Source organism: Vandammella animalimorsus (assembly GCF_002285285.1).
In the GTDB taxonomy this organism is placed as follows: domain Bacteria; phylum Pseudomonadota; class Gammaproteobacteria; order Burkholderiales; family Burkholderiaceae_C; genus Lampropedia; species Lampropedia animalimorsus.
The window spans coordinates 1-57,345 of the sequence record NZ_NSJF01000004.1 but is presented as its reverse complement, the minus strand read 5'-3'; the positions used below and the strand labels follow the sequence as shown (position 1 = coordinate 57,345).

Here is a 57,345-nt window from a genome sequence, read left to right as displayed (position 1 = left end):
CGCATGCGCCTGCAGCAACGCCGCCAGCCGCGCGCGGCCGCCGGCAGTGGTTTCGCCGCTGATGCTGGCGTTGATGACCTCGATGGGTGGCTGCCGCTGCGCCAGCCGGGCGCTGAGCAGCTGCACCCAGCCCTGGCCGCGCGCCAGGCCATACTCGGCGCTGATGGAGTCGCCCACGACCAGCAGCCGCGCGGGCTGGGGCGTGGCGCTGGCGGCAGGCCCTTGCTGGGCGGCCAGCGGGACGGGCAGCAGCGCCAGCGCCGCGGGCAGTGCCAACAGCATGTGCACCCGCGCACGGGTCGGCACCCCCGTCTTGGCGCTACAGTCATGCCGCTGCACACCAGGCCAGCGCAGCTGCGGCAGCCACGCGCTCAGTCTTTGGGTCGTGTGACCCTCTCCCGCCGTGGCCCAGCGTACCAACCGATTCAGCATTTCCCTATGCATTGCCTTATGAACTCCGAAGAAACCAGCGCCGCGGCACCTTCCGCAGTGGCGGCAGGGCTGGCGGCGACCGTGCCGATGATTATGGTGGAACATCTGGACAAGACCGTGCAGGACTCCAGCGGCACGCTGCACATCCTGCAGGACATCGGGCTGCGCATTCCGTCGCGCAAGAGCGTGGCCATCGTGGGCGCGTCCGGCTCGGGCAAGAGTACGCTGCTGTCAATCCTGGCCGGGCTGGACACGCCCAGCCGCGGCCGCGTCTGGCTCGATGGGCAGGACATTTTTGCCCTCGATGAAGATGCCCGCGCCGCGCTGCGCGCGCGCAAGACCGGCTTTGTGTTCCAGAACTTCCAGCTGCTGGGCAGCCTTACCGCGCTGGAGAACGTCATGCTGCCGCTGGAGCTGGCCGGGCAGCGCGGCGCGCGCCAGCTGGCGGCGCAGATGCTCGAGCGCGTTGGCCTGGGCCAGCGCCTGGGGCATTACCCCAAGGTGCTCTCCGGCGGGGAGCAGCAGCGCGTGGCGCTGGCGCGCGCCTTCGTCGTGCAGCCGCAGGTGCTGTTTGCCGATGAGCCCACGGGCAGCCTGGACTTCGCCACCGGCCAGGCGGTGATGGAGCTGATGCTGCAACTGAACCAGGAGCGCGGCACGACCCTGGTCATGGTCACGCACGACCGGGAGCTGGCCGCACGCTGCGACATGCGCGTGCGCATCGAGGCCGGGCGACTGGCCGAAGTGCAGGGCGGCTGAAGATAGGGCGAGGGTGGCAGGGTGGTGCGGGGCGCGGGGCGCAGCGGCGATAATCCGGCCCCTATTCCAACAACAGAAGGGCCGTCTGCGGCACCTTCACCATCCTCCCCACGCCATGACCACCATTACCCAAGACGACCTGATCGAGTCGATCAGCGCCGCGCTGCAATACATCAGCTACTACCACCCGGCCGACTACATCCAGCACCTGGCGCGCGCCTACGAGCGCGAGCAATCGCCCGCCGCCAAGGACGCGATGGCGCAAATCCTCACCAACAGCAAGATGGCTGCCTTCGGCCACCGCCCCATCTGCCAGGACACGGGCATCGTCAACGTGTTTCTGAAAGTGGGCATGGACGTGCGCTGGGGGGGCTTTACCGGCAGCCTGGAAGACGCCATCAACGAAGGCGTGCGCCGCGGCTACAACCACCCGGACAACACGCTGCGCGCCTCCGTCGTGGCCGACCCGCACTTCGCGCGCAAGAACACGCGCGACAACACCCCGGCCGTCATCGTCACCGAGATCGTGCCGGGCAACACGGTGGACGTCACGGTGGCCGCCAAGGGCGGCGGCAGCGAGAACAAGAGCAAGATGGTCATGCTCAACCCCAGCGACAGCCTGGTGGACTGGGTGCTCAAGACCGTGCCCACCATGGGCGCGGGCTGGTGCCCGCCGGGCATGCTGGGCATCGGCATCGGCGGCACGGCCGAGAAAGCCGTGCTGCTGGCCAAGCAAAGCCTGATGGAAGACCTGAACATGTACGAGCTGCAGGCCAAGGCCGCGCGCGGCGAGAAGCTCACCCAGGTCGAGGAGCTGCGCCTGGAGCTGTACGAAAAAGTCAACGCCCTGGGCATTGGCGCGCAGGGCCTGGGCGGGCTGACCACCGTGCTGGACGTGAAGATCGCCATGTACCCCACGCACGCGGCCAGCAAGCCCGTGGCCATGATCCCCAACTGCGCCGCCACGCGCCACGCGCACTTCGTGCTCGACGGCAGCGGCCCCGTGCATCTGCAGCCGCCCTCCATCGACCTGTGGCCCAAGCTGGACTGGCAGCCCAACACCGAGCAAAGCCAGCGTGTGGACCTCAACACCCTCACCAAGGAACAAGTCGCCAGCTTCAAGCCCGGCCAAACCTTGCTGCTGAGCGGCAAGATGCTCACCGGCCGCGACGCCGCGCACAAGCGCATCCAGGACATGCTGGCCAAGGGTGAAAAGCTGCCCGTGGACTTCACCAACCGCGTCATCTACTACGTCGGCCCCGTCGATCCGGTCAAAGACGAAGCCGTAGGCCCCGCCGGCCCCACCACCGCCACGCGCATGGACAAGTTCACCGAGATGATGCTGGCCAACACCGGCCTCATCGCCATGATCGGCAAGGCCGAGCGCGGCCCCACCGCCATTGAGGCCATCAAAAAGCACCAAAGCGCCTACCTCATGGCCGTGGGCGGCGCCGCCTACCTGGTCAGCAAGGCCATCAAGACGGCCAAGGTCGTGGGCTTTGAAGACTTAGGCATGGAAGCCATTTACGAATTCGACGTGGTGGACATGCCCGTGACCGTGGCCGTGGACGCTGGCGGCACCAGCGCCCACATCACCGGCCCGGCCGAGTGGCAAAAACGCATCGCCAGCGGCGAGTTCAAGGGCGTGGGCATCACGGCGGGCTGATGGCCCGCTTCATGAAAGGCCTGTACATGCAGCACACCCAACACCTCGTCATCGGCTTTGGCAAGGGTGGCAAGACGCTGGCAGGCAAGCTCGCCGCGCGTGGCGAGTCGGTCGTCCTGGTCGAGCGCAGCGCCGCCATGTATGGCGGCACCTGCATCAACGTGGCCTGCATCCCCACCAAGACGCTGATCCACGGCGCCGAGCTGGGCCACCCCTACGCCCAAGCGCTGGCCGCCAAGCAGGAGTTGGTGGGTGCGCTGCGCGCCAAGAACCAGGAGGCGCTCACGCGCCACCCCAGCCTGACGCTGCTGACCGGCCAGGCCCGTTTCATCGACCCGCACACCGTGGCGGTGCAGCTGGCCGATGGCGGCCAAACCCAGGTGCGCGCCGAGCGCATCTACATCAACACTGGCACTGTGCCGGCGCTGCCGCCGATCGAAGGGCTGGCGCAGTCGCAGCGCTGCTACACCAGCACCACGCTGATGGAGCTGCCCGAGCGCCCGGCCAGCCTGGCCATCGTCGGAGGTGGCTTCATTGGCGTCGAATTTGCCAGCATGCTGGCGCAGTTCGGCAGCCAGGTCACGCTGCTGGAGGGGGCCGAAACCTTTTTGCCGCGCGAGGACGAGGACGTGGCCGCCGCCCTGCGCGCCCAGCTCGAACAGCGCGGCGTGCGCATCCTCACCGGCGCGCGCGTGCTGCGCGTGCAGGATGAGGAAGCTGGCGGCGATGGTGGCGTGCGCCTGCACTACCAGCAGGGCCAGGGCGGGGCCGAGCAATCGCTGCAGGCCCAGGCCGTGCTGCTGGCCACGGGCCGCGCCTCGACCGCTGCGGATCTGGATTTGCCCGCCGCTGGCATCGCCACCGACGAGCGCGGCTTCATCCAGGTCAACGAGCAACTGCAGGCCAGCCACCCGCACATCTGGGCGCTGGGCGATATCAACGGCGGCCCGCAGTTCACCTTCATCTCGCTGGATGACCAGCGCATCGTGCTCGGCCAGCTCGACGGCGCCAGCTACCACTCGCGCGAGCAGCGCAAGCAATGGGCCACGTGTGTTTTCACCTCGCCGCCGCTGGCGCACATCGGCCTGCGCGAGCGCGAGGCCCGCCAGCAGGGCTTGAAGTTCCAGCTCGTCAAGCTGCCCGCTGCGGCCGTGCCCAAGGCCCGCATCCTGGGGCAGACCGAGGGCTTTCTCAAAGCCCTGGTCGAAGAAGGCAGCGGCCGCGTGCTGGGCTGCACCTTGCTGTGCCCCGAGGCGCACGAAGTCATCAACACCGTGCAAATGGCCGTCAATGCCGGCCTGCCCTACACCGCGCTGCGCGACGCCATCTACACCCATCCGTCGATGACCGAAGCGCTCAACGACCTGTTCGGCGCCGTGTCGTGAGCATCGCGCGCCGGGCACTGCGCAGGGAAAGCCCCCAGGCCGCTGCAGTGCCAAGCGCTCTATCATGGTCGGCACCCTGCACGCCCTCTGACTGCCCATGCCCACGCTGCTGATCGCCGACGACCACCCGCTGTTTCGCGACGCTTTGCGCACCACGGTGCTGCGCATCTGGCCGCAGGCGCGCATCCATGAGGCGGAATCGGCCGAGCAGCTCTATGCCTTAACCCAGGCGCACGGCGATGCGGATCTGCTGCTATTGGACTTGCGCATGCCCGGCCAGCAGGGCTTTGAGGCGCTGCGCCAGCTGCGCCTGCGCCATCCGCAGCTGCCGGTGGCGGTGGTCTCGGCCGATGAAGACGCGCAAACCATGCGCTGCGCCATGGAGCAGGGCGCGCTGGGCTATCTGCCCAAATCCACCGATGCGGCCACGCTGGCGCAGGCGCTGCAAGGCATTCTGGACGGTGAGCCCTGGTTCCCGCCCGATGCGCTGCAAGCTGCCGCGCCCGGCGCGGCGCAGCCCGGCCCGAGCGCGCTGGCCGATCTGACGCCGCAGCAAACCAAGGTCTTGCAAATGGCCGCCGCTGGCCGCTTGAACAAGCAGATTGCGCATGAGTTGGGCACGTCGGAGGCCACCGTCAAAGCCCATATGTCGGCTATTTTGCGCAAGCTCGGCGCCAGCAACCGCACCGAGGCCGTGACCCTGGCGCAGCGCTGGGGCCTGAGCGAGCGCTGAGCCAGAGGCCAGGGCTCTCAGCCAGCTGGGCGGCGCTGCGCCAGCAAAAAGGCGCGCAGCGCGGCAGGCTTGATGGGCTTGTTCAGTACCACCACGCCATGGGCTGCGGCCTGGGCCTTGAGCTGGTCGCTGCCATCGGCCGTGACCAGCGCCCCAGGCGTGCCGGGCCGGGCCTGGCGCAGCGCCTGCAGCGCAGCCAGGCCATCGAGGCGCTCGTGCAAGTGGTAGTCCACCAACAGACAGTCCAGCGCCGTGCCTGCGGCAATGTCCAGGGCTTGCTGCAGGTTGAGCGCCGTGTGCGCGGCAATGCCCCAGCGGCCCAGTAGGGCCTGCATGCCTTGCAGGATGTCCGGGCTGTTGTCCAGGCACAGCACCTGCATGCCCTGCAAGGGGTTGAAGGCCGTGGCGGCGGCCGGCGCTGCGCCACTGTGGGCGGCATCGCCTGGGCTGCCCTGGCCGCGTTGGGCCGCAGCGCCGCCGACCAGCGGCACGGTGATGGCGAACATGCTGCCGCGCCCCAGGGTCGAGCGCGCTTGCAGCGGGTGCTGCAGCAGCCGGGCGATGCGCTGGCAGATTGACAGGCCCAGACCCAGGCCGCGCCCGTCCCAGTCGAAGACCTGCTGGTAGCGGTGAAACTCGTCGTAGATGCGCGCCAGGTGCGCTGGCGGGATGCCGGGGCCGGTGTCCCACACCTGCAGCAGCAGCGCGCTGCCGCGCGGGCGGGCCGTCATCAGCACGCCGCCATGTTGGGTGTAGCGCAGCGCGTTGGCGGCAAAGTTCTGCAGCACGCGGCGCAGCAGCCGCGCGTCGCTGCGCACCCAAAGCGGCGCGCCGTGGCGGGCGCTGATGCGCAGCCGCCATTGCAGGCGCCGCTTGGCCGCCAGCGGGGCGTATTGCTGCTGCAGCGCGCCCAGCAGAGCGTGCAGGTCGATGGCCTGGATGTCCGGCTGCAGCGCGCCCGCATCCAGGCGCGAGATGTCCAGCACGCCATCGAGCAGGTCTTCGGCAGCGCCCAGCGCGGCGTCGATCTGCCCGGCCAGTTGCCGCATCTGGGCCGGATGCGCCTCCTCGCGCAGCGCGGAGGCGAACAGCCTTGTGGCGTGGATGGGCTGCAGCACGTCGTGGCTGATGGCCGTCAGGTAGCGCGAGCGCGATTCGTGCGCTGCGGCCAGCTCGCGGCTGCGCTGGGCCACACGCTGCTCCAGGGTTTCGTTGACGTCGCGCAGCTTGCGCTCGGCGTGCTTGAAGGCGCTGATGTCGCTGTAGCTGGTGACGTAGCCGCCGTTGGGCAGTGGGTGGCCGCGCATTTCGATGAAGCGCCCGTCGCGCAGCTCGCGCACCAGGGTGTAGGCGCGCCCTTGGCGCATCAGGGCGATGCGCTTTTGCACTTGCTCCTCGATGGGCAGATGCTGCGCCGGCTCGTGCGCCAGGCCCAGGGGATCGTGGCGCAGGTTGTGGGCGATCAAATCGGCCACGCTGCGCCCGACATACAGCATCCCCGCCGGGTAGTTGAACAGCTGCTGGTAGCGCCGGTTCCAGGCCACCAGGCGCATTTCGGCATCGACCACGCTCACGCCCGGGTCGATGTGCTCCAGCGTGGCCAGCAGGATGTCGCGGTTAAAGCGCAGCTCCTGGCCGGCCTCGTCCAGCACCGAGACGATGGCTGCCAGCTCCATGCCCGAGCCCTGCAGCGCGCGCGTGAGCAGCAGCCGCGCCGAGGCCGCGCCCACGGCACCGGCCAGCAGCAGCTCGGTCAGGCGCAGCCAGTGGGCATCGGCGCGCAGCTCGGGGCTGAGCGTCAGCGCATGGCGGCGCGCGTGCTCGGCAAAGGCGCGCTCGGCGGTGCGCTGGCCCACGATGCGGCTGGCCACGGTCTGCAGATCGCGCACGCGCAGCCGGCTGGCCTGCAGCGGCGCGCCGGGCTGATCGGCGGCCGGCTGCGCCTGGCCTGCGCCAGGGCGCGGCGCGTGCTGCGGCGCCAAAAAGGGCTGGGCCTGCATCTGCTCGGTCAGGCTGGGGCGCCAGCGCAGCGACACCAGCACCAGCGTGGCGGCATTGGCCAGCAGCGACCAAAAGGTGCCGTGGGTGATGGCGTCCCAGTCGGCGCTGCCCAGCACCAGGCCGACGCTGCTGCCTAGCAGCTGGTGGGGGCGCAGCCATTGCTGGCCCCAGGGGCCGTGCTCGATCCAGGCCGTATCCAGCCAGCCGCTCTCGGCCAGGCTGGGCAGCAGCAGCGTATAGCCCCACAGCGCAAAGCCGGCCAGCAGCCCGGCCTCGACGCCGCGGCGGCTGGCGCCCGGCCAGTACAGCCCGGCCACCAGCGCCGGGGCAAACTGGGCCACGGCGGCAAAGGCCATCAGGCCCAGGCTGGCCAGCGGCATGCGCCCGTCCATGCCGCGCGAGTAGCCGTAGGCCAGCAGCGCCAGCAGCACGATGGCGGCGCGGCGCACCCACAGCACCAGGGCGGCGGTGTCCGCGCCTGCGGCCAGGCGCTGCGGCTGGCGGCGCAGCAGCCAGGGCATGACCAGATCGTTGCTGACCATGTTCGACAGCGCCACGCTGACCACGATGACCATGCCGGTGGCGGCCGAAAAGCCGCCGATGTAGGCCACCAGCGCCAACCCCTCATGGCCCAGCGACAGCGGCAGGGCCAGCACAAAGCTGTCGGGCGTGACCGAGCCTGCGGCGTGGAACAGGGCCTGACCGGCTGCGGCAATGGGCAGCACCATCAGGCTGATGAGCAGCAGGTAGCCGCCAAACAGCCAGCGCGCGCGGCGGATGTCGCCCACGTCGCCGCACTCCACCACGGCCACGTGGAACTGGCGCGGCAGGCACAGCATGGCGGCAAAGGCCAGCAGCGTTTGGGCGACAAATCCGGTGGGCGGGCCGCGCTGGATCAGCTGGGCGATGGCCTGGCCTGCGCTGTGCGGCTGCGCGCCCAGCCAGCGCAGCGCCAGCACGCCCACGGCCAGCAAGGCCAGCAGCTTGATGACCGATTCCAGCGCCACGGCCAGCATCAGGCCCGGACGGTGCTCGCTGGCATCGACTTGGCGGGTGCCGAACAAAATGGCAAACAAGGCCATGATGGCCGCCACGTACAGGGCCGGGTCGCCCCAGCGCTGCCCGCGCGCATCCAGCCCAGTGAGCACGCCCAGGCTGGTGACCACGGCCTGGTACTGCAAGGCCAGGTAGGGCACGGCGGCAATCAGCGCGATCAGCGCCACCAGCGCCGCCAGGCGCGGCGCGCGGCCAAAGCGCGAGGCGATGAAATCGGCGATGGAGACGGTGTTGTGCTGACCGGCCACCAGCGCCAGGCGCTCGAGCATGCGCCAGCCCAGCAGGAACAGCAGCATCGGCCCCAGGTAAATGGGCAGATAGCCCAGGCCATGGCGCGCGGCCGTGCCCACGGCGCCATAAAACGTCCATGAGGAGCAGTACACCGCCAGCGCCAGGCTGTAGATCACCGGGCGCACGCCATCGCGCTGCGTCAGGCTGGCATGGCGATCGCCCAGCCAGGCCACGGCAAACAGCATGGCGGCATACAGCAGCGAGACGAGGATGACCCAGATGGCAGGCATGGGTTAAAGGCATTGGAGGGGCCACACAGTGTAGCGGCCGGCCTTTCCGGGCATTTTTCTGTAACCCCTTGCAAAACCGCGGGCCGTAACCCGGTGCGCCGCCATGGCCGTGGGAATAATGGCCGACTGGCGTGGCGGCGCGCAGCGCGGCGGGCTGCAGCCAGCGGCATTGTTGGGATTTCCATGTCTTCGGCGTCTTCTCTGTTGGATTGGTTCGTGCGGGTGCTCTACCACCCGCGGCTGCGCCGTGGCCTGTCGCTGGCGCTGACGGCGGTGGTGGCGCTGCTGGTGGTGTGGGCCCTGCACCATGCGCTGGCCGAGGTCGATGCCGCGCAGGTGCTGCAGCTGATGGGCCAGGTGCCCGCGCAGGCGTTGGGCTACGCGGCGTTGGCGGCCGCGGCCAGCTACCTGGTCATGACTGGTTACGACTTTTCGGCGCTGAAATACCTGGCGCCGGCGCAGCCGCCGCCGCGCACAGCCGTACTGGTGACCTCATTCATGGCCTACACGCTGGGCAATACCGTGGGCCTGGGGGTGCTCGCCGGCGGCGCCGTGCGCATGCGCATGTTCACGCAGTGGGGGCTGACGGCGCTGCAAGTCACGCGGCTGATTGCCTTCAACGCACTGGCCTTCGGCGCGGGCATCACCGTGCTGGGGGCCCTGGCGCTGCTGGTGGGCGCGCAGCGCGCGGCGCAGCACACGCAGTTGCCGGTGGCGGCCATCGTGGTGCTGGCGGCGCTGGTGCTGGCCGTGGCGCTGGCGTTCCTGTGGTGCTGCGCGCGGCTGCAGACGCTGCGCCTGGGGCCTTGGCAGCTGCAGCTGCCCTCGCTGGGCCTGGCGCTGCGGCAGCTGCTGATCACGGCCACCGACACGGTGCTGGCCGGCCTGGCGCTGTGGTTTTTGCTGCCGCCCAGCCCGCTGACTTGGTGGGCCTTTCTGATGGTCTACATGCTGGCGCTGACGGCCGGCATCCTCAGCCACGTGCCCGGCGGGCTGGGGGTGTTCGAGGCGGTGATGTTCACCGGCCTGTCGGCCTCGGGCCTGCCGGCGACGGCGCTGGCGGCGGCGCTGGTGCTGTATCGGGTCGTGTACTACCTGCTGCCTTTGGTGGCGGCGGCGTTGTTGCTCACTGGCTATGCGCTGTGGATGCGGCTGAACAGCCGGCCAGGCCGCGCGCGCCGGCGGCTGCACGTCACGGGCATGCAGATTGCGCGCAACATCGCCTGGGCGGCGCCGCTGGTGCTGGGCGGGCTGGCCTTTGCCGCCGGGGCAGTGCTGCTGGCCGCTGGCGCCAGGCCCGACAACCAGGCCGCGGCGCTGGCCCTGCAGCGCTGGCATGTGCCGCAGTTCTGGATCGAGGCCTCGCGGCTGCTGGGCAGCGTCTGCGGCCTGCTGCTGCTGGTGCTGGCGCGGGCTCTGTTGGAGCGTCTGGATGCGGCCTGGTGGCTGGCGCTGCTGGCCACGGGCCTGGCGCTGTGGCTGTCGTTGCCCAATGGCTTTGCCTGGTACGAGATGGCCATGCTGGCGGTGCTGCTGGGGCTGTTGCTGGTGTCCAAGGAGCAGTTCAGCAGCCATTCCTCGCTGTTTGCCGTGCGCCTAGAGTTGGGCTGGCTGCTGGCGCTGGGCCTGGTGTTCGCGGCGCTGGGCTGGATCATTTATTTCGCCTATAGCCACGAGGATCTGAGCCATATGCCGTGGTGGCGCTTTGCCCTGGACGCGCGCCTGCCGCCGGTGTTCCGCGCGGCCATGCTGGCGGCGGTGCTGGCCTTGCTGCTGGGCGCCTGGCAGCTGCTGCGCCGGCGCGAGCGCCGCCCGCGTTGAGGGCTGCTCAGTGGCCTTCGTGGCCGTGGCTATCGCCAGGCGCTGCGGGCTGGGCCGCTGCTGGCGGTTGTTGTAGCTGTTGCTGCTGTTGTTGCTGCGCCAGGCGCTCGCGGCGTCGGCCTTGACCCAGTTGCGGCATGGCGGCGATCAGGGCCTGGGTGTAGGGCTGCTGCGGGGCGTGAAACAACTGCGCCGGGCTGCCGCGCTCGATGATGCGCCCCTGGTGCATGACCAGCATGTCCTCGCACAGGTGGTGGATGGCGGCCATGTCGTGGCTGATGAGCAGGAAGGAGATGCCGTAGGTTTTCTTCAGCTCCAGCAGCAGGTCCAGCACCTGGGCCTGGATGCTGACGTCCAGGGCGGAGACGGGCTCGTCGGCAACGATCAGGCGCGGGCGCGTCATCAGCGCACGGGCGATGGCGATGCGCTGGCGCTGGCCCCCGGAGAATTCATGCGGGTATTTGTCCAGGTCGCGGCTGTGCAGGCCGACCTGTTCGAGCATTTGCTCGGCGCGGCGGCGCATGGGCAGCAGCTCGCGCTCACCCAGTGCGCGCAGCGGCTCGGTGACGATGCGCTCGATGCGCTGGCGCGGGTTCAGCGAGCTGTACGGATCCTGAAAGACCATCTGGAAGTCGGCCCGCGCCAGGCGCAGCTGCTCGGGCGACATCTGGTGCAGGTCGCGCCCGAGCAGGCGCACGCTGCCTCGGCTGGGGCGCTCCAGCGCCATGACGATGCGCGCCAGCGTGGATTTGCCCGCGCCCGATTCGCCAACGATGCCCAGGCTTTGCCCGGGCTGCAGCGAGAAGCTGATGTGCTCCAGCACCAGCCCTTGCTCAGTCTGCTGGGCCAGGCGCCGGCCCGGCCAGGGCAACGCCGGCCAGCGGCGCGGCTGGTGGTAATGGTGGCTGAGGTCGCGCACCTCCAGCAGGTTGCAGCGCGAGGGACTGGGCGCGCTCATGCAGTCCTCCCTGCGCCATTGCTGCCATTGCTGCCATTGCTGCCATTGCTGCAGTTGGATGCAGCAGCAGGGGCAGTGGGCGTGTCGCTCTGGCAAAAGGCCATCAGGCGCTGGCGCGACTGCATCAACTGCTGGGTGTAGGGGTGCTGCGGCTGCGCGAAGACGCTGGCCGTGGCGCCGTGCTCGACGATCTGGCCCTGGGTCATCACGGCTACGCTGTCGCAGTAGTCGGAGATCACGGCCAGGTCGTGTGAGATCAGCAGCAGGCCCATGTGGCGCTCCAGCACCAACTCGTCGAGCAGGTCCAGGATTTGCTGCTGCACGATGCCGTCCAGCGCCGTGGTGGGCTCGTCGGCAATCAGCAAGGCGGGCTTGCAGGCCAGCGCCATGGCGATGGTGATGCGCTGGCGCTGGCCGCCGGAGAACTGGTGTGGGTAGTCCGCCAGGCGCTGGCCGGCGCGGGCAATGCCAACGCGCTCGAGCAAGGCGGCCGCTTGCTGCAGCGCAGCGCGCCGGCCCAGGCCCTGGTGCAGGCGCAGCGGCTCGGCCACCTGGTGGCCAATGGTGTGCACGGGGTTGAGGGCACTCATGGGCTCCTGGAACACCATGGCCATGCGGTTGCCGCGCAGGCGCTGCAGCTGCCGCTGCGACAGCCCCAGCAGCTCCTGGCCCTGCAGGCGGATGCTGCCGCTGCATTGCGCGGGCGTGGGCAGCAGGCCCATGATGGCCAGCGCTGTCATGGATTTGCCGCTGCCCGATTCGCCCACCAGGCCCAGGGTCTGGCCGGGCTGCACTTGCAGGTGAATGTCGTGCAGCACGGCGGTGCTGTGCGGCGGGTTGCCCAGGCTGACGTGCAGGCCTTCGATGGCCAGCAGCGCGGCGCTGGGTGCTGTGGCGCTGGCTGTAATTGCTGGGCTCATCGCTGGCTGCCCGTCAGCCGAGGGTCAAGTCGGTCGCGCAGCCCATCGCCCAGCAGGTTCAGCCCGAACACGGCCAGGGCGATGGTCACGCCAGGGTAAACGGCCAGCATGGGGGCGTCGAACAGCGTGGTTTGGGCCTCACTGAGCATGCGCCCCCAGGATGGGGTGGGGTATTGCGTGCCCAGGCCGAGGTAGGACAGCGCGGCCTCGGCCAGGATGGCAATGGCAAATTGGATGGTGGCTTGCACGATCAGGATGGGCAGCAGGTTGGGCAGCACGTGCTCCCAGGTGATGGCCCAGGGGCGGCGGCCGCAGGCGCGCGCGGCCAGCACGAAATCGCGCTCGAGCAGGGCATTGGCCGAGGCGCGCGTCAGGCGCGCGAAGATGGGCACGCTGGCAATGCCAATGGCGATGATGGAGATCACCACGCCAGAGCCATAGACGGCGCGCATCATGATGGCCGTGAGAATGGCCGGGAAGGCGAAGGTCAGGTCGGCCAGGCGCATGATGAGCTCTTCGACCCAGCCTTTGCGCGTGGCGGCCAGCAGGCCCAAGGCCACGCCCAGCAGCAAGCCTATGCCTACGGCCACAACGCCCACCAGCACCGAGCTTTGCGCGCCCACCATCAGCTGGGAGAGCATGTCTTGGCCATAGACGTCGGTGCCCAGCCAGTGCTCGGCGCTGGGCGCGGCCTGGCGCCGGTCGGTGTATTGCTCGCCGGGCGGGTGCGGCGTCCAGACCATCGACAGCAACGCCGTGCACAGCAGCAGCAGCGTCAGCAGGCCGCCCACCAGCAGCGATGGCTGGCGCCAGGCGGTGCGTAGCGTGTGGGCGGCAGCAGGGGGCAGCGTCGTGGGCATGGCGGGCGCTTATTCAGGCAGGGATGGACATGGCTGCGCGGCGCGTGCGCGTGTGGCGGATGCGCGGATCCAGCCAGGCGTAGGCCAGATCGACCAGGAAGTTCACCACGATCACCATGGCCGAGAGCAGCAGCACGCAGTTGCGCACCACCACCATGTCGCGGTTTTCGATGGCCTGAAAGATCAGCCGTCCAAGGCCAGGCAGCTGGAAGACGTTTTCCACCACGATGGTGCCGGCCAGCAGGTTGGCAAACTGCAGACCGGCAACCGTCACCACCGGGATCAGCGCATTGCGCAGCGCATGGCCCAGCAGCACCTGCCAGCGCGCCAGGCCCTTGGCCTGGGCCGTGCGGATGTAGTCCTCGCGCAGCACCTCCAACATGGCCGAGCGCGTCATGCGCGCCAGCATGGCTGCCTGCACCATGGCCAGGGCCAGGGCGGGCAGCAGCAAGGCCTTCAGCGCCGGCCAGGGGCCGCCGCCGAAGTTGCTGTCCCAGCCGGGAAAGCCCCCGGCGGAGAACCAGCGAAGTCGCACGGCAAACAGCATGATGAGCAGGATGGCCAGCCAGAAGTTGGGCACAGCGATGCCAATTTGCGTCAGCCCCATGGTGAGCACATCGCCGGCGCGGTTGTGCCGCGCTGCGGCGTAGATGCCGGCGCACAGCGCGATGGCGATGGCCAGCGTGATGGCCAGCAGGGCCAGCGGCAGGGTCAGCTTCAGGCTCTCCAGAATCAGCTCGCTGGCTGCAATGCCGTAGGCGTAGCTCTCACCCATGTCGCCGCGCAGCAGGCCGCCAATCCAGCCAGCGTAGCGCCGCAGCAAGGGCTGATCCAGCCCCAGTTGTTCGTACAGCGCCTGCACGGCCTCGGGCGCCGCATCGGGCCCGAGCATGGTCTGCGCAGCATTGCCCGGCAGCACTTCCAGCACGAACATGACCAGCACCGATGCGCCCGCCAGGGACAGCAGCAGCGAGGCAAGACGCCGAAAGAAAAATTGGAGCATGGGCGGGAAGGCAAGCAGAGTGCCGTGCTGGCAGGCAAAGGGGCCGCAGTGTAGCAATCTCGGCGCAGCGTCTCAAATCCGGTGCGCCATGCTTGAAAGACGTGGTGTGCAAGGCTGGCAGTGTCGGGCCGGTTGTGCGCATGGGACGCCCGATGGACAAAACCCATGCACAATGGCGGCATGTCGATTGAGTTGCAGGTCTTCCATATCGTGTCGCAGGTGCTGGATTGTCCGCGCGGGGACATTGATGCCCACACGCCAATCCACGATTGGCTGAAGATGACCATCATCAACGACGAGACATGCTTGGCGCTGAACATCAACATCAGCACCCAAAGCGCCAGCCAATGCCGCACTGTGGGTGAATATTTGCGCTTGGTACAAAGCATGCTGTGATGGGTGCGCGCTTTTGCCTTTTCTGGACTGCCCATGTCTCATGCCCATTTCTCCTTTCCGCTGACCCGGCCACGCCGCCTGCGCTATGACGCCTTCACGCGCGATCTGGTGCGCGAGAACGTGCTCACCGCCAAGGATTTGATCTATCCCGTTTTCGTGCAGGAGGGCCAGGGCCTGCGCACGTCTGTGCCATCGATGCCTGGGGTGCAGCGATTGAGTCTGGATCAATTGCTGCGCGTGGCCGAGGAGTGCGTGACCCTGGGGATCCCATGCTTGGCACTGTTTCCGGTCATTGACGCCAGCCTGAAAACCCCCGATGGGGAAGAAGCCACCAACCCCGATGGCTTGGTGCCGCGCGTGGTGGCCGCGCTCAAGCAGCGCTTCCCGCAGCTGGGGGTGATGACCGACGTGGCGCTGGACCCTTACACCAGTCATGGCCAGGATGGCCTGCCCGACGAGAGCGGCTACATCCACAACGATGCCACTGTGCAGCAGTTGGTGCGTCAGGCGCTGGTGCAGGCCCAGGCCGGGGTGGACATCGTCGCGCCCAGCGACATGATGGACGGGCGCATCGGCGCCATCCGCCAGGCGCTGGAGACCCATGGCCATGTGCATACGCGCATCATGGCCTACAGCGCCAAGTACGCCAGCGCCTTCTATGGCCCGTTCCGTGATGCGGTTGGTTCGGCCACCAACCTGGGCAAGGGCGACAAAAAGACCTACCAGATGGATCCGGCCAACACCAACGAGGCCCTGCGTGAGGTGGCGCTGGACATCCAGGAGGGCGCGGACATGGTCATGGTCAAGCCCGGCATGCCTTATTTGGACGTGCTCTGGCGCGTCAAGCAGGCTTTCGAGGTGCCGACCTTCGCCTACCAGGTCAGCGGCGAGTACGCCATGCTCAAGGCCGCCGCTGCCAATGGCTGGCTGGCCCATGATGCGGTGGTGCTTGAAAGCCTGCTGGCCTTCAAGCGCGCCGGCGCAGATGGCGTGTTGAGCTACTTCGCGCTGGAGGCCGCGCGCCTGCTCAAAGCTGGCTGAGTGCCAGCCGGAATGGTCTGTGCCGGGCGCAGGCTACCGGCGGGCGGGCCAATGGCTTGCAGGCACTTCATGCAGAATGCGGCCACTGCGTGCAGCCGCCGCAACACTAAATCTCAACAACCCTTGGAGTGTGTTGTGGACTTTGCGCGGGGAGGCGCAAAGTTCACAACACGCTCTAGACCTTCCCTACCGATCAAGAGGCGTTTTTTTATGGACCGGATTTGGAACTTGGTGCGCAACCAGCTGATTGAAGTCATCGAGTGGACGGATGATTCGCGCGACACGCTCTCGTATCGCTGGCCTGACGAGGACAAGGAAATCAAGAACGGCGCGCAGCTCATCGTGCGCGAGTCGCAGATGGTTCAGTTCGTCGCGGCTGGCCAGTTCGCCGACCTGTTTGGCCCGGGCAAGCACACGCTGACCACGGAGAACATCCCCATCCTCTCAACCATCCTGGGCTGGAAGTACGGCTTCCAATCGCCCTTCAAGTGCGATGTGTACTACCTGAACACGCGCCTGTTCACTGGCAACAAATGGGGCACTTCCAACCCGGTGATGATGCGCGACCAGGACTTTGGCGTGGTGCGCCTGCGTGCCTTTGGCACTTACGACTTCCGCATTGTCGATGCGCCCAGGTTCCTCAAGGAAGTGGCCGGCACGGATCAGAACTTCCGCCTTGACGAGTTCAACGACACCATGCGCTCGCGCATCGTCAGCGTGTTCACCGAGGCGCTGGCCAAGGCCCATGTGCCAGTGCTGGATATCGCACAACGCTATGCCGAGCTGGGCGATGCGCTGCTGCCTATTATCAACCCGGCCATCCGCGACAAGTACGGCCTGGAAGTGAGCAGCTTCATCCTGGAAAACGTCTCGGTGCCGCCAGAGGTCGAACAGGCCATCGACAAGCGTTCGAGCATGAGCGTGATCGGCAACCTGAACGACTACGTCAAATACCAGATGGGCCAGGCCATGGGCCAGGGTGGCGAGGCTGGTGCCGCGGCCACCATGCCAGCGCAAATGGCCATGGGCTTTGGCATGGCGCAGGAGATGATGAAAAGCATGCAGCAGCCGCAGCAGTCCCCGGCCGCTGGCATGGCAGCGGCCGGGGCCGTCCAAGGGGCGGCGGGGGCCGGCGCGTTGGATGTGCTCACGCCCGAGCAGGTTGCGCAAGCGCTGGGCGTCTCGGTGGAGGACGTGATGGCCTCGATCGAGGCCGGTGATCTCAAAGCGCGCAAGATCGGCAGCGCCTGGCGCATCGCCCGTGGCGCACTGGAGGAGTTCCTGCGCGGCTGATGGCCTTCCCACCACGCGCCCGCAGCAGCCCGCGGGCGTCCATTGCACAAGCGCTGAGCATTCGCCTGCGCTTTTGCAAGGGCAGGCAGCGAGAGAACCGGCATGACAAACGCTATCCCCCCAGCGCCTGCCAGCGCGGCGGCGGCCCCCACGACCGCCATTGGCAAACACCCTTGCCCTGAATGCGGCGCCAATCTGGAATGGAATGCCGCCCGGCAGGCGCTGGTCTGCCCCTATTGCGGCACTACCGCCGCCTGGCGCCCGCCCGACCCGAACGCAGGCGATGGCAGCGAAGCCGGCGGAGTGGTCGAGCAGGATCTGGAGCAGGCCCTGCGCGACCCGGCCAACCAGCGCGGCTGGAGCAATCAGCGGCGCGAAGTGCAATGCCGCAACTGCCATGCCATTTCGGTGTTTGTTGATGGCCGGGTGGCGCAGCGCTGCGATTTCTGCGGTTCGCCAGCCATTGTGGCCCACGAGCAGCTGCAGGATGCGATCACGCCGCAAAGCATCCTGCCCTTTCGCCTCAGCGATGCGCAAATGCGCGAGCGCGTGCGCAAGTGGTATGGCTCGCGCTGGTTTGCGCCCAGCAAGCTCAAGCGAGCGGCGCTGACCGATACGCTCAAGGGCGTTTACCTGCCGTACTGGACTTTCGACGCGCATGCCAGTGCGCGTTGGCGCGCCGATGCGGGCCACTACTACTACACCACTCAGACCTATCGCGACAGCCAGGGCAATCTGCAAACGCGGCAGGTGCAGCACATCCGCTGGGTGCCTGCTTCGGGCCAGCTGCAGCATTTCTTTGATGACGAACTGGTGCCAGGCACCGTGGGCGTGCATGCCAGCCTGCTGCGCAAGATCGAGCCCTTCCCGACCCTGACCGATTTACGCCCCTACTCGCCCGAATACGTGCGTGGCTGGACGGTGGAGCGCTACCAGGTGGACCTGCGCCGCGCCGCCACGCTGGGCGAGCAGCAAATGCAGCAACGCCTGCGCGCCTTGTGCGCCAGCCGCGTGCCGGGCGACACCCACCGCAATCTGGTGGTCGATGCGCAATATCAGGGGCGCACCTTCAAGCATGTGCTGGTGCCTGTTTGGTTGGTGCATTACACCTATGGGGCCAAGACCTACCAGATCGTGGCCAATGGCTATACCGGCACACTGGCTGGCGAGCAGCCCTATAGCTGGGTCAAGATCGCCCTGGCGGTATTGCTGGGCCTGATGGTGCTGGCGCTCTTGGTTTGGATGCAATCACAGCAATAACCGAGCTATTTACCTGGGTTTAATGGGTGGTTTGTAAATATTTGTGAGAATTCTTGTTGCTGATAATCAGTTTTCGCAGTAGCAATTTCAGGTAAAGTTCTGCGGCGAAAAGAAGCTGCAGACTTGCAGCGATTAAGGATGTGTTGTGCGATGAGGCTTCTTGCACTGGAGCGCGGTTCGGAGCTGCTATTTCGGAATGGCTTGTGCCATTCAGAAAATCTTCCGTGAGGCTGCTGTCCAGGCATGAAATTCCCATTAGGTAATCGCGCAAGGCATTTTTAAAACCATTGGAGGCGTGAGAGCATCAACATGCGAATTGGCGTTCTGGATGATGACCCCTTGGTGCAGGAGTTCATGCGCGCGGCCATCGAGCAATTGGGCCATAGTTGCTATTTGTACTCGGACGGCACCAGCCTTCTCATAGACCTGCGCACTCGCACGCTGGATTTACTGGTGGTCGATTGGTATTTGCCCGATATGGAAGGCCCACAGGTCGTGCAAAGCGTGCGTCAGAGCATTGGCTCGAATATGCCCATTCTGTTCGTCACGCGCCGTGGCAGCGAGGAGGACGTGGTACAGGGCTTGAGCAGCGGCGCTGATGATTTCATGACCAAGCCTGTGCGCATGGGAGAGTTGCTGGCGCGCATCCAAGCCTTGCTGCGCCGCTCGTATCCTGAAAGCCAGATGGCGCACATCGTTGATTTTGGCGTGTATCGCTTTGATACGGAAAAGCGTACGCTGGAAGTGCGCGGCGAGCCGGTGGACATCAAACACCGTGAATTCAATCTCGCGCTGTTCATGTTTCAGAACTGTGGGCGCTTGCTTTCGCGCGATCACGTGCGGGAAATGGTCTGGGGGCAGCTCACGCCGATGCCCTCGCGCTCGCTAGACACCCATATTTCCCGTCTGCGCAACAAACTGAATTTGAAGCCAGAGAATGGCTATGTGGTCACGGCCGTTTATGGCGTGGGTTATCGTCTGGAGCAGGTTGAGGCAGACGGTCAGCTGGCCGAGCCGGCCAGTTTGCCGGGCAACGCATGAAAAAAAGCGCTGCTTGAAAGCAGCGCTTTTTTTGGGGGGCCGGTTGTAACGGACCAGGCAAGGCCTCGGGGCCTGCCCCTGATCTCAAGGGCTACCCACTGTGTAGCCAGCTTCCTCAATGGCCGCAACGAGTGCGCTGCGTGGTTGCGAGCTGGCAATGCTGACCAGCCCCGTGGGCAAATCCACCTGAACCTTGGCCGTATTGTCGGTCTTCAGAATGGCCTTTTGCACCGCCTGAACGCAGTGCTCACAGGTCATGCCCTGGACTTTGAAGGTTTGGTTCATTGCAATCTCCTTGTTGGTGAATGGGTGGGCGACACAAAAGCCGGCCCTCAAAATTGCCGAGCGCAGCACTGGCCGTCTATCCATGCGGTCGGTGGCCTGGCGCACAGGCTTACAGTTTCATTATCCGCCTGTTCGGCGCTGCACGGCGGGCGTGCGAGGCTGTTGCGGCCATGGTTTTGGTGGAAAAATGCGCCTGCCTGTGTTTTGCAAGGCCTGCGCTGCAGACCTTGCAGAGTTTCTTTTGCCCGACCGGAAGATTGCAATGACTGCCACCAGCTCAAGCCAAGCCACCCAGTATCCAGATACCCGTTTGCTGATCGACAACCAATGGCAGGACGCGGCCGATGGCCGCACCCTGGATGTGCTGAACCCGGCCACGGGCCAGGCCATTGGCCGCGTGGCCCATGCCAGCCAGGCCGATCTGGACAAGGCCCTGGCGGCGGCCCAGCGCGGCTTTGAGCGCTGGCGCGCTACATCCAGTGTGGAACGCCAGAAGATCATGCGCCAGGCCGCCGCCTTGTTGCGCGAGCGGGCCGATCACATTGCCGCGCTGATGACCATGGAGCAGGGCAAGCCCTTGGCCGAGGCGCGCGTCGAGGCGCTGTCCTGCGCCAACATGATTGATTGGTTTGCCGACGAAGGGCGGCGCGTCTATGGCCGAATCGTGCCCGGCGCCAACCTGGCCAGCCAGCAAATGGTGCTCAAGCAGCCCATTGGGCCGGTGGCGGCCTTTACGCCGTGGAACTTCCCGCTCAACCAGGTCACCCGCAAGCTGGGCCCGGCCCTGGCCACGGGTTGCTCGTTCCTGTGCAAGGCGCCTGAGGAAACGCCGGCCTCGCCAGCGGCGCTGCTGCAATGCTTTGTGGACGCGGGCCTGCCCGAGGGCGTGGTCGGCCTGGTGTATGGCGATCCGGCGCAGATTTCCGACTACCTGATTGCCAGCCCGGTCATCCGCTTCGTGACTTTCACCGGCTCCACCCCCGTGGGCAAGCAACTGGCCGCCAAGGCTGGGGCACAGATGAAAAAAGTGGTGATGGAGCTGGGCGGGCATGCGCCGGTGATCGTGGCCGAGGATGCGGACGTGGCCCTGGCGGTGAAGTCCGTGGCCATGGCCAAGTTCCGCAACGCCGGCCAGGTGTGCATTGCGCCCACGCGCTTTTTGGTGCATGAATCGCTGGCGCGCGACTTCCAGGACGCCTTCGTGGCCCACTGCGAAGGCCTCAAGCTGGGCAATGGCCTGGCCGAGGACACCAAGCTCGGCCCATTGGCCAACGCCCGCCGCGTGCAGGCCATGGAGCGCATCGTGGCCGACGTGCAGGCCAAGGGGGGCGAGGTCGTCACTGGCGGGCGCCGCGTGGGCGAGCAGGGCAACTTCTTTGCCCCCACCCTGGTGCTGCAGCCAGCGATGGATTCATTGCTCTTCAACGAAGAGCCCTTTGGCCCGATTGCCGGGCTGCGCATCTTCACCAGCCTGGATGAGGCTATCGCCGAGGCCAACCGGCTCGACTACGGACTGGCGGCCTACGCCTTCACGCGCTCGTTCAAGAACGTGCAAACCCTGGCCGAGCAGGTCCAGGTCGGCATGCTGTGGATCAACCAGCCGGCCACGCCATCGGCAGAGCTGCCCTTCGGAGGCGTGAAAGACTCCGGCCTGGGCACCGAAGGCGGCCATGAGGCGCTGGAGGAGCACCTGATCAGCAAGGCCGTGGCGGTGACGGGCATTTGAGAGCCCGTTCACGATCGCTGCCCGCTCGTGCCAAGACTCTGAAAAGGTTTTACAGCGGCAGGCAGGCGATCTGCATGTCCGGAGCGGCAACTTTTTCTGCATACCAGCCCTGATTGCGCTCGGGCCAGAGGTGGGCCCGCAGCCGCGCCATCAGCACCACTTCGTCGCCCTTGTGGCGTTCTTGGTAGCACTGCTGCATGTTCTGCAGCATGCGCTCCAGGGCCTGGGCCTGATCAGCCTGGGTGGCGCGCAGCTGCTCGATGGCTTTGTGCAGCTCGGTGCTGCCCGATTCGCTTGAGGGTTGCGAGGCTTCTTTGCTTGGGGCCTCCGGTGCGTTGTCGCCCTTGCCCCGCGTCGCTGCGCGTTGCTGGGCCTGCTGGGCCAATTGCGCAGCCAGTTGTTGCTGAAACTGCTGCAGGCTCTGGGCCCCGTCCTGCTGCAGCTGCACGAGGGCATCGTATTGCACAAGAAAGCCCACAGGCTGCGCAATCACCCGGTGGATGCGGTAGCGCACGTTGGCCCCGGGGCCGCCCAGGGTGTGCAGCAAGGCTTGGGCCTGTTGGCCTGCCGGGTCGCTGTCCCAGTCGATGCGCAAGGCCTTGGTGATGGCTGCGTCATCGGGGTAGGCGATGGCGCCAGATGCTGCGCCGCGCAGATCGCAGGCGCTCAACGCCACAGCAAGCAAGGCCGTGCTGGCCATGGCAAGGGGGCGCAGGCTGGAAGAGCGCTGTGCGCTGGAGGCTGGCAGATATGGAGCATTCATGGGCCAAAAGAAGTCTTGTTGCAGGAGCGCCAGGGCAGGCCATGGCGGCGGCGATGATAGTGAGACTGTTGCGCCGCCCGCGTCGCAAAAATGTGCTTTTGGTAAGCGCTGATCAAGGATTGAAACCAGCAGCAACGCAGATTTGGTGGTGTAGGTCTGGCGCTGCCTGGCTGCGCCAGATTGCGGTCCATTCGGCTTTTGGCACGAGGGGCGCTCAAGGGAAAACAGGCCCGCTTGCTGAGCCGTCTGCGAAGGTGCAGCGCCTTTGCAAAGTCAAGGCTGCGGCGTTTGCAACTCCATACAGCCGCGAACATTTTGCGTACAGCCCGAGTGCGGGTTTTTCTTAAATTTCGCAGCGCTGGCCAGGCAGCCCGACTGCCCGGCACAGTGGTCCGCCAGGCCTTGCGCCGGTCGCGTCAGGGGCCATGGGCCCCACATGATCGGCCACGTCTTGGCGAATGCTCTGAACTTTTTAGGAGAACCCCTATGTCTCGCAAACTGGTTTGTGTTGGTGCATTGCTCGCTTCGGTACTGGCTTCCAGTGCCATGGCCCAGTCTGGCAATATCAGCGTTCCTGGATTGATTTCCGCATCAGGCTCGAACGGCTCGACGGTCAAGAACTCCACCATCAACGTCTCGGGCAACTCGGCCAAGCGCGTGACCGCTGGCGGCGGCAGCGTGGGCATCAAGGTGGCCGAGCTGGAGATGCAAGGCGTTGCCAACGTCAACAGCGTCAACATCACGGGTTCCGAGGTCAGTGATTCCGTCATCAACGTGACGGACAACACCGCCGAGGACATCTACGCCATCGGTGGCACGGCCAACGTCAACAGCGTCAACATCAACTGATACGGCATGAATTCAATCCACGCCTGCGCCCCCGGCTTGTGATGTGGCGCATGCGTGGATTGGTTCCCGTGTTTCGGGCCAACCTGTGGCAGAGAGCCCGGGAGGTTTTTTGGGGCGCTGGAGTTTTTATGGTGCGAATCAACAAGACCGTGGTGGCCACGGCCTGCGCTGCAGCCTGTGCGCTGACGGCATGGCCGGTGCAGGCGCAGGAAAACATGCTGCACGGCCTGGGTTGGGTCATGGAGGGCAACCCAGGCAGCAGCATCCGCTCCAGCGCCATCACGGTATCGGGCAACCGCAGCGCGGCAAAGGTCGAGGCCGTGGGCCTGGGCGGCAGCCTGGGGTTTGGCTTGGCAGGTGTGTTGCGTCTGATCGCCACGGCGCAGGTCAACACCATTGGGCTGGAGGCCATGGATGTGGGGCAAAGCCAGCTGCTGGTCAGCGGCAACCGCCTCAGCGGGCCGATGACGACCCTGGGCGGCGCGGCCAGCGCCAACAGCATTTTGATTTCTGGCCAGGGTGAGCGCAAACGCCTGCAGGGCTCGCAGGTGACGGTGGCTGGCAATGAGGCGGGCGATGTCCATGCCCAGGGCGCCGAGCTGTATGCCTTGCTGGGAAGCGCCTCGCTGCAGATCCCGGGGCGCGCCAGCGCCAACAGTGTGTTGCTGCAAAGCACCGATGTAGAGAATTCTGAAATCAGCAATACCCAGCAGCGTGCGCAGGGCGTGCGCAGTGTGGGGGGCTCGGCCCTGGCCAATGTGCTGACGGCCAGCCAGTCGGGCTTGCAGCAGGTGCGCATTCAGCAGCATGGCAATGTGGCCAGCGAGGTGCTGGCCTCGGGCGCTTCGGCCGCGCTGGGCTATGGTGCGCTGGCGCAGGCCAAGCTCGAAGGCGCGGCGCTGGCCAACAGCATCGCATTGGCGCAGACGCAGTTGGGCCACAGCCTCTTGCACCAACAGGGCAACGAGGCCCGGCAGATCGTGGGGGCGGGCGGTGGCGCGATGGCCAACTCCATGGCGTTGACGCAAATGGATGGCCAGGTGCGCAATTGGCATGCTGTGCAGCAAGGCAATGTGGCCCAGCGTGTTGGCGCATTCGGTGGCGAGGGCTCCGTGCTGATGGGGGCGCTGGCCTCGGTGGACAACCACGCCAGCGCCCTGGCCAACAGCATCAATCTGGACCGCACCCGCCTGGCGGGCCGCAATGAGCACACGCAGACCGGCAACGATGCGCAGGATGTGCAGGCGCGTGGTGGTGTGGCGCTGGCCAACAGCATCTGGGCGCTGCAGGCGCAGCTCGATGCCAGCAGCCTGACACAGCAGGACAACAGCGCGCAGCAGGTGCGCACCAATGGCGGCAGTGTGTCCGCATTGGGTGGCGCCCTGGGCGCGGCAGAGCGCTCCAGCCGCGCTGGGGCCAACAGCGTGGTGTTGGCCGATCAAGCCGCGCTGAAAAACATGCAAGTGCTGCAGCAGGGCAACCAGGCGCGGGGCCTGGATGTGCGTGGCGGCCAGGCCATGGCCAACAGTGTGCTGGCCGATCAGCAGGCCAGCCTGCAGGATGGGCAGGTGCTGATCGAGCACAACCAAGCCCAGGGGCTGAGCACACAAGGCAGCCAGGAGCAGCTGGCCGGCGGCCTGCTTTGGAAAGCCCAGCAGGATGCGGTGGTGCTGGCCAACAGTCTGGCGGTGGTTGGCTCTCAGTGGCGCAGCCCGCAGTTGGCGTTGCAGGCCAATACGGCCGGGCAGCTGCATGCCGATGGCGGCAGCATCACGGCCAACTCCGTCAGCCTGGAGCGCGGCGATGGCGCGGGCAGCGCTTTGCATGCGCCGGTCTGGCTGAAGGGCAATACGGCCATCGAGGTGCAGACGCAGGCCGAATCCAGCAGCACAGCCATCAGCAGCAGTCACACCCGTGCGCGGGCGGCGCTCAATGCAGTGCTGCTGCACGACAACAGCAGCGTCGATGCCGATTCGCAACTGCAGATTGCAGGCAATCGGGCCGAGCTGGTCTCCGGCATGGGCGGCACGGCGCTGGTGCAGTCGCTGGCCGCCTACCGGGGCGCCAGTTTGGTGCGCACGCCGGTGACGATCGAGAACAACCGCGCCCAGGGCATCCATGCGCGTGGCGACCATCAGCAGACGCTGGGCTACGGGTCGTCGCGCCATGGCATTGCCGCAGTCAATAGCGTGTATCTGGAAGGGCAACAGGGCGCCGGCCTGAAGGATAGCCATATGCAGGTGCAGGCCAACCGGGCCGAGGAAATGCACGCCGATGGCGCGCTGGTGCAGGCCAATACGCTGGCGCTGAGCCAACGTGGCCGGTTACTGGAAAGCCAGGCGCTGGTGCGCAACAACCAGGCGGCATCGGTGAGTGCATTTGCACAGACCACGCGCGGCCTGTTCGGTGTGAATGAGCGGCAGAGCTTTGCCGATGTGAACCTCAATACGCTGGACATCCAGGCCCCGCTGGCAGCCAGCAGCTTGCTGGTGGAGGACAACCGGGTCGAGCGCGTCGATGCGCAGGAGGGTGGCGCTTCGGTCAACAGCGTGGCGCTGGGCCAGAGAGCCCAAGGCCTGCGCGCGCTGGAGATGCGCGTGGCTGGCAACCAAGCCACTGGCGTGCGCTCCAGCCAGGGCCAGCAGGCCTTGGCCCACAGCGTGACCATCGATGGCACTGCCAGCAATAGCCGGCTCGATGTGGTGGGCAACCAGGCCCAGCAGGTGCATGCGGATGCGGCCGGGGCCGAGGCCAGCAGCGTGAAGGCCGATGGCGGCTCCAGCGTGGCGCACAGCTCGATCGGCATCACGGGCAATCGCGCCTCCATCGGCACGGGCGGCACGGTGGCCAGCGTGAAGAATCAGCAAGGCGGGCGCATAGCCCAGTCGCGCATCACGATCGCCAACAACCAGGCCAGCGCCAGCCAGGGCGGGGTGAACGCCTCGGTGATCAACAGTGGCAGCCTGGGCAATGCCGCCATCACCATCAGCGGCAACCGTGGCAGCGCCAATGCCGCATTGGCCAACTCGGTGCGCAACCGCCATGGACGCCTGGGCGGGCAGATCGCCATCCTCAACAATCGGGGGCAGGCGGCCGCTGGCGGCGTGCTCAACAGCGTGGACAACAGCGGCAGCCTTTCGGGCAGCGTCACCATCGTGGGCAACCAGGGGCAGGCCAGCGGCAATGCACTGGCCAACTCGGTGCACAACAGCGGGGCGATGAATGGCCGCATCGTGCTGGCGGCCAACAAGGCCAATGCCAGCTCGGCGGGCGTGGCCAATGCCGTGAAGAACCAGGGGCAGCTCTCTGGCCGGGTGAGCATCGTCGGCAACGATGGCACGGCCTCCACAAGCGGCACGGTCAACAGCGTGGTCAACAACGGGATGATGGCCGCCGATGTCAGCATTGTGGGCAATCGAGGCTCGGCCAGCATGGGCGGGGTCAGCAACTCGGTGGTGAACAACGGGGTGATGGCTGGGCGCGTGCTGATTGCCGGCAACCAGTCGAGCACGGCCGGCGGCACGGTCAACTCGCTCATCAACCACGGCGTAATGACGGGCTCGGTGAACATCGTTGCCAACCGGGGCGCTGCGGCGCCGGGCGCGACCACGGGCAGCGTCATCAATGCCGGCGCGCTGGTGGGGGCAGCGGGCGTGGCGGCCAATGTGTCGCATGTGGCCAACCCCGGCTACACCTATACCGTGCCGTCCACCGGGGTGATCAACCAGAGCGTGTTGATCGCGCCGGCCTACAACTTTGTCTTTCAATGAGGAGCAAGCAATGCGCAGACGAACAGCAATCCATCGCACCGCAGTGGCATGCAGCTGTGCCGCCCTGGCCTGGCTGAGCGGCGCTGGCCTGGCGCAGGCGCAGATGGTGCAGTATGGCACGGCCATGAGCATGTACAAGGACATGCAGGACAAGGAGATCAAGGTCACGGACACCGTCACGCCCAGCGTGGCGGCGCGCTCGCGCGTGGCCAAGGCGCTGGCCGATCGCTCCATGGTCGATGCCAGGGCCATGGTGGGTGAGGACGGCACGCTGCGGCTGCCGCCCAACCAGAGCAACCTTGTAATCCGCACGGACTACACGGATGTCACGCAGGGCCCCGATGGCTCGGTGCGCGTGGCCAGCCCGGTGATCCAGGGCAATGTCTCGGGCAATGTCACGCTGTATGTAGAAGGCGAGGGCGTGGAAAACATCACTGTGCTGAACAACCGCCGGTGAGTGGCGCGGCGGCCTGCCGCATGGGGGCAAGCTGCCTGCATTCCATCCGATCCCCCAGGTCAGGCACTGTGCGTTTTGCGCCGGTGCCTGCCGGTTTGTCCATTGAAGAGAATTTTGTGAATACAACAATGAAAAACAATTGGCCTGGCCGCCCCGGGCTGTGTGCAGCCCTGGCAGCGGCGGCGCTGCTGTCTGCCTGCTCGACGCCCAAACACGCCATGCGCGATGCGCAAAAGCAGCTGGCCACGTATCAGGAGCTGCGCGAGCTGCCGCAGGCCAACCTGAACCTGTACTCCCAGGCGCTGCAGCGCCTGGGCTACATGCTCAATGTCTATAAGTCCGGCGATCCGGTGCTGTATGTGCAGTCGCGCACCATCCTGGATTCCACCAACCTCTCCAGCCCATTGGCCGGGGCCGAAATCCCAGGCGACGTCACCGAGATGGTGCGCACGGCGCTCAACCGCATTGGCGCCAAGGTGGTGTACGTGCCCTACCACCCTGACTACCTGGTGGCCCAGGCTCAGCTTGGCGGGCAGTTCGGCGTCACCATGCCTGATTACTTGATTACCGGCGCACTGACCGAGTTCGATCGCGCGCTGTCTGGCGCAGGCCGTGCCAACAATGCTTCGGTGGAATTCGGCAAGGGCCATGGCAGCACGGCCCTGGGCTACAACGCCACCAATGTGGCGATTTATTCGGCCCTGGCGCTGGATCTGAACGTGGTCAACTTCCAGACGCAGCAAATGGTGCCGCGCATGCAATCCTCCAACGTCGTGAAAGTGTTGGACATGACCAGCGAGCGCAATGCCAGCCTGGGCTTTTACGGCGACGCCTTTGGCTTCAAGACCGAGGGCAAGTACATGCAGGGCCGGCATTCGGCCATTCGCACCTTGGTGGATTTGAGCGTGCTGGAAATCGTCGGCAAGGTCACCAACACCCCGTACTGGCGCACCATCCCCAACGGCCACCCCGACCCGGTGGTGGTGGAGAACATGCGCAACGCCTTCGAGGCGCTGAGCCCGCAGGTGCGCATCGGCCTGGCGCAGGTGATGCTGCAAAAGTACCAGCAGCCCGTGCAGGTGACGCAGCAGCTCGATGCGCCCACGGCCCAGGCTGTGGCCCAGGTGTATGCGGCGCATTTTCCGCAGTTGGGTGCGCAGATCGACCTCACGCGCTGGGAGCATTTCGAGCCACTGTTCTTCAACGTGCCCATGCCATGGGATGAGGAGTTCAAGCGCGAGGCTGCGCAGGCTCAGGAGGCCGCACAGCGCCAGGCCGAGGAGGCTGCGCAGCGCGCCCGCACACAGGCCGCGCCGGTGCGTTATGAGGAGGGCTGAGCATGAGTCAATGGCCAATCAATACCTGCCAGACATCGCCCACGCCGCCAAGGCCGCAGCCGCGACCGAAGCGCCAGCGCCGTGGCCTGGCGCTGGCCGCAGCCTGCCTGGGGGCGGCCACGTGGAGCTGGGCACAGCCACAGCTTGAGGCGCCCTCGCCGCCGCCGGCCCAGGCCGCCACGCACAGCCATGCTGCGCGCTATGTGCAGGCCTGCCAGGAGGCGCTGGACAAAGGCCAGCCTGGGCTGGGTTGCAGTGGCGCGCTGTTGCACAACGAATTGCGCGAGCTGCAGGCCCAGGCCTTGCAAAGCCAGAGCCCGGCGCTGATGGCGCTGGTGGGCGATGCCTATCGCAATGAGCGCTCGCCCATCGCCGATATCGGCCAAGCCTATCGCTGGTATTTGATGGCGGCCGTGCGTGGCGATGCCGCAGCCATGGAGCGCCTCAGTCGCATGTACCACAAGGGCCAGGGCGTGGCCGCAGATCCGGTCAAGGCATTGGGCTACGCGCGCCTGACCCAGCAATTTGCTGCGTCGCAGGGCCAGCGCAGCGGCCGTGATGTGGCGCGCCTGATTCAAAGCCTGGGCTCGCAAATGGCGGCCGAGGAGCTGGCGCTGTCCGAGCGCTTTGCGCAGGAGATGGGCGCTGCCATCGCATCCGGCAAGCCGCCCGGCCAAGGCGCTGCGGCTGCCCACGCCACGCCCATGCCGGGCGCTGCGGCCATGCAGGCGCACCCTGCCGATCGCGCTGCGCCCATGCCTGCCGCCGAGGTGTCGATACCAGGGCTGCGCCAGGGCTCGATCGTGACCGTGCCGCCGCAGCCCGATCCCGACACGTCGGCGCAGCCGCCTGGGCAAGAGTCATCCGCCCCATGACTTGGGCGCTGTCGGTCGCACAACTTCTTCAATCTCAGGAGGGCCATGCCATGAACCACCGCCATCGAATTGCCTTGGGCGCCTGCGCCGCAGCAGCCATGCTGAGCATGGCCAGCGGCAGCTGGGCGCAATCGGGGCATCCGCAACAAGAGCAGAAACGGGGGCAAAACATGCCGGCACAAAAGGCCCAGCCGCAGCGCGGCAACCGCATCGAAGTTACAGGCAACCGGGCCGAGCGCATCCAGGTGCATTGCGATGCCAACACTGCCGTGAACGTCAACAGTGTCAACATCCAGGGCCGTGCGTTGCGAGGCGAGACGGTTGTGGTGACCGGGCGCAATACGCAGGACGTGCGCATCGTCGGCGATTGCGCCGAGGCGCAAGATGGCGCGACGGGCCAGCGCAATGGCCCAGTGCAGGTCAACAGCGTGACCATCCGCTGAAGTTGCTGTTGCGCTGACGCGCAGCCACCTCAAACTGGCCAGGCGTGCGATGCACGCGTCTTGCCTGGTATCTGGGGGCTATGCCATCATGCCCGCCGGGCCAGTACGGCTGGCTGTGCCCGTGGGCTGGGGTCGATCTCATCATCAATGGAAGACAGGAGCTTGCATGAAAGACCGCCGCGTGTTTTCAGACATCTTCAGGCTGACTGCCAGGCCCGCTGCACGGGCCTGCATGTGTCTGGCGCTGGCCGCCTGCGCGTGGGCTTGGGGCTTGCCCGCAGCGCAGGCGCAGGCCAGCGCGGCTGCGCAGATGACGGCCGTGCAGGCGCAGGCCAGCAGCGAGGGCGGCTGGAATCTGCGCGTCAAGGGCATGGCCGCCCAGCCCGACCACACGGTGCTGGATGTGGCCGTGTCCTTTGCCAACCAGCGCCGCCCGCAAGGCGCACAGCTGGCTGGCGGCGACACCTTCTTGCTCACCGATGGCGGCACTCGCCTGCTGCTCAAGCGCCCGGCTGAGGATGCCAATGTGCCAATTGCCAACAACGCTTCCATGGAAGGGCAGCTGACCTTTTTGGGCGCCATCCCCGTGGGCACCCAGCAGCTGACGCTGGTGGTCAATGAAGGCAATGGCGAGCAGGACACCCGAGCGCCTGCGCTGAAGCTGCCCATCGCCGTGCCGCCCGAGGTCCAGTCCCAGCTGCGGGTGCACAGCGTGGGCGCCGATGCTGCCAAGCTGGCTGCCGATGTGCGCTACCCGGTGCAGGCCAGCAACGAAGGGGGGCTCTTGGTGCAGGTGCAATCGGTGCAGCGCGAGGCCGACCGCACCCGGCTGCAGGTCAGCATCGCCTTCAGCAACCGCCGCCGCCCGCGCGGCACGGAGTTGGCAGGGGGCGAGACTTTTCTGCGCACCGCTGCGGGCGATCGCCTCATGCTGCAGCGCTCGGCCGACAACCCCAAGCTGCTGATCGCCAACAACGAGGCCATGGTGGGCGAGTTGGTGTTCCAGGGCGCCTTGCCAGCCGATGCGCAAGGACTGACGCTGGTCATCAACGATGGGCACTCGGCCACATCGACCAGGGCCTCGGCCCTGGTGATGGCGTTGCCTGCGCCTTGATGCAGTCGTTGTGGCGGGCCAATCTGCGCCAGGCACTGTTTTGACGAACCAGGGGTATGCCATGCTGAGACGAGAGCATGAAGGGAGCGCGATGCGCGCGATGCGCATATGGGCGACTCGCGCCTGGCCGCTGGCCCTGGCCGTGAGCGCCGGCAGCGCAGTGGCGCAAGCCAGCCTGCAGCCAGCGTCGCCGCCCAGGGCTGAGACGGGCCTGCAGCCGCAGCAGCCGCCAGCGGCCTCGGGGCTGCAGGCCGCGCCACGGCACACGCAGTTGCAGGCGCAGCCGGCGCAAGCGGCCAATCTGCATACCGCACCGCGCGCCACGCAGTGGCAGCCCACGGCGCAAGCCGGCCAATTGCAGCCTGCCCAGGCGGCCGCGGCCAGCGCCTTGCGTCCCAGCAAAACCAGCGCGGCGCACCTGCAGCGCACGCAAGAGCTGCTGGGCGAACTCCAGGCCGTGCAGCAAGGCCAAGAGCGCATCGTGCTGGAGCTGCCCTCGGATGTGCTGTTCGATTTCGACAAATCCGACATCCGCCCGGATGCGCAGCCCGTGCTGGACAAGGTGCGGGAGCTGCTGCAGGCCTACCAGGATGTGCGCCTGAGCGTGCACGGCCACACGGACAGCAAGGGCAGCGAGGACTACAACATGGCCCTGTCGCAGCGGCGCGCCAACACTGTGGCTGCGGCCTTGCAAGACGTATTGCAGCACCCGATCCAGGTGCACGCCCACGGCGAGGGCCAGCCCATTGCGCCCAACGCGCACCCCGATGGCCGCGACGATCCGCAGGGCCGGCAAAGAAACCGTCGCGTGCAGCTGGAGATCACGCAAGGCCCTTGAAGGCCGTATTGCGCACTTTGATGACATGCTCAGCAAAACGCCTTGCCATGCCCATTGCGTGGGTGCATGACAAGGCGAGCTGTTTGGGCTGTGGCGCCTGCAAGCGCTATTCGCTCAGCATTTGTGTGCGGTAGTTGTTGTGGCTTGTGATCTCGCTTTCGGTGAAGGGTACGCGCTGCCATTGCTTGGCGGCATAGGCACGGGTGTAGTCGCTGTAATGCGGCGAGGCCGGATCGTCCGATTGCGAGAAGGTCAGGAAGCTGTGCGCTTGCACGCCGTTGCTGCCAAAGCCCACCACCTGCATGTAGGTGTTGCCGTGCGGCTGCCCGTCCATGGCGTAGCCGCCTTGGCCCAGAGGCAGTTCGGAGCAGGCGATGGTGAAGTAGCCCAGGCCGCCGCAGCCGCCGTACAGCGCAATGCGCTGGCCATCGCGGGTGGCGTACAGCAGCTGGCCGCGCGGCGCGTCCATGGCGGCGCCGCTGTTGGCCACGGCTTGCACGGCGGCGGCAAAAGCCGTGCGCAGCGCGGGCGCGGCGCTGGCCTGCAGGCCGCGCGGGGTGTGCAGCGGGTCCTGCGGGTCGAAGGGCACGGCAAACAGTTGCGCGGCTGGCACTTGTACGCGGCCCCAGAATTCGTCCCACAGGTGCGAGCCGCGTGAGTCTGCGTGGCCGTGGTTGTCCCAGGCTTGCAGGGCAGCGCAGGCGGCGCGCACGTCCACGCCTTCGATGCTGGCCTCGGTGCACACCAGCGCCAGCGCCTGTTCCTTGAACAGCTCGGCGCTCAGCACGCGGCTGTTGAGCACCATGTCCCGCACGATGGCAGCGCTGGCCTGGCGGCCGGGGTAGCCATCGGTGCCGGCCAGACGCTCTTGCGCCATGATGTGCCCAAGGCGGGTGCGCAGCGTGAGCGCGCTGCTGCCGGCGGGGCCGAAGATGGCGGGGTAGCCGCTCAGCGGCGCGGCCGGGTTGGCCAGCCAGTAGCTGTCGTTCATGTTGGCCACGTAGTCGCTGCGCAGCAGGCTGGGCATGCGCGCCGGGCCCAGTGCGCCGGGCTGGGCCGAGTCGGCATCGCTTTGCCAGTTGCAGGCGCTGCGCGCGCCGTTGAGCACCGGCACGCCTGGCAGCGCGGCAGCCAGGGCCTGGCCTGCGGGTGTGGTGCACTGGGCCAGCAGCGCGTCGGGCACGTTGGGCACGGCGCCGATGTCGGCGTACCAGGCTTGGTCGCTGCCGCGGCCCACGGCCACGGTGTTCACCCAGGGCACGGCGGATTCTTGCTTCTGGATGGCGATGAAGGCCTGCAGCGATGTGGCCTGGCCCCAGCGCAGCCAGTTGCGGAAGATGCGGTGGTTGTCGCTGTTGATGTCGCGCATGGCAAAGGCGCTGGCGTTGCCCCAGCCCAGCGCGGGGTGCAGGGCGCCCAGGTTGACCAGCGGGCCGTGGCGGCTTTTGTAGAGCGTGCGGGTGACGGTGCTGAGGCTGCCATCGTCGTTGCGCACTTGCACGCTGATGGGCGTGGCCTGCATGGGCACGGGTTGACCATCGACCAGGTAGGTGGTGGGAGAGCCTTCGGCCAGGCTGAGCTGGAACAGGCCAAAGCGCCGTGCGGTGGAAACGGTGTGGCTCCAGGCCACGTGCTCATTGAAGCCGATGAGCACCAGCGGCACGCCCAGGAAGGACACGCCGCTGACGTTGATGCGATCAGGGATGGTCAGCTGTGTCTGGTAGAAGCGGTCGGCCCCCTTCCAATACCAGTGTGGGTTGCCAAACAGCAGCGGGCCATCGCCGCCGGTGACGGCGCTGCCAAAGCCGTACATGTTGCTGCCCACGCCCGCACTGCCGCCGACTTCAAGCCGGGGTGACTGCACCTCGCCTGGCTTGGGCCAGTCGGCCTGCGCAGCTTTGCCGCCAGCGACCGGGGGCTGGGCATTGGCGATGGCGGCCACGAAATTGCTGTGCCCGGCAGCCAGGCCAGCCTGCATCATGCGGCGCCAGAGGTCTTGGGCGGTGATGGCCTGCACCCAGGGCTGCGTGCGGCAGGCGGCGTGTGCGCTGCGGTGGTCGCCGGCCTGGATTTCGCGCACATAGCGGTTGTAGCCGGTGGCAAAGCCGTCCACCAGCGCATGCATGTCCGCAGATTGTGCGGCGGCCATGGTTTGCACGGCATCGTCAGGCAACAGATGGCGATGGAAAAAGTCCGAATCGATGTTCCGTGGCCGGCCGATGGTGCTGTTGTTCACCGCCAGCGCCTGGCCGCCCAGATGGCGCGAGCGCTCGCCCCGGTAGGTGAGAAAGGCATCGGCCAGGGTGCAGAGGTTGTCCTGCGCCTGCGCATAGCCCAGGCCATAGCCCAGCCCGCGCCAGTTATCGGCCTTGATGTGGGCAATGCCCATGGCCGTGCGTCGCAGCTCGGCCTGGTAGTTGGGGGCCACAGGCGCTGGGCCCTCATCGTCCGAGCCGCCACAAGCGGCCAGCCAGGTGGCGGTCAACAGTAACAGCGGCCAGCGGCCGCCCGGTGCATGCCTTGCCATGGAAATGTCTCCTTTGAAATATGCCGCCCTCTTGTGCGGGGCGGCGCAAAGGATAGCGTCAAGGCCGAGCGCGTGCCAAGGGGGGAAGCTGGCGGCATGACCGCCAATCCACCCAGCGCAGTGAATGGCCAGGGCGTTGTTACGATATGAAACCTGCCAGTTGCAAGACAGCTTCTGCATTTACTCGCGCGGGGGTGTGATACCCATGAAATATTCGGACTTCATTCATTTGGTGCGCCTGTCGGAGCAGGACAGCGCCAGCGATGAGCGGGCCTATCGGCGTTCTGTGTTTTGGTTTGCCGCTTTGGGCTATTTGTGGGTGCTGGGCTTTGTCGGCGTGGGCCTGGTTTTGCTGTGGGTGCTGTTGGCGGCGATCTGGAGTGGCCGATTTCATGGGGGGTATGTCTGGTTGCTGGTGGCGGCGCCCTCGCTGCTGTGGGCGGGGCTGCGCGCATTGTGGCTGCGCCTGCCGCCGCCCCAGGGCCTGGAGCTGACGCAGGAAGACGCGCCGCGCCTGTTCGAGCTGCTCGAGCGCATCCGCAAGAAAGTGCAGGGCCCACCCATCCACCAGGTGCTGCTCGATGGCGATTTCAACGCCTGCATCACGCAGACGCCGCGGTTTGGCCTGTTCGGCGCGGCCCGCAACACGTTGACCGTGGGCTTGCCCATGCTGATGGCGCTGGACACCCCGCGCCTGTGCGCCGTGCTGGCGCATGAATATGGCCACTTGCGCGGCGACCATGGGCGCTTTGCCGCATGGATTTATCGCAGCCGCCTGTCCTGGGCGCGCCTGCACGCCAGCCTGGAGCGCAACTTCAGTTTTGCCGGCGTGGCCACCGACCAGTTTCTCGATTGGTACTTCCCGCGCTTTTGCGCCAAGACCTTTGCCATGGCCAGGCAGGACGAATACGAGGCCGACCGCATTGCCGCCAGCCTGACTGGCCGCGGCACGGCCGCAGCCGCCCTGGTGGAACTCGATGTGAAAGCGACCTGGCTGGAAATGCATTTCTGGCCCGCCCACTGGAGCCAGGCCGCCGCTCAGCCCGCGCCCATCGGGCCTTACAGCGCCATGCGCACCATGCTGGCCGCGCCGCCGGAGCCGGAGTTTGCACAAACGGCCTTGCGCCAGGCATTGCGACGGCGGCCCCAGCACGACGATACCCACCCCAGCCTGCGCGAGCGCATCGAGGCCCTGCAAAAGCCTGCGGCGCTGCCCGCCTGGTCGGCCAAGCCGGCCATGGGCCTGCTGCGCGAACCCAAGCGTTGGATCGAGCTGCTTGACCAGCAGTGGCGCCGTGAAAACCACCAGCGCTGGCGCAGCCACCACCAGCATTTGGCGCGCCTTGCCCAGCGCGTACAGGCCTTGCAGGCGCGGCAGGCGCAGGCCAACGCCGATGAGCTGACGGAATTGGGCCTGCTGCTGCGGCGGCTCAACCCCAAGGCGGCAGTGGCGCCGCTGTTCGAGCAGGCATTGGCCGCTGATCCGAACCATGCCCAGGCCTTGAAGGCTTTGATTGGCAGCCTGCCGGCCCGCGATGCGCGCACCCTGGCCCTGTGCGAGCGGCTGTGGACGGTCGATGCGCAGTACCAGTGGTGGGCCAGCGATCATGCGGTGCAATGGCTGCAGCAGGCCCTGCAAGAGGAGCCGGCGCAGGAGGCGCCGCTCAAACTCTGGCGCCAGCGCCTGAAAGAGGCTGCGGCTGCCGAGACGCGCGCTTGGCAGGAGCTGCATCAAGCCCCTTGCTTTGAGCGCATATCCCGCCACGATTTGAGCGATTTTGAGCTGCAGCAGCTGCGGGCCCAGCTGCGCGAGACGGCCCCGATCCGCACGGCCTGGCTGGTGCGCAAGCAGCTGCGCGAATTCCCCCGCCGCCGCGCCTATGTGCTGTTCATCCAGGCCCATGATGGCTTGGACGAGCCCGAATGCGCCCGTTTGTGCGACCACTTGGAGCAAACGCTGGAGCTACCCGGGCCGTTGCTGGCGCTCTGGGCCGGCCAATCCTTGGAGCTGCAGGCGATCGAGCAGCAGGCCTTCGAGCCCATCTACCGCAGCTGAGTCAGGAAAAGCGTCAAGAAACGCCAAAAGCGCCAAAAAGAGCCAAGAAAAAAACCCTTGCAACCGGCAGGCTGCAAGGGTTTTCATGTTGTGGCGGAGCGGACGGGGCTCGAACCCGCGACCCCCGGCGTGACAGGCCGGTATTCTAACCAACTGAACTACCGCTCCTGGTAGTGCCAATAGGCGCGCTGCAGCAAATGCCATGGGCTGAGCTACAGCAAGCCAATCTGGCGACCCTACGGGGACTCGAACCCCGGTTACCGCCGTGAAAGGGCGATGTCCTAACCGCTAGACGATAGGGTCTTTGTGCATGGCATGCCAGTGACCGATGCCCCAAAGGGCTTGAGCAGCTGACGATGCAATGCGTTTGAATGGTCGGCGTGGCGGGATTCGAACTCGCGACCCCTTGCACCCCATGCAAGTGCGCTACCTGGCTGCGCTACACGCCGAAAACGCGAGATTCTATCCTAGTTTTTGGGCTGGCCGGACAAAATGGCGCGAATTTTTGACAGCTCGTCGCGCAATTCGTCCCACGACAGGCTGCCTGTGCTGGTGCTGGCGGCAGACGCCGTAAATAGGGTGCCTTGCGTCTGCACGGCATCTTGTTGTGCGGCACCAGAAGGCGTGTCGGCGGCCGTGCTCACTTCTTCGCTGGCTGAGGCGCCGGCTGCACTCATCTGTGCTTGGGCTGCGGGGGCTTTGTTGGGGCTCCAGTTCTGCAAGCGCGAGCGCGCGCCGCTGATGGTGAAGCCTTGTTCGTAGAGCAGCTCCCGGATGCGACGGATCATCAGCACCTCGTGGTGCTGGTAATAACGCCGATTACCGCGGCGCTTCATGGGGCGCAGCTGCGTGAATTCCTGTTCCCAATAGCGCAGGACATGGGGTTTGACGTCGCACAGTTCGGCCACTTCGCCAATGGTGAAGTAGCGCTTGACAGGGATGGGTGGCAAGGGGGTGTTCATAGCAGGCAAACAAGGGCCATGGCACGCACCGCGCTCAATGGCGCACGCACAGTAGCGCACGCCATCATAACGCGCCAGTCACTGACGGGGCAGGATGGCGGGGCCTCCGTTTGGGAGAAAGATGGCTTGGCTGTCTCTGACTCAGCCTGAGCTGCCGGGCTGGACTTTTTCTTTGAGCTTGTTGCTGGCGTGGAAGGTGACCACGCTGCGGGCCTCGATGGGGATGGCTTCGCCGGTGCGGGGGTTGCGCCCAGGGCGTGCGGCTTTGGTGCGAACCTGGAAATTGCCAAAGCCGGAGATGCGCACGCTCTCACCGGCAATCAGTTGCTTGGCGATGAGCTCGAAGAAGGCATCGACGATGTCCTTGGATTCGCGCTTGGACAGGCCAATGCGCTCGTAAAGCAGGTCGGCCAGCTGGGCCTTGGTCAGCGAATTGGGCTCCAGGCTGGCGATGTCGAGGGGGAACTCAGTCATGGCATGGGCTCTTTCAGCGGCGCAGGCGCGCCGCTACGGCGCGCTCCAGCGCTTGTACCACAGCTGCGACGGCGGCATCGATATCGGCATCGGTCAGCGCTGCGCCGGCGCTGTCGAAGCTCAGGCGCATGGCCAGGCTTTTCTCGCCAGGGCCAATGCCGCCCTGCTCGCCAGCGGCCTGGTTGGCGGCGGGGCGGTAGATGTCGAACAACAGCGCTTGTGTCAGGGCAATGGGCAGCTTGGCCTGCACAATGGCTTGGTGCACCTGGGCATAGGGGGTGGCCTCGGCCACGACGATGGCGATGTCACGCTCAATGGGCTGATGCTTGGATATGGCCTGGGCTTGGGGCAACTGGCGCGCCAGCACGGCCTGCCAATCCAGCTCGAACAGCATGGGCGCGTGCGGCAGCTCCCATTGTTGACGCCATTGGGGGTGCAGCTCGCCCAGCACGCCAATGGGCTGGCCGTCCAGCAGCACCTGGGCGCTGCGGCCGGGGTGCAGCGCAGGGTGTTCGTAGGGGATGAATTCGGCCTGCGCGGGCGCCAGCAGGGCTTGCACGTCGCCCTTGAGGTCGTAGAAATCCACGCGGCGCTCGGTCTGGCCCCATTGGCGGCCAGCGGCGTCGCCATAGGCGATGCCGGCCACGCGCAGGGGCTGGTGCACGCCTTGTACGCTGGCCTCGCTGGTGACTACGCTGGCATCGCGCGCAAAGACGCGGCCGACCTCGAACAGGCGCACGCGGCTGGCTTTGCGATCCAGGTTGAACTTGAGCACGTTCAGCAGCGAGCCCAGCAGGCTGGAGCGCATCACGCTCATGGGTGCGGCGATGGGGTTGAGCAGGCGGATGGGGTTGGCGTTGCCAGCCAGATCGCGCTCCCAGCTCTCTTGCACGAAGCTGAAGTTGATGGTTTCCTGATAGCCCAGCCCCGCCAACAGGCGGCGCACGGCGAATTTACCGCGCTGGGTTTCGCTGGGGGCTTGCGCGACGATGGGGGCCAGCGGCGCGGTATCGGGCAATTGGTTGAAGCCAATGATGCGGGCGACTTCTTCGATCAGATCGGCCTCGATGGCCAGGTCAAAGCGGTAGGGCGGGGGGGTGACGCGCAGCACTTCCCCTTCGGCATGGGCCACGCGCTCGCAGGGCAGGCCCAGGCGGGCAAAGACCTCCTCGCACTGCTGGGCGCTGATGGGCATGCCGATGACCTTGGCGGCGCGCGCCACGCGCAGCTCGATGGGGCGCGCCTCGGGCAGGCGCAGGCGCTGGTCGTCGATGGGGCCAACCTGGGTGTGCGGCGTGCCGCAGATCTCCAGTACCAGGGCGGTGATGCGCTCGATGATCTCCACCGTGCGGCTGGGGTCCACGCCGCGCTCGAAGCGGTGGCCGGCATCGGTGGCGAAGTTGAAACGTCGCGAGCGGCCCTGGATGGCCTCGGGGTGCCAGAAGGCCGCTTCGATGTAGATGTTGCGCGTGGCATCGCTCACGGCGGTGGCGTTGCCGCCCATGATGCCCGCCAGCGATTCGACCTGGCGGGCATCGGCGATGACGCCCACCTGCTCATCCAGCGCGACGGTGTTGCCATTGAGCAGCTCCAGGCTTTCGCCCGCGCGGGCCCAGCGCACTTGCAGGCCGCCCTCGATCTTGTCCAGATCGAAGATGTGGCTGGGCTGGCCGTACTCGAACATGACGTAGTTGGAGATGTCCACCAGCGGTGAGACGCTGCGCTGGCCGCAGCGCGCGAGTTGCTCGACCATCCACGCCGGGGTGGTGGCCTGGGGGTTGACGCCCTTGACGATGCGGCCGGAGAAGCGCCCGCACAGATCGGCAGCCTGCACCTGCACGGGCAGGGTTTCGCTCATGGTGGCGGGCACGGCGGGGATGGCTGGCGTGTGCAGCGGCGCGCCGGTCAGCGCGGCCAGCTCGCGCGCAATGCCGTACACGCTCAGGCCGTGCGCCAGATTGGGCGTGAGCTTGATGGTCAGCAGCGCATCGTCCAGGCGCAGATACTCGCGCACGTTCTGGCCCACGGGGGCGTCGGCGGGCAGCTCCAGCAGGCCGCCGTGCTCGTCGGAAATGCCCAGCTCGCGCGCCGAGCACAGCATGCCAAAGCTTTGCACGCCACGCAGCTTGCCGACCTTGATCTTGAAGGGCTTGCCATCCTCGCCCGGCGGCAGCTCGGCACCGACCATGGCGCAGGGCACTTTGATGCCCACGCGCGCATTGGGCGCGCCGCAGACGATGTTCAGCAGCGCGCCATCGCCGGCCGCGCCCACATCCACCTGGCAGACGCGCAGGCGGTCGGCATCGGGGTGTTGCACGGCCTCCTTGATTTCGCCGATGACGATGCCGCCAAACGGCGGCGCGGCCGGGCGGATTTCTTCCACCTCGAAGCCGCCCATGGTCAGGGTCTCGGCCAGTTGCTCGGTGTTCAAAGGCGGGTTGCAGAAGGCGCGCAGCCAGGATTCTGGGAATTGCATGGTGTGTGCTTTAGGGTTGGGCGCTGCGCGCATCGCGCGCGGACGCATGGTCGGCAAGGCGTTCGAGGGCGGCGGCTTGGCGCGCCAGCAGCTGGTTTTGTTCTTGCACCGAGGCCAGCAGATCCCTGGAATAGGTTGAGCCACCGGAGCGGCGCACCAGCCACAGCCACACGCCAATGAGCAGCAGCATGGGACCCCAGTTGAGCAGCAGCCGCATCCAGACGGTTTGCGCAAACGCCGGGGCTTGCGGGCCGCTGCCGGCTTCGGTGAATGCACCCGAAATCAGGCGGATTTGGGCGCTGGCGTAACGCCCGGCTTCGTAACGGGCGCGGCCGCTCAGGCTCACCATCATGTCTTGCCCGGGCGGCAGTTTCAGGCCGTAGGTGACATCGTTGAAGGCATCGATGAGCTTGCCTTGGGCGTCGAAAAACTGCACTTCGAAGACAGGGTCTTCCAGCGCCAGATCGCTGGTGTTAGTGGCCTTGCCCAAAGCGGTGAGCGCGCCGCAGCAGGCTTTGCCTTCGGCGGGCGCGTTGTAGCTGAAATCGATGTCGCTCAGGCGCACGGTGTCGTAGCCGGGCGCGGCGGCGCTGGCTGTTGCACCTGCAAGCGCCATTGCCAAAGCCAGGGTGGCAGTGAACAGGGCAGGGCGTTTCATGCGGTTGATCCGGCAGATGGGGTCAGCGGAACTGCTGCAAAAAGCGCACATCGCCGTCAAAGAACAGCCGCAAGTCGCTCACGCCATAGCGCAGCATGGCCAGGCGGTCGATGCCCGAGCCGAAGGCAAAGCCGATGAAGCGCTCCGGATCCAGCCCCATGTTGCGCACCACCTGCGGGTGCACCTGACCGGAGCCGGAGACTTCCAGCCACTTGCCCGCCAGCGGGCCGCTTTGGAACTGGATGTCGATCTCGGCGCTGGGCTCGGTGAAGGGGAAGTAGCTGGGGCGAAAGCGCAGCACCAGGTCGTCGGCCTCGAAGAAGGCGCGGCAGAAGTTCAGGTAGGTGGCCTTCAAGTCCTTGAAGCTGACGTTCTCGCCCAGCCACAGGCCCTCGACCTGGTGGAACATGGGCGAGTGCGTGGCGTCGTTGTCCACGCGGTAGGTGCGCCCGGGGGCGATGACGCGCACCTCCTGCACCTCGCCGCGCGCCAGGGCTTCGGCGTGCTTGCGCGCATGGGCCGTGGCGTAGCGGATTTGCATCGGGCTGGTATGGGTGCGCAGGCAGTAGGGCTGGCCGTCCTCGCCCTGCATGTCCACGTAGAAGGTGTCCTGCATGGAGCGCGCGGGGTGGTTGGGCGGGTTGCCCAGCGCGGTGAAGTTGAACCAGTCGTTTTCGATTTCCGGGCCATCGGCCACGTCAAAGCCCATGGAGCCGAAGATTTGCTCGATGCGCTCCCAGGCCAGGGTCACGGGGTGCAGGCCGCCTGTTTCGCGGCGGCGCCCGGGCAGGCTCACATCCAGGCGCTCGGCCTGCAACTGGCGCTGCAACTCGGCATCGGCCAGGGCCTGGCGGCGCGCGCTCAGTGCCGCTTCGATGGCCTGCTTGGCCTGGTTGATGGCCGCGCCCTGGGTCTTTTTCTCCTCCACGCTGAGCTGGGCCAGGCCTTTCATCAGCGCGGTGATCTGGCCGCTTTTGCCCAGGAACCGGGCCTTGGCGTCTTCCAACGCCGCAGGGGTGGCGCATTGTGCAAATTGGGCTTGGGCCTGCTCGACCAGGGCCGCCAAATCGGTGCTCATATCCGTGCTCTCAAATCAGGGGCTAGTGTGTCGTCCCGCAAAAACCTACACATCAAATCGAGTCTGCCGCGCCATGGCTGCGTTGCAACTGCACGCGATACCGCCCGGTATCGCTGTACTTTGCGCCTTGGCCTGACACGCCATGCATCGGTTTGATTCATGCAGTGATCTTCGGGGCAGCGCAGTGGCAGCGAATAGCAGCGGGGCTGGCTTGGCATTCCCGGGTAGCCTGATGGCGCTGCTTGCCAGGAATGCAATCACACGCTGCAGCTGCGCCGCGCGCTGCAAAAGAAAAAAGGGCCGGCGCTCAGAGAACCTGCATGCAGATTCGCAAAGCCCGGCCCGACGGCGGAAAAGGCAACTTGCCTTGTATGGTGAAGCGATTACGCCGCCAGTTTGGCCTTGGCCTGCTCGACCAGGCTGCCGAATGCGGCTTTGTCATGCACGGCCAGATCGGCCAGCATCTTGCGATCGATTTCGATCTGGGCCTTCTTCAGGCCGTTGGTGAACTGGCTGTAGGTCAGACCCAGTTCGCGCGAAGCGGCATTGATACGGGCGATCCACAACTGGCGGAACACGCGCTTTTTGTTGCGGCGATCGCGGTAGGCGTATTGGCCAGCCTTCATCACCGCTTGCTTGGCAACGCGGAAGACGTTGCCGCGGCGACCGCGGAAACCTTTGGCCAGCTTCAGGATTTTCTTGTGACGGGCATGTGCCGTAACACCACGTTTGACGCGAGGCATGTGCGTGACTCCTTCTGATTACAGACCGGCAAATGGCAGCATTTGCGCCATGTGGCCGAGGTTGGTTTCATGCACGTTGGTCACGCCGCGCAGTTGGCGCTTGTTCTTGGTGCTCTTCTTGGTGAGGATGTGGCGCTTGAACGCCTGGCCGCGCTTGACGGTGCCACCTGGGCGAACGCGAAAACGCTTTTTCGCGCTGCTTTTGCTCTTCATCTTAGGCATAACAGTTTCCTGACTTGTTTGACATTGTGGCTGTTCAGGCGTGCCGCCTGCGCCGCTGCAATGGCGTTTGCCGCTGCAGCCCGCGCGGGCTGGCCCTTGGCGATCGCTGCCGATCTGCCTGCAGCCACTTGTGATTTCCCCAGGCGCAGCAAAGCCGCCTTACCCAGGAAAACCGGCGATTATACATGCCGCGTGCTGGTCGGGCGTTGGCGATAGAACCGCATGGGCACGCCTTCGGCCAACGCCTGCTGCTGGGCCTGGCGTTGCTGAGCCAGCACGCCGGGCTTGATCTTGCCCACCACGTGCATTTCGCAGGGCTTGCAGTCAAAGCGCAGGGTGAGCCTTTCCTTGCCGTTGATCAGATGCAGCGGCTCGGCCTTGATGGTGCCCTTGACGCCGATCACCCCCTTGGCTTGCTTGGGGCACAGGCTCATGGAATAGCGCACGCAATGCTTGGTGATCATCAGGCTGACTTCGCCCAGCTCCTGGTCGGCCTCGTAGGCCGCGTCGATCACCTGCACCCCGTGCTTGAGGTAGAAGGCGTGCGCCTGGTGGTTGAGCACGTTGGCCAGATACGTCAGCGTGTCCTCGGGGAAGGGCGCGGGCGGCTCTACAGGCTGGGCGCGCGGCGGGCGCACGTAGCCGCTGGCGCGCGCTGCTTCCAGCGCGGCCAGGGCGTCGCGGCGCAGGTGGTTGAGCAGCGAGGCGGGCAAAAACCAGCTCTGTTGCAGCCGCGCCTGCACGGTCAGCGGCTCGAACATCGTGTTGCCAAAGCGCTGCAACTGCTGGGCGGCGGCGCGCTCGCTCTCGGCCAGGGTCTGCGGCTGGCGCGGCATTTGCTGCGGGTGCGCCGCCTGGGCGCTGGCGGCAAAGCCGTCCTCATCGCTCAATTGCAGCAGCAACTGGCCCGGCTGCGGCTCGCTGAGCGTGGCCCACAGGCCGATGCGGCGCATGCTGGAGGGGCGCTCCAACATGCGCTGCCAGTGCATGTCGCGGTTGCGGTTGATCGTCAAGTCCTTGCGCAGGTCTTTCAGGCTGGCGATCGGGTCTTTGGGCCAGATGCGCCACTGCCCGGGGCGGCCGCTGGGCGCTGGCTCGGCGCGGTTGATGGCCATGCCCACCAGCTCGCCGCGCAGGTCGTAATAGCACAGGCCATCGCCGTTGGAGAGCTGCGCGGCGCTGTCGCTCAATTGCACGTCCAGCCAGTTGTCGGCGGCGCTGGCGTTGGCAGCAGCCGTGGCAGAAACCGCAGCCGCCGCTGCCGGGCGCTGGCGGCCCGCTTTGGCAGCCGGGCGGCCTGCGGTGGCGGTGGGCGCGGCCTTGTTGACTGCCTTATTGAGGGCAGCCTTATTGATGGCCAGCACCCAGCTAATGGGCGTGCCGGGGTTTTTGGGCGAATCGAACGCGCCAATGTCCTGCTGGCGGCCGTTGACGAAGTAATCGGTGAAGGCGCGGTTGAAGTTCTGCTGCGGATCGGGCGTGAAGAAAAACGTGGTGCGCCCGCTGGAGGCGCGCGCCAGCGGCTGGGCGCCCGATTGGCTGGCCTCGATCTGCTCATCGAGCAGGCGGCGGTAGTGGGCGGTGATGTTTTTCACATAGCCCATGTCCTTGTAGCGGCCCTCGATCTTGAAGCTGCGCACGCCCGCCTCGATGAGCGCGCCCAGGTTGGCCGATTGGTTGTTGTCCTTCATCGACAGCACGTGCTTGTCGTAGGCGATGAAGCGGCCCTGGCTGTCTTGCACCTGGTAGGGCAGGCGGCAGGCCTGTGAGCAATCGCCCCGGTTGGCGCTGCGGCCCGTGTGGGCGTGGCTGATGTAGCACTGGCCGCTGTAGGCCACGCACAGCGCGCCGTGGATGAAGAACTCGATGGTGGTGCGCGCCGGGTCGATGGCATCGCGGATGGCGGCGATCTGCGCCAGCGTCAGCTCGCGCGCGGGCACGATTTGCGAAAAACCCACGTCCTGCAAAAAGCGCGCCTTCTCGGGCGTGCGGATGTCGGTCTGCGTGCTGGCGTGCAGTTGGATGGGCGGCAAATCCAGCTCCAGCAGGCCCATGTCCTGCACGATCAGCGCATCGGCGCCCGCCTCGTACACCTGCCAGGCCATGCGGCGCGCCGCCTCCAGCTCATCGTCGCGCAAGATGGTGTTGAGCGTGATGAAAATGCGCGCGCGATAGCGGTGCGCGCGCCGCACCAGGCGCTCAATATCGGCAATGGCATTGCCCGCCGTGGCCCGCGCACCAAAGGCCGGCCCGCCGATATAGACAGCATCCGCGCCGTGGTTGATGGCCTCGATGCCAATATCGGCATCGCGCGCCGGGGCGAGCAGTTCCAGTTCGTGCGCTTGCATAGGTGGGGCCTTGGGTGGTGTGGGGGCGGTGTTTTGCGGGCCGGCATTATCCGTGATGGCCCTTTGCCCATGTTATGCGGCGCTGCCGGGTGCGGCGGGCGTTTCGCGCCGCACGCGAAACAGCAGGGCGTACAGCGCGGGCAGGGCCAGCAGGGTCAGCACGGTGGCCACGATCAGGCCGCCCATGATGGCGGTGGCCATGGGGCCCCAGAACACGCTGCGCGAGAGCGGGATCATGGCCAGCACGGCGGCGGCGGCGGTCAGGGCGATGGGGCGCAGGCGGTGCGTGGCGGCGTTGAGGATGGCATCCCAGGCGGGCACGCCGGCGGCGCGTTCGAGCTCGATCTGGTCGATCAGGATCACGGCGTTGCGCTGGATCATGCCCATCAGCGCGATCACGCCCAGCAGCGCGACGAAGCCAAAGGGCCGCCCCGTGGCCAGCAGCGCGGCGGCGATGCCGGCGATGCCCAGCGGGCCGGTGAGGAACACCAGCAGCGCGCGCGAGAAGCTGCGCAGCTGGATGACCAGCAGCGTGAAGATGATGAACAGCATCAGCGGCACGCCGGCGGCGATGGAGGCCGAGCCCTTGGCGCTTTCGGCGATGGCGCCGGCCACTTCGATGCGGTATTCCTGCTGGCCCTCGGCGTGCCATTGCCGCTCCAGCGCGCGCAGCGCGGGCAGCAGCGCGTTGGTGACGGTGGCGCCTTGCTGGCCTGCGGTGACATCGCCCTGCACGGTGATGGCGTACTGCCGGTTGCTGCGCCAGAGCACGCCCCATTCCCAGTCCATGCGCGCAGTGGCGATCTGCGACAGTGGGATGGCGCCGCCGAAGCTGGTGTTGATGTAGGCATTGCCCAGCGCCGTGAGGCTGTCGCGCTCGGCCAGCGGCGGGCGCAGCACGATGGGGATGAGCTGGTCGTCCTCGCGGTACTGGCCGATGGTCTCGCCCTCGAGAATCATCTGCGTGCCGCGCGCGATGGACTGGCTGTTCACACCCAGGGCCAGGGCCTTGTCCTGGTCGATATCGAGGCGCCAGGTCTTGATGCGCTCATTCCAGTTGTCGTTGACGCCGCGCATGTGCGCATGGGCGCTCATGATGGCCTTGACCTCATCGGCGCGCGCGCGCAGTGCGGCCGGCTCGGGGCCGATGACCTTGAATTGCACCGGATAGGGCACGGGCGGGCCCATGGGCAGCAGCTTGATGCGCGCGCGCACTTCGGGCAGCTGCTCGGCCAGGGTCTGCGGCAGGCTGCGCAGCAGCGCGTCGCGCTCTTGCAGCGAGTGCGGCTGCACGATGAATTGCGCCACGTTGCTCTGTGGGAAGATCTGATCGAGCGGCAGGTAAAAGCGCGGCGTGCCCGAGCCGATCCAGGTGGCGACGTTGCGCACGCCCGGCTGCACGGCCAGGGTTTGCTCGGCGCGCAGCGCCACGTCCTCGATGGCCTGGAAGGACGCGCCTTCTGGCAGCCAGAGATCGACCATGATCTCCGGGCGGTTGGAGTCCGGGAAGAACTGCTGCTGCACCTTGGCCATGCCGACCAGGCCCAGCGCGAACAGCGCGAAAGTGGCAAAGGTGGTCAGCCAGCGGTGCACCAGGCACCAGTCGAGCAGGCGGCGAAAGCGCTGGTAGAACGGCGTGTCGTAGACCTCGCCATGCGCGCCGGGCGCGGGCGGCTTGAGCAGCAGCACGCCCAGGTAGGGCACGAAATAGACCGAGACGATCCACGACAGCAGCAGCGCCACTACGGTGACGCCGAAGATGGCGAAGGTGTACTCGCCAGTGGTGGAGCGGGCAATGCCGATGGGCAGAAAGCCCGCGGCGGTGATCAGCGTGCCCGTGAGCATGGGCTTGGCGGTGATGTCGTAGGCGAACAGCGCGGAGCGGAACTTGTCGTAGCCCTCTTCCATTTTGCGCACCATCATCTCCACGGCGATGATGGCGTCGTCCACCAGCAGGCCCAGCGCGATGATCAGCGAGCCCAGCGAGATTTTGTGCAGGCCGATGCCCCAGTAGAGCATGACCAGAAAGGTCAGCGACAGCACCAGAGGGATGGTGATGGCCACCACCAGGCCGGGGCGCATGTCCAGCGTGTAGCGCCGCCACAGCGGCGCGGCGCCAGCGCGCTTGTGCAGGCCCAGTGAGAGAAAACTCACCGCCAGCACGATGGCCACGGCCTCGATCAGCACCTTGACGAACTCGCCCACGGCGCTGGTGACGGCCTCTGGCTGGTCCTGCACGTTGCGCAGCGTCATGCCCGCGGGCAGCGCCTGGCCAATGGCCTCAGCCTGGGCGTGCAAGGCCTGGCCCAGCGCCACGATGTCGCCGCCCTTGGCCATGGAGATGCCCAGCGCAATCACCGGCTGGCCCTCAAAGCGCACCTTGACGGAAGGCGGGTCTTCATAGCCGCGCCAGACCTGGGCAATGTCGCCCAGGCGCAGCTGCTGGCCCGATGCGGCCTGGATGGGCATGGCGCGCAAATCCTCCAGCGCGCCGAACTGGCCTTGCACGCGCACGCGCACCTGCTCGCCGTCGCCGTGCACGCTGCCGGCGGCGGCCACGGCGTTTTGCTGGCCCAGCTGCGCCAGCACCTGGTTCATGTTCAGCCCCAGCTGTGAGAGGCGCTGCTGGGGCGCTTCGATGTACAGGCGCTCTTGCTGCACGCCAAACAGCTCGACCTTGGCCACGTCCGGCACGCGCAGCAGCTGTTGGCGCACGCGCTCGGCCTGGGCCTTGAGCTCGGCCGGGCTGTAGCCAGGGCCTGAGAGGGCGTAGATCACGCCATAGACATCGCCGAAGTCGTCGATGAAGAACGGGCCGCGCACGCCCTGGGGCAGCTGCCAGGCCATGTCGCCGACTTTTTTGCGCACCGTGTACCACAGCTGCTGCACCTGCGCCGGCGGGCTGCTGTCATCGAGCTGGAAGACGATTTGCGACTGGCCGGGCTTGGAGTAGCTGTCGATCTTGTCGGCAAAGGGTACCTCCTGCAGCGTGCGCTCGATGCGGCTGGTGACCTGCTCGGCCACCTGCTCGGCGGTGGCGCCGGGCCAGTGCGTCTGGATCACCATGGCGCGGAAGGTAAAGGGCGGGTCCTCGTCCTGACCGAGCTGGAAGTAGGCGAAAAAGCCCAACACCATCAGCACCACCAGCAGGTAGCGCGTCAGCGCCGGGTGCTCCAGCGCCCATTTGGAGATGTTGTGGCGCGAGACGGGCGGATTGTGGGCGGCGCTCATCGCGTTGGCTCCGCTGCGCTGGGCTCGCCGCTGCCCGGCCCCTCGAAGATGCGCACCTTCTCGCCCTCTTGCAGCACGTGTGCGCCCGTGGCCACCAGCTGCTCGCCAGCTTGCAGGCCGCTGCGCACGATCCATTGATTGCCGTCGGCCTCGCCCAGCTCGACGTGGCGGCGCTGCACGGTGCTGCTGCCCGGCTCATAGACCCAGACGCTGCTGCGCCCGGCCTCATCGCTCCAGATGGCCGTGCCGGGCAGGCGGATGCTGGGCTGCGCCTGCGCCGCGCGCGGCCAATCGACGGTGACGGTCGCGCCCAGCGGCGGCTGCGCCGCGCCGAGGATCTCCAGCTTCACGGCAAAGGTGCGCGTGGCCGGATCGGCACTGGCGGCGATCTCGCGCACCCGCGCCGCTTGCGGCGTTTGCTGATCGGCCCAGGCGCGCACCGTCACCTCCTGCCCCACCTTGACCTGCGCCAGGCGCTGCTCGGGCACGGCAAAGCGCACCTCGCGCGCGCCATCCAGGGCCAGGCGCACCACCGGCGTGCCGGCGGCCACGACCTGGCCGGGTTCGGCCAGCGTGGCGGTGACCACGGCATCGGCATCGGCCACCAGCCGCGTGTACTCGGCCTGGTTGCCCTGCGCGCTGAGCTGGGCGCGGGCCTGCTCGACGCGCGACTGCGCCGCCTTCAGCGCGGCGCTGCGCCGGTCCAGCTCGGCGGCGCTGATGAAGTTCTGCGCGCGCAGCTCGCGGTAGCGCTGCAAATCGGCCGCTTGCAGATCGCGCTCCGTAGTGGCCGCGCGCAATTGGGCCTGCGCCGCCGCGGCCGAAAGCTCGTAATCGGTCGCATCCAGCTGCGCCAGCAGCTGGCCCTTGCGCACCGCCTGGCCCTGCACCACCGGCCGCGCCAGCAGCTTGCCGGCCACGCGAAAGCCCAGCGCGGCCTCGCTGCGCGCGGCCACCACGCCAGCGTACTGAATGGGCGGCTGCTGCGCGGTCTCGCCCACCGTCAACAGCTTGACGGCGCGCACCGGCGGGGGTGGCGCCTCGGGGCGCGAACAGGCGGCCAGCGACAGGGCAAGCAGACACATCAGGCACAGCGCCGCAACGGCACTGCGGGCGCGCAATGGCGATCGGAAATCAGGGCTGGACATGGGGGAGGGCGGCAAAGCGGGCGCATTGCCAGCGGGCTGCGAACCTGCGGCAGTCACTGGCAGCGGCAAGGCTGAAAAAACGCCGATTGTGCGCCAAAAGGGCGGCAGGCCGGGCGCTGAGCCCCGATGCCCAGCACCTCTACATCGCCCTGCCCAAGGCCGTGCTGCGCCTGAAGCTCGATGGCGCTGCAGCAGGGCAGCCTTGAAAGCCCATCCCCAAGTCAAGGCCAGAATTTCAACGGCCCCGATCGGGGCCGTTGTGCCGTGGGCGTGGCGCTCCAGTCGCGGCCTGAGGCGGCGGGGATCAGTTCAGGCCAAGCTTGCCGCGCAGGGTGGAGAGGTCTTCGGCCAGCTTGTTGATGGCGGCGGCCATGACGGTGCGGTCTTTGTCGCTGAGCTGGTCGTAATCGACATAGCCCTTGCCGTCCTTGGCCTCGTATTTCTTCAGGATGTCGAAAACGGTGTTGAAGTTCTTGTCCACTTCGGCCAGGAAGGTTTTTTCCTTCTCGGCGATGAGCGGGCGCACGAGTTCGACGATTTTGTAGGAGCCATCGACGTTGGCCTTGAAGTCCCACAGGTCTTTCTTGCTGTAGCGGTTTTCCTCGCCGGAGATTTTGGTGGCGGCCACTTCTTCCATCAGCACGGCCGCGCCGCCGACGACGATCTCGGGCGGGAAGGTCAGCTTGGCGATGCGCGATTGCAGCTCCTTGACGTCGGCCAGCAGCTTGTCGGCCACGGGCTTGACGTCGTCGGCGGTTTTTTTCTCCCACAGGCTGTATTCGATGCGGTGGAAACCGGGGAAGGCGGGGTCTTTCTCGGCGCCTTCGTAGTCGTCGGCGCGCGAGTCGATGGCCACGTCCAGGTCGCTGAACAGCTCGGCGATGGGTTCGACTTTTTCATAGCTCACGCGCGTGGGGGCGTAGAGGGCTTTGGCCTTTTCGATGTCGCCGGCCTTGACGGCTTCGACGAAGGCGCTGGTGTCCTTGACGAGCTGGTCAACGTTCTCGCTGACGTAGAGCTTGTATTCGGCAATGGGGGCCACGAGGTCGAGCGCGGCGGCCTTGGCCTGCGCGAAGACGTTGCCCGCCAGGGCGGCCAGTGCGGCGGTGGCGATGAGGTGTTTGAGGGTCATGGTCAAGTCTCCTGGCTGGCGTGCAGCCGTTGGGGTGGGGAAAAACGGTTTGGCCTTAACTGGCCTTAGCTGGCTTTTTGCGAGCCCTGACGCACGGCGGCGATGAGGGCGCTGCCCAGGTAGTCGCTGTTGCCTTGCACGCCGGGCAGGGTGAAGAAGTAGCCGCCGCCAACGGGCTTGATGTATTCCTCCAGCGGCTCGCCGTCGAGCTTGCGCTGCACGGCGATGAAGCCTTGCTCCAGATCGGCCTGGTAGCAGATGAACAGCAGGCCCTGGTCGAGCTGGCCGTTTTTGGCGATGCCGTTGGAGTAGTTGAAGGGGCGGCGCAGGATGAGGTGTTTGTCCGATTCGGGCGTGCGCGGGTTGGCCAGGCGAATGTGCGAGTCCAGCGCGGTGATCTCGCCCTCGGGGTCTTTGCTGTAGTCAGGCACCTGGAATTCGGTGGCGTGGCGCTGGTCCAGCGGCGCGCCGCTCATCTTGGTGCGGCCGAAGATTTGCTCTTGCTCGTTGAGCGGGGTGCGGTCCCAGCGCTCGACGAAGTTGCGGATGATGCGCACGGCCTGGTAGGTGCCGCCGTGCGCCCAGGCCGGCTCTTGCTGGCGCTGGCTGTCCACCCACACGATGCGGCGCATCAGCGCGTCGTCGTCGGCATTGGGGTTGGCCGAGCCGTCGCGAAAGCCCAGGAAGTTGCGCGCGCTCTCGACGCTGCCGTCGGGGCCGGGGGCGATGACGGGGACGTTGCCTTCTTGCTTCCAGCGCGGCACGAGCTGATCGCTCAAGTGTTTGATGATGTCGCGCAGGGCGTGGATGGTGGTGTCTTGCGTGTTGGCGCAGATTTGCAGGCTGATGTCGCCGTGGCAGAGCGAGGCGTCCAGCGCGTCGTTGGGAAAGCGCGTCATGCGCTGCAACTGCACGGGCTTGTGCGGCGCCAGCCAGGGGCGATCGTCAAACAGCGAGCTGCCCAGCGAGACGGTGATGGTCAGCGCATCGGGCGCGATGTCGGGGCCGAGGATGCCCGAATCGGCCGGCGGCAGCAGCGGGTCCAGCTCTGGAGGCGTGCCGCCCTGGGTGAGGAACAGGGCGCGCTCGGTCAGGCGTCGCAGCAGGCGCTCAAGCTCATCGGGCGTTTCGGCCAGGGCCGCAAAGCTGGCGATCATGCCGTTGGCCGGGCGCGCTGTGGTGATGCCCGCCTGGTGCGGGCCGAAGAAGGCCACGCGGTCTTGCGGGGAGGCGCGGTGGCTGACGGGCGCATCGGTGACTTTGCCCGAGCCTTTTTGGTCGGCCGCAGCGCCTGCGCTGGCGGCGGCCTGGTGGGCGCAGCCGCCCAGGGCGGCCGAACCCAGTCCGACCAGCCCGGCCAGGCCCAGGCCCTTGAGCGCTTGGCGGCGCGGCAGGGTGGCGCGGTCGTTGCCGGGGGTGGGGTTGTCGGGGTTTGCCTGGGATGTATCGCGTGTCATGGCATGGATCCGTGGGGATGAAAAATGGGTGCGCTGGCTGGCTGGCGTGCCCGTTGGCGATGGCCGGATTACTCCAGCCCCAGCGCGGGGTTGATCTGGGCGATGGCATCGGCCAGCTCGCCCAGCAGGGCGCTGAGCTGGGCGCGCTGCTCGGGCGTGATCTGGGCGTAGGGCGGCCAGTCTTCTTCGGCATCTGCTTGGCCTTGCGCCTGCACTTGATGGGCCCGCAGCGCGGCGCGCACGGCGGCAAAACGCTGCTGCACCTGGGCGGCCAGCTCGGGCCGCGCGCCTTGCAGCAGTGGGCCGGTGAGCAGGACGATTTTTTCCATGCCCTCCAGGTTGGCGTGCACATCGGCCAGGTCAGTCTGGGCGTAGGGGTTTTCGCCTTGTGCCAACGCGCCTTCTTGCAGGCGGTGGATGAGCCAGAGGGCGCTGTCGCTCAAATCCTCGGGCTTTTGTTGCAGCTCGCGCAGGCGGGTTTTGAGGGCATCGGCATCGGCGGCCAGCTGTTGGGCTGCGTTGCTCAGGCCAGCGGCGCTGCCTTGCTGGAACAGGGCTTTTTCCAGGCGGTGAAAGCCGGTGAAGGCGGGGTCGTCCTCGCGCTGGGCCAGGTAGCTGGCTTGCGGGTCGATGCGCGCTTCCAGATCGGCAAAGCGCCCGGCCACGCCCTCAATGCGCTTGTAGGCCGCACGCGCTTGCAGCCAGTGCGCGCGCGCGGCGTTCACATCGCCCGCCGCAACGGCGTCGGCCAAGGCCAGGGCCTGCTTGTGCAGCGCGCCCGATTGCATGATGAGGTGTACGCGGCTTTCCGAGAGCGGGCCGATGAAGGCTTCGATGGGCGGGCGCAGGCGCTCGGCCTCGGACGAGGCGGTGGGCGTGACGGTGAGGCTGCCGCGCGGGTTGGACAGCAGGCCACAGGTGATGGCGAAGCTGCCAGGGCGCAGCTTGACGGTCAGCAGCGAGTGAAAGCCCGGCGCGATGTTCTCGCGCTCGGCCACGACCATCACGCCGTCGAGGATCTCCCACTCCAGCGGGCGGCGCGAGGCGTTGTGGATTTCGAACGTGGTCACGCCCGCAGGCAGGGTGAAGTCGGCCGGCTCGCAGGTGGCGTCGTTGACGATGACCTTGTGCGTGTGGCCGCGCTCAGGCCCCTTGGCCGTGCGCGTGGCGTAATAAAACACGGCGATGGCGGCCACCACCAGCAAGGCCGAGAGCGCCAGCGCGACGTGGATGAATTTGCCGGGGCCAGGGGCGCTGGCCGGGGTTTGAGGGGCGGCGTTGGGCTGCATGGGCGGTTTGAAAAAAAGTGGGCTGGTGGGGGCGGTCGCTTCAGGCGGGTCGGCTCAGGGTGGTCGATTCAGGCAGAGCGGGGCTGGGCCTCTTTCACCGGCTGCAGGAACAGCGCCAGCGCGGGCACGAGGTAGAGCAGCCAAGCCAGCGCCTCGCCCCAGGTGGGCGATTCGTGGTAGCCCAGCAGGCCCGAGAGCACGGTGCCCGCCACGCTGGCATTGGGCAGGGTGCGGCTTAAATCCCACACCGGCGCTTGCAGCCAATTCCACACGCCCGCTTCGTGCAGGTTGCGCAGCACGCCCGCCAGCAGGCCTGCGGCCACGAACAGAATGAAGATGCCGGTGTAGCGGAAGAACTTGTGCAGGTTCAGCCGCACGCCGCCCCAGTAAATGCCCAGGCCCAGCGCCACGGCCACGGCAATGCCCGCCAGCGCGCCCAGCGGCGCGGCCGGGCCGGGGCTTTGCTGGAAGATGGCCAGCAGGAAGAACACCGATTCCAGCCCCTCGCGTGCGACGGCGAAAAACGCCATGCCGATCAGCGCCCAGGCGCCGCTCTGGCCCCGGCTGGCATCCAGCGCGGCGTCGATGCCCGCGTGCAGCTCGGCCTTGAGCGAGCGCGCCGCGCGCCGCATCCACAGCACCATGTAGGAGAGCACGCCCACGGCCACCAGACCGACGATGGCCTCGAACAGCTCTTGCGTCTTCTGCGGGAACTCGCGCCCGGCCAGCAGCACGGCAGCGCCGGCCAGCAGCGACAGGGCCACGGCCAGCAGCACGCCCACCCAGATGGCGGGCAGCCATTGCGCGCGCCCCGTCTGGCGCAGGTAGCTGGCGATGATGCCCACGATCAGGGCCGCCTCCAGCCCCTCGCGCAGCATGATGAGAAATGGTGCAAGCATGAAAAACGTTCCCGAAGTGCAGGGCAATGGCGCCTGTGGCCGGCGCATTCTACGGGGATGACAAAGCCAATAAGAACAGATTGCATTCGCTTTCCTGTCGATGCCAACCCGGCCCAGGCGCACGACTGGCATGGCGCACGAAAATGCGTTGCAGCCACAAGGAGAGCGGGGGGGCAGGGCAGCCCAGGGCCGGGCCATACAATCGCCGGCCATGAGCTTGCCCCAGATGGATTCCTTGATGCCCCGCCCCGCGCCCGACGCGCCGCTGCTGGCCGGCCTGAACCCCGAACAGCGCGCGGCCGTGACCTTTGCCGGCGGCAACGCCCTGATCCTGGCCGGCGCAGGCTCGGGCAAGACGCGCGTGCTGACCACGCGCATCGCCTGGCTGCTGCAGACCGGCCAGGTCTCGCCCGCCGGCATCCTGGCCGTGACTTTCACCAACAAGGCCGCGCGCGAGATGGTCGCGCGCCTGTCGGCCATGGTGCCGGTGTCGGTGCGCGGTATGTGGATTGGCACCTTCCACGGCCTGTGCAACCGCATGCTGCGCGCCCATGCGCAAACCGTGGGGCTGCCGCGCCAGTTCCAGATCCTGGACGTGCAAGACCAGCTCTCGGCCATCAAGCGCCTGCTCAAGGCGCAGGGCGTGGACACCGAGCTGCAGCCGCCCAAGAAGCTGCAGTCCTTCATCAACCACTGCAAGGAAGAGGGCCTGCGCGCCGGCGACGTGCCCGCGCGCGATGCCGAGTCGCGCCAGCGCGTGGAGCTGTACGCGCTGTACGAGCAGCAGTGCCAGCGCGAGGGCGTGGTGGACTTTGGCGAGCTGATGCTGCGCAGCTATGAGCTGCTGCGTGACAACGCCGCCGTGCGCCAGCACTACCAGCAGCGCTTTCGCCATGTGCTGATCGACGAGTTCCAGGACACCAACCGCCTGCAATACCAGTGGCTGCGCCTGATTGCTGGCGCCAGCCTGCCCGGTAGCAGCGCCGCCGCCCAGGGGCAGGCTGGCAGCGTGGTGGCCGTGGGCGATGACGACCAGAGCATTTACGCCTTTCGCGGCGCGCGCGTGGGCAACATGGGCGACTTCGTGCGCGAGTTCGGCGTGGCCGCGCCCATCAAGCTGGAGCAGAACTACCGCTCCTACAGCCACATCCTCGACGCGGCCAATGCGCTGATTGCGCACAACCGCCAGCGCCTGGGCAAGAACCTGCGCACGGATCAGGGCGCGGGCGAGCCGCTGCGCATCCACGAAGCGCCCAGCGATGGCGCCGAGGCGCAATGGATCGTCGATGAAGTGCGCCAGCTGATGCAGATCGACGGCTTCGCCCGGCACGAGATCGCGCTGCTGTATCGCAGCAACGCGCAAAGCCGCGTGCTTGAATCGGCGCTGCTGGCGGCCAACGTGCCCTACCGCATCTATGGCGGGCTGCGCTTTTTCGAGCGCGCCGAGATCAAGCACGCGCTGGCCTACCTGCGCCTGCTGGAGAATCCCAATGACGACACCAGCTTTTTGCGCGTGGTCAACTTCCCCGCGCGCGGCATCGGCGCGCGCACGCTCGAAGCCCTGCAGGACGCCGCACGCCCGCAGGGCCTGGCGCTGCACGCCGCCGTGGCGCTGCTGCCGGGCAAAAGCGGCGACAAACTGCGCGGCTTTGCGCAGCTGCTGGAGCAACTGCGCCAGGACAGCGCCAGCCTGACGCTGCGCGAGCTGATCGCGCTGATGCTCGAGCGCAGCGGCCTGATCGCCCACTACCAGGCCGAGAAGGACGGCGTGGACCGCGTCGAAAACCTCGAAGAATTGCTCAACGCCGCCGAGAGCTTCATCGTGCAGGAAGGCCATGCCGGCAGCGCCCGCCCGCAGGACGCGCAAGGCCAGCCGCTGCGCCAAAGCCCGGCCAGCCAAGGCCTGCAGGGCGATGCGCCACTGCAGTTTGATGCCCCACCGCCCTGGCAGGTGCAGCAGCCAGCCGCGCTCGATGCCCAGGCGCTGTCCTTCTACGACGCCGACACTGGCGAGGCGCTTACGCCGCTGGCTGCCTTCCTCAGCCACGCCGCACTCGAAGCGGGCGACAACCAGGCCCAGGCCGGGCAGGACGCCGTGCAACTGATGACCGTGCACGCCTCCAAGGGGCTGGAGTTCGACGCCGTCTTCATCGCCGGCATGGAAGAAGGCCTGTTCCCGCACTACAACAGCCTGAGCGACCAGGATGGCCTGGAGGAAGAGCGCCGCCTGATGTACGTGGCCATCACCCGCGCGCGCAAGCGCCTGTACCTCAGCCTGGCGCGCGAGCGCATGCTCAACGGCCAGACACAGTACAACCCGCCCAGCCGCTTCCTCGACGAGCTGCCCGAGCACGCCGTGCGCTGGCTCACCCCGCCGCGCAGCGCCACGCCCCAGGCCAGCCTGGGCTGGGGCGCGCGCCCCAGCGGCAGCTGGCATCAGCCCCGCCAGCCCGCGCCTTGGGATGCCCCGCCGACGGCGGCGTCAACCACGGCGCCTGCCGCCACGCGCCATCGCCCAGGCCCCGGCGCGGCGGCCAGCAGCCCCAGCAACGCCGGCAGCCACGGCCTGCACGCCGGCCAGCAAGTCTTTCACGCCAAGTTCGGCCAGGGCCAGGTGCTGCACATCGAAGGCCAGGGCGCCGACAGCAAGGCCAAAGTCCACTTCGCCCGCCACGGCACCAAGCTGCTGCTGCTGAGCGTGGCCAAGCTGACGCCATTGGCCTGAGGCCGCCCTACGCCCTATACGGTGAGTGGAGATATTGGCCGTGCCGCCAGACCGGCTGTACTCCATGTGCTTTGGTGGCGCTTGGCGAGCCCCCTGAGTCGCTTATTGCCACTTGTGCCAAGAAGCATGTTTGTTGCATAAGTTTCACTAATTGGCATATGGCTACAATCGACGCCCTATGAACACATGGAGCACGCAGCACGCAGCACGCAGCACGCAGCACGCAGCACGCAGCACGCAGCACGCAGCACGCAGCACGCAGCACGCAGCACGCAGCACGCAGCACGCAGCACGCAGCACGCAGCACGCAGCACGCA

43 protein-coding genes, 3 tRNA genes and 1 pseudogene (1 of these 47 only partly in view) are annotated in these 57,345 nt (G+C 66.8%); 21 read left to right on the top strand and 26 right to left on the bottom strand.

Going from position 1 to position 57,345, the window contains the following annotated elements:
- Positions 1–282, bottom strand: partial view of an arylesterase gene (locus CK620_RS08575; RefSeq protein ID WP_095550112.1) — the beginning only. The gene continues 369 nt to the left of window position 1, outside the view; 282 of the gene's 651 nt are visible here — the first part of the coding sequence; the start codon lies at positions 280–282; its stop codon lies off the left edge, out of view.
- Positions 283–519: 237 nt separating this feature from the next.
- Here CK620_RS08575 and CK620_RS08570 point away from each other — a divergent pair, with 237 nt between their 5' ends.
- The 4 genes from CK620_RS08570 (at position 520) to CK620_RS08555 (ending at position 4,975) form a co-directional block, all read left to right on the top strand.
- Positions 520–1,191, top strand: a complete 672-nt coding sequence (locus CK620_RS08570) for an ABC transporter ATP-binding protein (RefSeq protein WP_238944887.1) — start codon at positions 520–522, stop codon at positions 1,189–1,191.
- A 115-nt stretch (positions 1,192–1,306) separates the two neighbouring features.
- A complete protein-coding gene (locus CK620_RS08565; RefSeq protein ID WP_095549965.1) occupies positions 1,307–2,857 on the top strand; it encodes a fumarate hydratase in 1,551 nt (516 codons plus the stop codon).
- 11 nt (positions 2,858–2,868) lie between these two features.
- A complete protein-coding gene (locus tag CK620_RS08560) occupies positions 2,869–4,242 on the top strand; it encodes an FAD-dependent oxidoreductase (RefSeq protein ID WP_238946076.1) in 1,374 nt (457 codons plus the stop codon).
- Positions 4,243–4,339: 97 nt separating this feature from the next.
- Complete coding sequence (locus CK620_RS08555; protein ID WP_095549964.1) at positions 4,340–4,975, top strand: response regulator transcription factor; 636 nt, start codon at positions 4,340–4,342, stop codon at positions 4,973–4,975.
- Between the two features lie 17 nt (positions 4,976–4,992).
- Here CK620_RS08555 and CK620_RS08550 read toward each other — a convergent pair whose 3' ends face one another.
- Positions 4,993–8,553: a hybrid sensor histidine kinase/response regulator gene (locus CK620_RS08550; RefSeq protein WP_095549963.1), complete on the bottom strand. Its 3,561-nt coding sequence runs from the start codon at positions 8,551–8,553 to the stop codon at positions 4,993–4,995.
- Between the two features lie 183 nt (positions 8,554–8,736).
- Here CK620_RS08550 and CK620_RS08545 point away from each other — a divergent pair, with 183 nt between their 5' ends.
- Positions 8,737–10,374: a lysylphosphatidylglycerol synthase domain-containing protein gene (locus CK620_RS08545; RefSeq protein WP_179290606.1), complete on the top strand. Its 1,638-nt coding sequence runs from the start codon at positions 8,737–8,739 to the stop codon at positions 10,372–10,374.
- 7 nt (positions 10,375–10,381) lie between these two features.
- Here the strand turns inward: CK620_RS08545 and CK620_RS08540 are convergent, their stop codons facing one another.
- From CK620_RS08540 to CK620_RS08525, 4 genes are read right to left on the bottom strand one after another with little or no spacing between them, the layout of a single operon-like run.
- The gene (locus tag CK620_RS08540; protein WP_095549962.1) at positions 10,382–11,332 is read right to left on the bottom strand and encodes an ABC transporter ATP-binding protein; all 951 of its coding nucleotides are present in this window, start codon (positions 11,330–11,332) and stop codon (positions 10,382–10,384) included.
- On the bottom strand, positions 11,329–12,252 hold the full coding sequence (locus CK620_RS08535) for an ATP-binding cassette domain-containing protein (RefSeq protein ID WP_095549961.1): 924 nt from the start codon (positions 12,250–12,252) through the stop codon (positions 11,329–11,331). Before CK620_RS08535 ends, CK620_RS08540 begins: the two co-directional genes overlap by 4 nt.
- Positions 12,249–13,112 (bottom strand): ABC transporter permease, encoded by an 864-nt coding sequence (locus tag CK620_RS08530; protein WP_095543004.1) that lies wholly within the window; start codon positions 13,110–13,112, stop codon positions 12,249–12,251. Before CK620_RS08530 ends, CK620_RS08535 begins: the two co-directional genes overlap by 4 nt.
- Positions 13,113–13,125: 13 nt before the next feature.
- A complete protein-coding gene (locus tag CK620_RS08525) occupies positions 13,126–14,115 on the bottom strand; it encodes an ABC transporter permease (protein ID WP_095549960.1) in 990 nt (329 codons plus the stop codon).
- 165 nt (positions 14,116–14,280) lie between these two features.
- Here CK620_RS08525 and CK620_RS08520 point away from each other — a divergent pair, with 165 nt between their 5' ends.
- From CK620_RS08520 to CK620_RS08500, 5 genes are all read left to right on the top strand, one after another.
- Positions 14,281–14,511, top strand: coding sequence for a hypothetical protein (locus CK620_RS08520; protein ID WP_095549959.1), 231 nt, complete (start codon positions 14,281–14,283; stop codon positions 14,509–14,511).
- 33 nt (positions 14,512–14,544) lie between these two features.
- Complete coding sequence (hemB, locus tag CK620_RS08515) at positions 14,545–15,552, top strand: porphobilinogen synthase (RefSeq protein ID WP_095549958.1); 1,008 nt, start codon at positions 14,545–14,547, stop codon at positions 15,550–15,552.
- A gap of 210 nt (positions 15,553–15,762) precedes the next feature.
- Entirely contained in the window at positions 15,763–16,845 is a 1,083-nt protein-coding gene (locus CK620_RS08510) for an SPFH and helix-turn-helix domain-containing protein (protein ID WP_095549957.1), read from the top strand.
- Between the two features lie 102 nt (positions 16,846–16,947).
- Positions 16,948–18,105: a TFIIB-type zinc ribbon-containing protein gene (locus CK620_RS08505; RefSeq protein ID WP_095549956.1), complete on the top strand. Its 1,158-nt coding sequence runs from the start codon at positions 16,948–16,950 to the stop codon at positions 18,103–18,105.
- 309 nt (positions 18,106–18,414) lie between these two features.
- Positions 18,415–19,146, top strand: a complete 732-nt coding sequence (locus tag CK620_RS08500; RefSeq protein ID WP_095549955.1) for a response regulator transcription factor — start codon at positions 18,415–18,417, stop codon at positions 19,144–19,146.
- A gap of 84 nt (positions 19,147–19,230) precedes the next feature.
- Here the strand turns inward: CK620_RS08500 and CK620_RS08495 are convergent, their stop codons facing one another.
- Positions 19,231–19,431: a heavy-metal-associated domain-containing protein gene (locus CK620_RS08495; protein WP_095539746.1), complete on the bottom strand. Its 201-nt coding sequence runs from the start codon at positions 19,429–19,431 to the stop codon at positions 19,231–19,233.
- Between the two features lie 262 nt (positions 19,432–19,693).
- On the opposite strand from CK620_RS08495, the gene CK620_RS08490 reads away from it, so the two are divergent.
- Entirely contained in the window at positions 19,694–21,157 is a 1,464-nt protein-coding gene (locus CK620_RS08490; RefSeq protein ID WP_095549954.1) for an NAD-dependent succinate-semialdehyde dehydrogenase, read from the top strand.
- Between the two features lie 49 nt (positions 21,158–21,206).
- Here the strand turns inward: CK620_RS08490 and CK620_RS08485 are convergent, their stop codons facing one another.
- A complete protein-coding gene (locus CK620_RS08485) occupies positions 21,207–21,920 on the bottom strand; it encodes a hypothetical protein (protein WP_095549953.1) in 714 nt (237 codons plus the stop codon).
- A gap of 486 nt (positions 21,921–22,406) precedes the next feature.
- On the opposite strand from CK620_RS08485, the gene CK620_RS08480 reads away from it, so the two are divergent.
- The 8 genes from CK620_RS08480 (at position 22,407) to CK620_RS08445 (ending at position 31,603) form a co-directional block, all read left to right on the top strand.
- Positions 22,407–22,769 (top strand): hypothetical protein, encoded by a 363-nt coding sequence (locus CK620_RS08480; RefSeq protein ID WP_095549952.1) that lies wholly within the window; start codon positions 22,407–22,409, stop codon positions 22,767–22,769.
- Between the two features lie 128 nt (positions 22,770–22,897).
- Positions 22,898–26,539: a hypothetical protein gene (locus CK620_RS08475; protein WP_095549951.1), complete on the top strand. Its 3,642-nt coding sequence runs from the start codon at positions 22,898–22,900 to the stop codon at positions 26,537–26,539.
- 43 nt (positions 26,540–26,582) lie between these two features.
- Complete coding sequence (locus tag CK620_RS08470; protein ID WP_095542994.1) at positions 26,583–26,996, top strand: hypothetical protein; 414 nt, start codon at positions 26,583–26,585, stop codon at positions 26,994–26,996.
- A gap of 128 nt (positions 26,997–27,124) precedes the next feature.
- Entirely contained in the window at positions 27,125–28,333 is a 1,209-nt protein-coding gene (locus tag CK620_RS08465; RefSeq protein WP_095549950.1) for a hypothetical protein, read from the top strand.
- A gap of 2 nt (positions 28,334–28,335) precedes the next feature.
- Positions 28,336–29,208: an SEL1-like repeat protein gene (locus CK620_RS08460; RefSeq protein WP_095549949.1), complete on the top strand. Its 873-nt coding sequence runs from the start codon at positions 28,336–28,338 to the stop codon at positions 29,206–29,208.
- Between the two features lie 50 nt (positions 29,209–29,258).
- Positions 29,259–29,651: a hypothetical protein gene (locus CK620_RS08455; protein ID WP_124857974.1), complete on the top strand. Its 393-nt coding sequence runs from the start codon at positions 29,259–29,261 to the stop codon at positions 29,649–29,651.
- 166 nt (positions 29,652–29,817) lie between these two features.
- Complete coding sequence (locus tag CK620_RS08450) at positions 29,818–30,765, top strand: hypothetical protein (RefSeq protein WP_095549947.1); 948 nt, start codon at positions 29,818–29,820, stop codon at positions 30,763–30,765.
- Between the two features lie 91 nt (positions 30,766–30,856).
- Positions 30,857–31,603, top strand: coding sequence for an OmpA family protein (locus CK620_RS08445; RefSeq protein ID WP_179290605.1), 747 nt, complete (start codon positions 30,857–30,859; stop codon positions 31,601–31,603).
- Between the two features lie 106 nt (positions 31,604–31,709).
- Here CK620_RS08445 and CK620_RS08440 read toward each other — a convergent pair whose 3' ends face one another.
- Positions 31,710–34,130 (bottom strand): penicillin acylase family protein, encoded by a 2,421-nt coding sequence (locus tag CK620_RS08440; RefSeq protein ID WP_095549945.1) that lies wholly within the window; start codon positions 34,128–34,130, stop codon positions 31,710–31,712.
- A gap of 205 nt (positions 34,131–34,335) precedes the next feature.
- Between CK620_RS08440 and CK620_RS08435 the strand changes: the two genes are divergently transcribed.
- Positions 34,336–36,186, top strand: a complete 1,851-nt coding sequence (locus CK620_RS08435) for a M48 family metallopeptidase (protein WP_095549944.1) — start codon at positions 34,336–34,338, stop codon at positions 36,184–36,186.
- 91 nt (positions 36,187–36,277) lie between these two features.
- On the opposite strand, the gene CK620_RS08430 is transcribed toward CK620_RS08435, so the two are convergent.
- The 17 genes and pseudogenes from CK620_RS08430 to efeU form a co-directional block, all read right to left on the bottom strand.
- Positions 36,278–36,354: transfer RNA gene (locus CK620_RS08430), tRNA-Asp, on the bottom strand.
- A gap of 60 nt (positions 36,355–36,414) precedes the next feature.
- Positions 36,415–36,489: transfer RNA gene (locus CK620_RS08425), tRNA-Glu, on the bottom strand.
- A gap of 69 nt (positions 36,490–36,558) precedes the next feature.
- Positions 36,559–36,635, bottom strand: a tRNA-Pro gene (locus CK620_RS08420).
- An 18-nt stretch (positions 36,636–36,653) separates the two neighbouring features.
- Positions 36,654–37,148: a MerR family transcriptional regulator gene (locus CK620_RS08415; RefSeq protein ID WP_095549943.1), complete on the bottom strand. Its 495-nt coding sequence runs from the start codon at positions 37,146–37,148 to the stop codon at positions 36,654–36,656.
- A 141-nt stretch (positions 37,149–37,289) separates the two neighbouring features.
- A complete protein-coding gene (locus tag CK620_RS08410; RefSeq protein WP_095542985.1) occupies positions 37,290–37,622 on the bottom strand; it encodes an integration host factor subunit alpha in 333 nt (110 codons plus the stop codon).
- A 13-nt stretch (positions 37,623–37,635) separates the two neighbouring features.
- Positions 37,636–40,098 (bottom strand): phenylalanine--tRNA ligase subunit beta, encoded by a 2,463-nt coding sequence (gene pheT / locus CK620_RS08405; protein ID WP_095550109.1) that lies wholly within the window; start codon positions 40,096–40,098, stop codon positions 37,636–37,638.
- Positions 40,099–40,108: 10 nt separating this feature from the next.
- A complete protein-coding gene (locus CK620_RS08400) occupies positions 40,109–40,756 on the bottom strand; it encodes a hypothetical protein (protein WP_143326017.1) in 648 nt (215 codons plus the stop codon).
- Between the two features lie 22 nt (positions 40,757–40,778).
- Positions 40,779–41,834 carry a phenylalanine--tRNA ligase subunit alpha gene (pheS, locus tag CK620_RS08395; protein ID WP_095549941.1) on the bottom strand — a complete coding sequence of 352 codons (1,056 nt, stop codon included), beginning with the start codon at positions 41,832–41,834 and terminating at the stop codon, positions 40,779–40,781.
- A 383-nt stretch (positions 41,835–42,217) separates the two neighbouring features.
- The gene (rplT, locus tag CK620_RS08390; protein WP_095539729.1) at positions 42,218–42,577 is read right to left on the bottom strand and encodes a 50S ribosomal protein L20; all 360 of its coding nucleotides are present in this window, start codon (positions 42,575–42,577) and stop codon (positions 42,218–42,220) included.
- Positions 42,578–42,595: 18 nt separating this feature from the next.
- Positions 42,596–42,799 carry a 50S ribosomal protein L35 gene (gene rpmI, locus CK620_RS08385; RefSeq protein WP_095549940.1) on the bottom strand — a complete coding sequence of 68 codons (204 nt, stop codon included), beginning with the start codon at positions 42,797–42,799 and terminating at the stop codon, positions 42,596–42,598.
- 179 nt (positions 42,800–42,978) lie between these two features.
- The gene (locus CK620_RS14325; RefSeq protein ID WP_238946075.1) at positions 42,979–45,147 is read right to left on the bottom strand and encodes a peptidase U32 family protein; all 2,169 of its coding nucleotides are present in this window, start codon (positions 45,145–45,147) and stop codon (positions 42,979–42,981) included.
- A gap of 72 nt (positions 45,148–45,219) precedes the next feature.
- The gene (locus CK620_RS08375; protein WP_095549939.1) at positions 45,220–48,378 is read right to left on the bottom strand and encodes an efflux RND transporter permease subunit; all 3,159 of its coding nucleotides are present in this window, start codon (positions 48,376–48,378) and stop codon (positions 45,220–45,222) included.
- On the bottom strand, positions 48,375–49,526 hold the full coding sequence (locus CK620_RS08370) for an efflux RND transporter periplasmic adaptor subunit (RefSeq protein WP_238946074.1): 1,152 nt from the start codon (positions 49,524–49,526) through the stop codon (positions 48,375–48,377). Before CK620_RS08370 ends, CK620_RS08375 begins: the two co-directional genes overlap by 4 nt.
- Before the next feature lie 304 nt (positions 49,527–49,830).
- Positions 49,831–50,679: pseudogene (efeO, locus tag CK620_RS08365) on the bottom strand (iron uptake system protein EfeO); the annotation flags it as partial.
- A gap of 44 nt (positions 50,680–50,723) precedes the next feature.
- Positions 50,724–52,115: an iron uptake transporter deferrochelatase/peroxidase subunit gene (gene efeB / locus CK620_RS08360; RefSeq protein WP_095549938.1), complete on the bottom strand. Its 1,392-nt coding sequence runs from the start codon at positions 52,113–52,115 to the stop codon at positions 50,724–50,726.
- 68 nt (positions 52,116–52,183) lie between these two features.
- Positions 52,184–53,404 carry an iron uptake system protein EfeO gene (gene efeO, locus CK620_RS08355; RefSeq protein WP_095549937.1) on the bottom strand — a complete coding sequence of 407 codons (1,221 nt, stop codon included), beginning with the start codon at positions 53,402–53,404 and terminating at the stop codon, positions 52,184–52,186.
- Between the two features lie 68 nt (positions 53,405–53,472).
- Positions 53,473–54,303 (bottom strand): iron uptake transporter permease EfeU, encoded by an 831-nt coding sequence (gene efeU, locus CK620_RS08350; RefSeq protein ID WP_095549936.1) that lies wholly within the window; start codon positions 54,301–54,303, stop codon positions 53,473–53,475.
- Between the two features lie 211 nt (positions 54,304–54,514).
- On the opposite strand from efeU, the gene CK620_RS08345 reads away from it, so the two are divergent.
- Positions 54,515–57,028, top strand: coding sequence for an ATP-dependent helicase (locus CK620_RS08345; protein ID WP_238946073.1), 2,514 nt, complete (start codon positions 54,515–54,517; stop codon positions 57,026–57,028).
- The last annotated feature ends 317 nt before the right edge of the window (positions 57,029–57,345 follow it).

What these genes read in the sequence shown, in the direction of transcription:
- CK620_RS08570 (WP_238944887.1), top strand. Translation starts at nt 520, where the DNA reads ATGATTATGGTGGAACATCTGGACAAGACCGTGCAGGACTCCAGCGGC.
- CK620_RS08565 (WP_095549965.1), top strand. Translation starts at nt 1,307, where the DNA reads ATGACCACCATTACCCAAGACGACCTGATCGAGTCGATCAGCGCCGCG.
- CK620_RS08560 (WP_238946076.1), top strand. Translation starts at nt 2,869, where the DNA reads ATGAAAGGCCTGTACATGCAGCACACCCAACACCTCGTCATCGGCTTT.
- CK620_RS08555 (WP_095549964.1), top strand. Translation starts at nt 4,340, where the DNA reads ATGCCCACGCTGCTGATCGCCGACGACCACCCGCTGTTTCGCGACGCT.
- CK620_RS08550 (WP_095549963.1), bottom strand. Translation starts at nt 8,553, where the DNA reads ATGCCTGCCATCTGGGTCATCCTCGTCTCGCTGCTGTATGCCGCCATG.
- CK620_RS08545 (WP_179290606.1), top strand. Translation starts at nt 8,737, where the DNA reads ATGTCTTCGGCGTCTTCTCTGTTGGATTGGTTCGTGCGGGTGCTCTAC.
- CK620_RS08540 (WP_095549962.1), bottom strand. Translation starts at nt 11,332, where the DNA reads ATGAGCGCGCCCAGTCCCTCGCGCTGCAACCTGCTGGAGGTGCGCGAC.
- CK620_RS08535 (WP_095549961.1), bottom strand. Translation starts at nt 12,252, where the DNA reads ATGAGCCCAGCAATTACAGCCAGCGCCACAGCACCCAGCGCCGCGCTG.
- CK620_RS08530 (WP_095543004.1), bottom strand. Translation starts at nt 13,112, where the DNA reads ATGCCCACGACGCTGCCCCCTGCTGCCGCCCACACGCTACGCACCGCC.
- CK620_RS08525 (WP_095549960.1), bottom strand. Translation starts at nt 14,115, where the DNA reads ATGCTCCAATTTTTCTTTCGGCGTCTTGCCTCGCTGCTGCTGTCCCTG.
- CK620_RS08520 (WP_095549959.1), top strand. Translation starts at nt 14,281, where the DNA reads ATGCACAATGGCGGCATGTCGATTGAGTTGCAGGTCTTCCATATCGTG.
- hemB (WP_095549958.1), top strand. Translation starts at nt 14,545, where the DNA reads ATGTCTCATGCCCATTTCTCCTTTCCGCTGACCCGGCCACGCCGCCTG.
- CK620_RS08510 (WP_095549957.1), top strand. Translation starts at nt 15,763, where the DNA reads ATGGACCGGATTTGGAACTTGGTGCGCAACCAGCTGATTGAAGTCATC.
- CK620_RS08505 (WP_095549956.1), top strand. Translation starts at nt 16,948, where the DNA reads ATGACAAACGCTATCCCCCCAGCGCCTGCCAGCGCGGCGGCGGCCCCC.
- CK620_RS08500 (WP_095549955.1), top strand. Translation starts at nt 18,415, where the DNA reads ATGCGAATTGGCGTTCTGGATGATGACCCCTTGGTGCAGGAGTTCATG.
- CK620_RS08495 (WP_095539746.1), bottom strand. Translation starts at nt 19,431, where the DNA reads ATGAACCAAACCTTCAAAGTCCAGGGCATGACCTGTGAGCACTGCGTT.
- CK620_RS08490 (WP_095549954.1), top strand. Translation starts at nt 19,694, where the DNA reads ATGACTGCCACCAGCTCAAGCCAAGCCACCCAGTATCCAGATACCCGT.
- CK620_RS08485 (WP_095549953.1), bottom strand. Translation starts at nt 21,920, where the DNA reads ATGAATGCTCCATATCTGCCAGCCTCCAGCGCACAGCGCTCTTCCAGC.
- CK620_RS08480 (WP_095549952.1), top strand. Translation starts at nt 22,407, where the DNA reads ATGTCTCGCAAACTGGTTTGTGTTGGTGCATTGCTCGCTTCGGTACTG.
- CK620_RS08475 (WP_095549951.1), top strand. Translation starts at nt 22,898, where the DNA reads ATGGTGCGAATCAACAAGACCGTGGTGGCCACGGCCTGCGCTGCAGCC.
- CK620_RS08465 (WP_095549950.1), top strand. Translation starts at nt 27,125, where the DNA reads ATGAAAAACAATTGGCCTGGCCGCCCCGGGCTGTGTGCAGCCCTGGCA.
- CK620_RS08460 (WP_095549949.1), top strand. Translation starts at nt 28,336, where the DNA reads ATGAGTCAATGGCCAATCAATACCTGCCAGACATCGCCCACGCCGCCA.
- CK620_RS08455 (WP_124857974.1), top strand. Translation starts at nt 29,259, where the DNA reads ATGAACCACCGCCATCGAATTGCCTTGGGCGCCTGCGCCGCAGCAGCC.
- CK620_RS08450 (WP_095549947.1), top strand. Translation starts at nt 29,818, where the DNA reads ATGAAAGACCGCCGCGTGTTTTCAGACATCTTCAGGCTGACTGCCAGG.
- CK620_RS08445 (WP_179290605.1), top strand. Translation starts at nt 30,857, where the DNA reads ATGCGCGCGATGCGCATATGGGCGACTCGCGCCTGGCCGCTGGCCCTG.
- CK620_RS08440 (WP_095549945.1), bottom strand. Translation starts at nt 34,130, where the DNA reads ATGGCAAGGCATGCACCGGGCGGCCGCTGGCCGCTGTTACTGTTGACC.
- CK620_RS08435 (WP_095549944.1), top strand. Translation starts at nt 34,336, where the DNA reads ATGAAATATTCGGACTTCATTCATTTGGTGCGCCTGTCGGAGCAGGAC.
- CK620_RS08415 (WP_095549943.1), bottom strand. Translation starts at nt 37,148, where the DNA reads ATGAACACCCCCTTGCCACCCATCCCTGTCAAGCGCTACTTCACCATT.
- CK620_RS08410 (WP_095542985.1), bottom strand. Translation starts at nt 37,622, where the DNA reads ATGACTGAGTTCCCCCTCGACATCGCCAGCCTGGAGCCCAATTCGCTG.
- pheT (WP_095550109.1), bottom strand. Translation starts at nt 40,098, where the DNA reads ATGCAATTCCCAGAATCCTGGCTGCGCGCCTTCTGCAACCCGCCTTTG.
- CK620_RS08400 (WP_143326017.1), bottom strand. Translation starts at nt 40,756, where the DNA reads ATGAAACGCCCTGCCCTGTTCACTGCCACCCTGGCTTTGGCAATGGCG.
- pheS (WP_095549941.1), bottom strand. Translation starts at nt 41,834, where the DNA reads ATGAGCACCGATTTGGCGGCCCTGGTCGAGCAGGCCCAAGCCCAATTT.
- rplT (WP_095539729.1), bottom strand. Translation starts at nt 42,577, where the DNA reads ATGCCTCGCGTCAAACGTGGTGTTACGGCACATGCCCGTCACAAGAAA.
- rpmI (WP_095549940.1), bottom strand. Translation starts at nt 42,799, where the DNA reads ATGCCTAAGATGAAGAGCAAAAGCAGCGCGAAAAAGCGTTTTCGCGTT.
- CK620_RS14325 (WP_238946075.1), bottom strand. Translation starts at nt 45,147, where the DNA reads ATGCAAGCGCACGAACTGGAACTGCTCGCCCCGGCGCGCGATGCCGAT.
- CK620_RS08375 (WP_095549939.1), bottom strand. Translation starts at nt 48,378, where the DNA reads ATGAGCGCCGCCCACAATCCGCCCGTCTCGCGCCACAACATCTCCAAA.
- CK620_RS08370 (WP_238946074.1), bottom strand. Translation starts at nt 49,526, where the DNA reads ATGTCCAGCCCTGATTTCCGATCGCCATTGCGCGCCCGCAGTGCCGTT.
- efeB (WP_095549938.1), bottom strand. Translation starts at nt 52,115, where the DNA reads ATGACACGCGATACATCCCAGGCAAACCCCGACAACCCCACCCCCGGC.
- efeO (WP_095549937.1), bottom strand. Translation starts at nt 53,404, where the DNA reads ATGCAGCCCAACGCCGCCCCTCAAACCCCGGCCAGCGCCCCTGGCCCC.
- efeU (WP_095549936.1), bottom strand. Translation starts at nt 54,303, where the DNA reads ATGCTTGCACCATTTCTCATCATGCTGCGCGAGGGGCTGGAGGCGGCC.
- CK620_RS08345 (WP_238946073.1), top strand. Translation starts at nt 54,515, where the DNA reads ATGAGCTTGCCCCAGATGGATTCCTTGATGCCCCGCCCCGCGCCCGAC.